This is a genomic window from Xanthomonas sp. LMG 12461 (assembly GCF_009192935.1).
Taxonomy (GTDB): domain Bacteria; phylum Pseudomonadota; class Gammaproteobacteria; order Xanthomonadales; family Xanthomonadaceae; genus Xanthomonas_A; species Xanthomonas_A sontii.
Genome location: NZ_NQYT01000055.1, coordinates 1 through 55581, shown reverse-complemented (window position 1 = coordinate 55581; position 55581 = coordinate 1). Strand labels below are relative to the sequence as shown.

General features: G+C 69.0%; 52 protein-coding genes and 1 pseudogene (1 of these 53 only partly in view). 36 read left to right on the top strand and 17 right to left on the bottom strand.

Annotated elements, in window-relative coordinates; translation table 11 throughout:
* The 3 genes from CEK68_RS14460 to CEK68_RS14450 all read left to right on the top strand — a co-directional run.
* On the top strand, nt 1-314 hold the 3' portion of the coding sequence (locus CEK68_RS14460) for an ankyrin repeat domain-containing protein (RefSeq protein WP_081616361.1). It extends 100 nt beyond the left edge of the window; the window shows 314 of its 414 coding nt (coding positions 101-414); its start codon lies off the left edge, out of view; its stop codon occupies nt 312-314.
* Between the two features lie 51 nt (nt 315-365).
* Nucleotides 366-629 carry a hypothetical protein gene (locus tag CEK68_RS14455; protein WP_152239789.1) on the top strand — a complete coding sequence of 88 codons (264 nt, stop codon included), beginning with the start codon at nt 366-368 and terminating at the stop codon, nt 627-629.
* A 70-nt stretch (nt 630-699) separates the two neighbouring features.
* Nucleotides 700-1158 (top strand): T6SS immunity protein Tdi1 domain-containing protein, encoded by a 459-nt coding sequence (locus CEK68_RS14450; protein WP_226977896.1) that lies wholly within the window; start codon nt 700-702, stop codon nt 1156-1158.
* A 337-nt stretch (nt 1159-1495) separates the two neighbouring features.
* Here the strand turns inward: CEK68_RS14450 and CEK68_RS14445 are convergent, their stop codons facing one another.
* Nucleotides 1496-2173, bottom strand: a complete 678-nt coding sequence (locus CEK68_RS14445) for a hypothetical protein (RefSeq protein ID WP_152239788.1) — start codon at nt 2171-2173, stop codon at nt 1496-1498.
* 249 nt (nt 2174-2422) lie between these two features.
* On the opposite strand from CEK68_RS14445, the gene CEK68_RS14440 reads away from it, so the two are divergent.
* From CEK68_RS14440 to CEK68_RS14385, 11 genes are all read left to right on the top strand, one after another.
* Nucleotides 2423-2857: a hypothetical protein gene (locus CEK68_RS14440; RefSeq protein WP_152239787.1), complete on the top strand. Its 435-nt coding sequence runs from the start codon at nt 2423-2425 to the stop codon at nt 2855-2857.
* A gap of 819 nt (nt 2858-3676) precedes the next feature.
* Complete coding sequence (locus tag CEK68_RS21285) at nt 3677-4159, top strand: hypothetical protein (protein WP_226977894.1); 483 nt, start codon at nt 3677-3679, stop codon at nt 4157-4159.
* 447 nt (nt 4160-4606) lie between these two features.
* The gene (locus CEK68_RS14425; RefSeq protein ID WP_017914678.1) at nt 4607-4999 is read left to right on the top strand and encodes a hypothetical protein; all 393 of its coding nucleotides are present in this window, start codon (nt 4607-4609) and stop codon (nt 4997-4999) included.
* Nucleotides 5000-5096: 97 nt separating this feature from the next.
* A complete protein-coding gene (locus CEK68_RS14420; RefSeq protein WP_152239786.1) occupies nt 5097-5543 on the top strand; it encodes a hypothetical protein in 447 nt (148 codons plus the stop codon).
* A 293-nt stretch (nt 5544-5836) separates the two neighbouring features.
* Nucleotides 5837-6319 (top strand): nuclear transport factor 2 family protein, encoded by a 483-nt coding sequence (locus CEK68_RS14415; protein WP_152239785.1) that lies wholly within the window; start codon nt 5837-5839, stop codon nt 6317-6319.
* A 332-nt stretch (nt 6320-6651) separates the two neighbouring features.
* Nucleotides 6652-9030: a TonB-dependent receptor gene (locus CEK68_RS14410; RefSeq protein ID WP_152239784.1), complete on the top strand. Its 2379-nt coding sequence runs from the start codon at nt 6652-6654 to the stop codon at nt 9028-9030.
* An 852-nt stretch (nt 9031-9882) separates the two neighbouring features.
* Nucleotides 9883-12138 (top strand): TonB-dependent receptor, encoded by a 2256-nt coding sequence (locus tag CEK68_RS14405; protein ID WP_226977893.1) that lies wholly within the window; start codon nt 9883-9885, stop codon nt 12136-12138.
* The gene (locus tag CEK68_RS14400; RefSeq protein WP_152239783.1) at nt 12138-12428 is read left to right on the top strand and encodes a hypothetical protein; all 291 of its coding nucleotides are present in this window, start codon (nt 12138-12140) and stop codon (nt 12426-12428) included. The genes CEK68_RS14405 and CEK68_RS14400 overlap by 1 nt, the downstream gene beginning before the upstream one ends.
* Complete coding sequence (locus CEK68_RS14395; protein WP_152239782.1) at nt 12418-12690, top strand: hypothetical protein; 273 nt, start codon at nt 12418-12420, stop codon at nt 12688-12690. Before CEK68_RS14400 ends, CEK68_RS14395 begins: the two co-directional genes overlap by 11 nt.
* Nucleotides 12687-14234: a PepSY-associated TM helix domain-containing protein gene (locus CEK68_RS14390; RefSeq protein ID WP_152239781.1), complete on the top strand. Its 1548-nt coding sequence runs from the start codon at nt 12687-12689 to the stop codon at nt 14232-14234. The genes CEK68_RS14395 and CEK68_RS14390 overlap by 4 nt, the downstream gene beginning before the upstream one ends.
* Before the next feature lie 203 nt (nt 14235-14437).
* Nucleotides 14438-15613, top strand: a complete 1176-nt coding sequence (locus CEK68_RS14385; RefSeq protein ID WP_152239780.1) for a GGDEF domain-containing protein — start codon at nt 14438-14440, stop codon at nt 15611-15613.
* Nucleotides 15614-15796: 183 nt separating this feature from the next.
* Here CEK68_RS14385 and CEK68_RS14380 read toward each other — a convergent pair whose 3' ends face one another.
* Both CEK68_RS14380 and CEK68_RS14375 read right to left on the bottom strand, forming a co-directional pair.
* A complete protein-coding gene (locus tag CEK68_RS14380; RefSeq protein WP_226977898.1) occupies nt 15797-17296 on the bottom strand; it encodes a carboxylesterase/lipase family protein in 1500 nt (499 codons plus the stop codon).
* Between the two features lie 302 nt (nt 17297-17598).
* Nucleotides 17599-18702, bottom strand: coding sequence for an alpha/beta hydrolase (locus CEK68_RS14375; protein WP_226977892.1), 1104 nt, complete (start codon nt 18700-18702; stop codon nt 17599-17601).
* A gap of 260 nt (nt 18703-18962) precedes the next feature.
* Between CEK68_RS14375 and CEK68_RS14370 the strand changes: the two genes are divergently transcribed.
* The 9 genes from CEK68_RS14370 (at nt 18963) to CEK68_RS14330 (ending at nt 27452) form a co-directional block, all read left to right on the top strand.
* Nucleotides 18963-19781, top strand: a complete 819-nt coding sequence (locus tag CEK68_RS14370; RefSeq protein WP_226977891.1) for a 2-keto-4-pentenoate hydratase — start codon at nt 18963-18965, stop codon at nt 19779-19781.
* Between the two features lie 35 nt (nt 19782-19816).
* Nucleotides 19817-20818, top strand: a complete 1002-nt coding sequence (locus CEK68_RS14365; RefSeq protein ID WP_017914540.1) for a TRAP transporter substrate-binding protein — start codon at nt 19817-19819, stop codon at nt 20816-20818.
* A 10-nt stretch (nt 20819-20828) separates the two neighbouring features.
* Complete coding sequence (locus CEK68_RS14360; protein ID WP_191091443.1) at nt 20829-21347, top strand: TRAP transporter small permease; 519 nt, start codon at nt 20829-20831, stop codon at nt 21345-21347.
* Nucleotides 21348-21349: 2 nt separating this feature from the next.
* Nucleotides 21350-22633, top strand: a complete 1284-nt coding sequence (locus CEK68_RS14355; RefSeq protein WP_152239777.1) for a TRAP transporter large permease — start codon at nt 21350-21352, stop codon at nt 22631-22633.
* Nucleotides 22634-22821: 188 nt separating this feature from the next.
* The gene (locus CEK68_RS14350) at nt 22822-23880 is read left to right on the top strand and encodes a LacI family DNA-binding transcriptional regulator (RefSeq protein ID WP_017907811.1); all 1059 of its coding nucleotides are present in this window, start codon (nt 22822-22824) and stop codon (nt 23878-23880) included.
* Between the two features lie 590 nt (nt 23881-24470).
* The gene (locus tag CEK68_RS14345) at nt 24471-24860 is read left to right on the top strand and encodes a VOC family protein (protein ID WP_152239776.1); all 390 of its coding nucleotides are present in this window, start codon (nt 24471-24473) and stop codon (nt 24858-24860) included.
* Between the two features lie 157 nt (nt 24861-25017).
* Nucleotides 25018-25872 (top strand): 5-dehydro-4-deoxy-D-glucuronate isomerase, encoded by an 855-nt coding sequence (gene kduI, locus CEK68_RS14340; protein ID WP_152239775.1) that lies wholly within the window; start codon nt 25018-25020, stop codon nt 25870-25872.
* A 61-nt stretch (nt 25873-25933) separates the two neighbouring features.
* Nucleotides 25934-26689, top strand: coding sequence for a 2-dehydro-3-deoxy-D-gluconate 5-dehydrogenase KduD (gene kduD / locus CEK68_RS14335; RefSeq protein ID WP_010343054.1), 756 nt, complete (start codon nt 25934-25936; stop codon nt 26687-26689).
* 106 nt (nt 26690-26795) lie between these two features.
* Nucleotides 26796-27452 (top strand): RpiB/LacA/LacB family sugar-phosphate isomerase, encoded by a 657-nt coding sequence (locus CEK68_RS14330; RefSeq protein ID WP_026144165.1) that lies wholly within the window; start codon nt 26796-26798, stop codon nt 27450-27452.
* A 79-nt stretch (nt 27453-27531) separates the two neighbouring features.
* Here CEK68_RS14330 and CEK68_RS14325 read toward each other — a convergent pair whose 3' ends face one another.
* Entirely contained in the window at nt 27532-28083 is a 552-nt protein-coding gene (locus CEK68_RS14325; RefSeq protein WP_226977890.1) for a hypothetical protein, read from the bottom strand.
* A gap of 391 nt (nt 28084-28474) precedes the next feature.
* Here CEK68_RS14325 and CEK68_RS14320 point away from each other — a divergent pair, with 391 nt between their 5' ends.
* From CEK68_RS14320 to CEK68_RS14310, 3 genes are read left to right on the top strand one after another with little or no spacing between them, the layout of a single operon-like run.
* Nucleotides 28475-29269 carry a CsgG/HfaB family protein gene (locus CEK68_RS14320; protein ID WP_226977889.1) on the top strand — a complete coding sequence of 265 codons (795 nt, stop codon included), beginning with the start codon at nt 28475-28477 and terminating at the stop codon, nt 29267-29269.
* Between the two features lie 20 nt (nt 29270-29289).
* Nucleotides 29290-29661, top strand: a complete 372-nt coding sequence (locus tag CEK68_RS14315; protein WP_017914534.1) for a DUF4810 domain-containing protein — start codon at nt 29290-29292, stop codon at nt 29659-29661.
* Nucleotides 29658-30317 (top strand): DUF799 domain-containing protein, encoded by a 660-nt coding sequence (locus CEK68_RS14310; protein ID WP_167522045.1) that lies wholly within the window; start codon nt 29658-29660, stop codon nt 30315-30317. The genes CEK68_RS14315 and CEK68_RS14310 overlap by 4 nt, the downstream gene beginning before the upstream one ends.
* A gap of 55 nt (nt 30318-30372) precedes the next feature.
* Here the strand turns inward: CEK68_RS14310 and phhA are convergent, their stop codons facing one another.
* Nucleotides 30373-31263, bottom strand: a complete 891-nt coding sequence (phhA, locus tag CEK68_RS14305; protein ID WP_152239774.1) for a phenylalanine 4-monooxygenase — start codon at nt 31261-31263, stop codon at nt 30373-30375.
* Between the two features lie 127 nt (nt 31264-31390).
* Between phhA and CEK68_RS14300 the strand changes: the two genes are divergently transcribed.
* The 4 genes from CEK68_RS14300 to CEK68_RS14285 all read left to right on the top strand — a co-directional run bounded on the left by CEK68_RS14300 (nt 31391) and on the right by CEK68_RS14285 (nt 36671).
* Nucleotides 31391-31870 carry an Lrp/AsnC family transcriptional regulator gene (locus tag CEK68_RS14300; protein WP_152239773.1) on the top strand — a complete coding sequence of 160 codons (480 nt, stop codon included), beginning with the start codon at nt 31391-31393 and terminating at the stop codon, nt 31868-31870.
* Nucleotides 31871-32102: 232 nt separating this feature from the next.
* Nucleotides 32103-34304: a TonB-dependent siderophore receptor gene (locus CEK68_RS14295; RefSeq protein WP_152239772.1), complete on the top strand. Its 2202-nt coding sequence runs from the start codon at nt 32103-32105 to the stop codon at nt 34302-34304.
* Between the two features lie 132 nt (nt 34305-34436).
* Nucleotides 34437-35306, top strand: coding sequence for a hypothetical protein (locus tag CEK68_RS14290; RefSeq protein WP_152239771.1), 870 nt, complete (start codon nt 34437-34439; stop codon nt 35304-35306).
* A gap of 33 nt (nt 35307-35339) precedes the next feature.
* The gene (locus tag CEK68_RS14285) at nt 35340-36671 is read left to right on the top strand and encodes an XVIPCD domain-containing protein (protein ID WP_226977888.1); all 1332 of its coding nucleotides are present in this window, start codon (nt 35340-35342) and stop codon (nt 36669-36671) included.
* Nucleotides 36672-36841: 170 nt separating this feature from the next.
* Here CEK68_RS14285 and CEK68_RS14280 read toward each other — a convergent pair whose 3' ends face one another.
* From CEK68_RS14280 to CEK68_RS14260, 5 genes are all read right to left on the bottom strand, one after another.
* The gene (locus CEK68_RS14280) at nt 36842-37876 is read right to left on the bottom strand and encodes a patatin-like phospholipase family protein (RefSeq protein ID WP_152239770.1); all 1035 of its coding nucleotides are present in this window, start codon (nt 37874-37876) and stop codon (nt 36842-36844) included.
* 205 nt (nt 37877-38081) lie between these two features.
* Nucleotides 38082-39101, bottom strand: coding sequence for a TIGR00266 family protein (locus CEK68_RS14275; RefSeq protein WP_152239769.1), 1020 nt, complete (start codon nt 39099-39101; stop codon nt 38082-38084).
* Between the two features lie 106 nt (nt 39102-39207).
* On the bottom strand, nt 39208-40044 hold the full coding sequence (locus CEK68_RS14270) for a phosphatase PAP2 family protein (RefSeq protein ID WP_152239768.1): 837 nt from the start codon (nt 40042-40044) through the stop codon (nt 39208-39210).
* Nucleotides 40045-40242: 198 nt separating this feature from the next.
* A complete protein-coding gene (locus CEK68_RS14265; RefSeq protein ID WP_017917642.1) occupies nt 40243-41028 on the bottom strand; it encodes a rhomboid family intramembrane serine protease in 786 nt (261 codons plus the stop codon).
* A 102-nt stretch (nt 41029-41130) separates the two neighbouring features.
* Entirely contained in the window at nt 41131-42084 is a 954-nt protein-coding gene (locus tag CEK68_RS14260) for a TerC family protein (RefSeq protein ID WP_010343036.1), read from the bottom strand.
* 258 nt (nt 42085-42342) lie between these two features.
* Here CEK68_RS14260 and CEK68_RS14255 point away from each other — a divergent pair, with 258 nt between their 5' ends.
* The 3 genes from CEK68_RS14255 (at nt 42343) to CEK68_RS14245 (ending at nt 46013) form a co-directional block, all read left to right on the top strand.
* Entirely contained in the window at nt 42343-43524 is a 1182-nt protein-coding gene (locus CEK68_RS14255; protein ID WP_152239767.1) for a class I SAM-dependent rRNA methyltransferase, read from the top strand.
* Nucleotides 43525-43611: 87 nt separating this feature from the next.
* Nucleotides 43612-44769: a glycerate kinase gene (locus tag CEK68_RS14250; RefSeq protein ID WP_152180920.1), complete on the top strand. Its 1158-nt coding sequence runs from the start codon at nt 43612-43614 to the stop codon at nt 44767-44769.
* Nucleotides 44770-45611: 842 nt separating this feature from the next.
* Nucleotides 45612-46013, top strand: a complete 402-nt coding sequence (locus CEK68_RS14245; RefSeq protein WP_017909243.1) for a DUF2628 domain-containing protein — start codon at nt 45612-45614, stop codon at nt 46011-46013.
* 45 nt (nt 46014-46058) lie between these two features.
* On the opposite strand, the gene CEK68_RS14240 is transcribed toward CEK68_RS14245, so the two are convergent.
* From CEK68_RS14240 to CEK68_RS14215, 6 genes are all read right to left on the bottom strand, one after another.
* Entirely contained in the window at nt 46059-46784 is a 726-nt protein-coding gene (locus tag CEK68_RS14240) for a DUF6882 domain-containing protein (protein ID WP_152239766.1), read from the bottom strand.
* Nucleotides 46781-48226, bottom strand: a complete 1446-nt coding sequence (locus CEK68_RS14235; protein WP_152180918.1) for an amino acid permease — start codon at nt 48224-48226, stop codon at nt 46781-46783. The genes CEK68_RS14240 and CEK68_RS14235 overlap by 4 nt, the downstream gene beginning before the upstream one ends.
* Nucleotides 48227-48514: 288 nt before the next feature.
* Nucleotides 48515-49132 (bottom strand): response regulator, encoded by a 618-nt coding sequence (locus CEK68_RS14230; protein ID WP_152180917.1) that lies wholly within the window; start codon nt 49130-49132, stop codon nt 48515-48517.
* Nucleotides 49129-50199, bottom strand: coding sequence for a sensor histidine kinase (locus tag CEK68_RS14225; RefSeq protein ID WP_152239765.1), 1071 nt, complete (start codon nt 50197-50199; stop codon nt 49129-49131). The genes CEK68_RS14230 and CEK68_RS14225 overlap by 4 nt, the downstream gene beginning before the upstream one ends.
* 42 nt (nt 50200-50241) lie before the next feature.
* Nucleotides 50242-50970: an MgtC/SapB family protein gene (locus CEK68_RS14220; protein WP_017912892.1), complete on the bottom strand. Its 729-nt coding sequence runs from the start codon at nt 50968-50970 to the stop codon at nt 50242-50244.
* A 127-nt stretch (nt 50971-51097) separates the two neighbouring features.
* The gene (locus tag CEK68_RS14215; RefSeq protein ID WP_152239764.1) at nt 51098-51424 is read right to left on the bottom strand and encodes a hypothetical protein; all 327 of its coding nucleotides are present in this window, start codon (nt 51422-51424) and stop codon (nt 51098-51100) included.
* Nucleotides 51425-51806: 382 nt separating this feature from the next.
* Here CEK68_RS14215 and rmuC point away from each other — a divergent pair, with 382 nt between their 5' ends.
* Nucleotides 51807-53396 carry a DNA recombination protein RmuC gene (gene rmuC, locus CEK68_RS14210; protein WP_152239763.1) on the top strand — a complete coding sequence of 530 codons (1590 nt, stop codon included), beginning with the start codon at nt 51807-51809 and terminating at the stop codon, nt 53394-53396.
* Between the two features lie 528 nt (nt 53397-53924).
* On the top strand, nt 53925-54467 hold the full coding sequence (locus tag CEK68_RS14205; RefSeq protein WP_152239762.1) for a glutathione peroxidase: 543 nt from the start codon (nt 53925-53927) through the stop codon (nt 54465-54467).
* 134 nt (nt 54468-54601) lie between these two features.
* On the opposite strand, the gene CEK68_RS14200 is transcribed toward CEK68_RS14205, so the two are convergent.
* Nucleotides 54602-54796: a hypothetical protein gene (locus tag CEK68_RS14200; protein ID WP_152239761.1), complete on the bottom strand. Its 195-nt coding sequence runs from the start codon at nt 54794-54796 to the stop codon at nt 54602-54604.
* A gap of 572 nt (nt 54797-55368) precedes the next feature.
* Between CEK68_RS14200 and CEK68_RS14195 the strand changes: the two are divergent.
* Nucleotides 55369-55581, top strand: a pseudogene (locus CEK68_RS14195) (IS110 family transposase); the annotation flags it as partial.

Sequence of the window (55581 nt, the reverse complement as noted above, 5' to 3'; positions counted from 1 at the left end):
ACGAGTATCACTTCCTCAATAGGGCCGTGGCGTTCGAGGATTGGACAGGGGTAGAAATTTTGCTTGAAGGAGGCGCAGACCCAAACGGCCGTGGCTATGCGCAGATCACGGAGTGCGTTCGCCTTCCAGGCGAGTTCAGCTCCCCACTCGCACTGGCAGTGAGGAATGGCAACGCCGACCTCGTTCGCTTGCTACTGAAATATGGGGCAGATCCTAATCTTCCGGAAGGAGAGTCGGTGACCCCAACGGGAATTGCACGCGGCATGGCTTCTCCGGCCATCCTGCAACTGCTGCTTGAGCATGGCGGAAGATAGGCGCAGTGCCTTGTTCGTGCGAGATCGCATCAATCTGCCGCTAACGGACGCATGACCACATTCCAATTCCAACCCCGCTGGAAGGAAGAACTCGTCTGCACTGGCCCGGGCGGCGAGTTCGTACTGGATTTCCCGATGGGCGTGCCGACGGTCTACGTGCCCACCGAACATGCCTGGGCGCAGAGTGCACCTGCATGGGCGTGCGACCTGTGGCCGGTGTTCAAGGCCGAGCTGGAAGCCTGGTGCGAGGGGCGCGACGTACAGTTTTTCCTGGATGGATCGGCCAGGTGCTATGGCGCCATCGCCAAGGCCTAGGTGAACATGCTGACAGCAGGCGGATGCACGTGGCTTGGTATCCTGGCGCGCCATCGCTGCGAGGTCTCCGATGAGCCAGAGCACAGAGCGCGCTGACACGACGAACGTCCCGCTGTACCACCTGATCGTGCCGGAATCGCACGAGATGCTCGGCCCGTGGGCGGATGCGTTCCCGGCGTATACCGTCGTGGTCGGCTATTCGAGTCTCGGTCACTTCTTTCTGCATGATCCGGCCAGCCAGGATTACGCGGTGCTGCACCCGTTCAAGGCCGCCGCCAAGTCCTATGGCGCGCACGCCTCCACCGCGGCGTTCGAGGCGGCCATCCTGCGCGATCCGGGCTTCGAGGCGTACGTGTTGCGCGGCGACCACGTGCGGGCGATCGCGGCGCGTCTTGGCCCGTTGAAGCCCGGGCAGATCTACATCCCGCAGCCGTATCCGACGCTGGGCGGAACGGAAGCACCCGAGACATACGACAAGGGCAATGTGTGGGTGTTCGCTGATCTCGTCGCACAAAGCGTGGGCTTGTGACGTGAACTCGAGCGATTTCGCAAGGCATGGCTGATGGGGATGGCGCGCGCAAGTCGCCGATCGACACGTGTGTTGTGTGTGCTTGCCGGCGCGCTACTTGGTGTTGCCGCGCTGTGCGTGGGCGTTGACCATGCGTCGCCGGTACGGTCGGGCGCGTGCGTGCTGCTTGCGATCGGCGCCAGCGTCCATATGGTCTCTGCGTTCCTGGGCAGCGACGCCTGGCAGAGTCGCTTGATCGGGCTATGGCCGGGCATCTGAAGGCACGCTTTCGACAACCCGGGCGGCACGGCCTCGCCGCCCGGATCACATGCAACGCGGACGCCGCAGAGGCCGCGCCTCAGTGCTTGGCCGCCTTGCGCCGGTACACGCCATTGAAGCTGACGTTGGCGCCGCCGCACTCCAGGTTGTCCGAGGCCACCAGCAGATCGCCGACCAGCTGCAGGCGGACCTTGCAGTCGTCCTGGCTGAGTTCAAGCCGATTGCCTTCGGGAAAGCCGCGCGCGGTGACGGCGCCAAGGTGCGGCCCACCAGGCGCTTGATCTGGGGTCGGGTTGGCGCTGGGCCAGTAGGCATCGCCGTTGGCGGTGATGGTGCCGTCGCCGTTGGCGATCAGTTGCAGTTCGTTGTCGCCGTCGTGCCACTGGCCGATCCAGGCCTGCGGCTTCGGTGCGGTCGTCGCCGGCAGTGGCTGCACGCTGGACGCCGCCACCCAGCCGGCGCTGCCGCCGACCTTGTTGGGGTAGAACGCGCAGACGAAGCCGCCCTGGCGCTGCGCCAGGATCACGGTGTCGTCCTTGACCACATAGGCGCGCTGCCGGCACGCGGCCTCGCCCTTGGCCGGGCAACCGTCGTCATCGTTGAGCAGGTACAGGCGCGGCACTGCGACCTTGGCGAGCGAGAACCCGGCCGTACTCATGGGGAAGCCGCCGTTGCGGCACATCGCCGTATCCTCGTCCGGCGCCGCGTAGGCCAGTGCGGGAACCGCCAACAAGGCGAGCAGCCAGGTCTTGTGCATCACAGTCGCTCCAGAGGTGGGGCAATAGTGTGGTGCATGCCGGGTGAACCGGTGGCGAGCGAATCAGTAGGTGAGGACATCATGCTGCCCGCCGGACACCGTCGCTGTGGTGCGTGGCGTGGCCTCCCGTAACCCATGCGCGCCGGCCAGCCGCAGCGACGCCGAGGAACACCTCGACCAGTAAGGTGGCTGCCATCAGGCACGCCGCGGGGATACCTTGCCGCGGTCCAGATTTCAGAGGGTGGTGGAATGGCAGTGAAGTACCGGGCGGGCGATGTCTTCGCGATCCCTTCGGATGCGGGAACGTACGCGCTCTGCCAAGTGCTGTGGGCGCCGCAGGGCGACTATCGCAAGGTGGTCGGCTTCTGTGTGCTGGAACAGCAGGCATCGGAACCGACGCTTGGCGCGTCGCCGGCACAGCCGCTGCCGGTGCGCGATGGCGACAAGGACATCCGGTTGCTGTTCACCGGCACCCAGAAACTCAGGAGCGGCGGATGGCAGATCGTCGGCCACGCGCCGCTGCCCCAAGACGCCAAGGAGTTGCTGACGATCCACATCGCCGGCGCCCTGCACGAAGGCGACACCTTCGTGCGGATGCTGTCGGTGGACGAGTATGCGCGCTATCCGTCGATGTCGGTGCTCGGATTCGAGCTGGTGCAGCGGCTGCTGAGCGACAGCCGGTGATCGAGGGCGCCGGCCGTTGACGGCCAGTGCCCGCTCGACGAGCATCGCATGCAGCCTCGGCGCAGGGGCGAGGCCAACGCCGCACATCACTTCTGTCTGGATCAGGTGACACCATGCCCGCAAGCCTGTTGACCGAGGTCGTCCTGCGCCCGCTGGTCGAGATCGTTCTCTACGGTCTGTGCTATGTCGTCGGCATGCTCGTGGTGCCGACGTTCTCGTTCGGCTACTACAGTGTCGAACCGTGGAGCAGCAAACGGCGCAGCAAATCCGGCAAGCGCAGCGCGTACCTGGCCCCACGCGTGGTCTCGGCCCACGCGTGGTCTCGGCCGACGCGGCGGCCTTCTGGGGCGGGTTTGCCCTGGTGGGCTTTGGGCTGTTGGGCTATGCGCTGTGGCAGGCAGCGGGCAGCTAAGGCCAAGGCTGAGACACGGCAAAGTAGTGGGTCGCCCAGGAGAGCAGCCATGATGCATTCCATGGCGCCGTCCTCATCCAGGCGCGATATGCGTGACGCAAACCCGATTGGGGCCTGGCTGAGCACGCGGCATCGAGAATCTCGCTGTCTTGTTTTGCCTGCCACTGCTTCATCCATACCAACGTTGCTCTATGAAGGTTTACGCGATGGCAAAGGATCTCTACTGCTGGCGCCTCTCCATCTATGGTCCTCCGTGTCGCGCCAGCGGAAAGCCATTGCGAACCCCGCGGGCGAAGCTCTGTGCCGCGTGTGGCAGGAGCGTCTCTACCTGATGCGCCTGGCTGCAGGCGGATGGAACGGGACCAGCCGACACACGCGGGCGCATATCGGTGACAAGGGAGCAAAGAATGCGAGATCCAGAAAGAATTGATGGCGTGCTCGCCGCGGTGAGGGAGGCATGGCAGCGCGATCCGGACCTGCGTCTGGGTCAGTTGATGATGATTGCGGTAAAGCCAGAATTGCCGTGTCGGGAGATGTTCTACATCGAAGACGACGCATTGTTGCGACGTCTGCGGAATGATGTGGATGTGCGCGACTTCGCATCGGCCCGCCGTCCGGACGAAATGCTGACGTTGCGTCGCGCGGTCAGCGAGGTGCTGCACTACATCTGGGACCCTATCGGCATCGCAGGGACCCCGCAGGCACGCGACGAGTACGATGGCTATGTCGAGCCGATCTGCAGTCTGCTCTGGCAAGGCGCAGAGCATCCGGTGCTGGTTCGTCATCTTGTGCAGCTCAGCGAGCAGGGGATGGACCTCCCCGGGATGGAGCAACAAGCCGAACGGGCGGCACACAGATTGCTGCAATGGCGTGAGATCGCGACACGCTGAGTAAGGAGCGCCAAGCGCCACGTTAGGGCATGACGGTGCCGCCGCGGCAGGCTCCTCTAGCCAACCCTTTACCTGGCCTGCGCCTCGCCCTGCCGCAAGGTCGCCGACGTGTGGCTCACCGCTGCGATCGCTAGCTGGGCGTCTCTGGGCGCATGCGCCTGTCTACGGCGGATGCGATGAGTTGTCATGCAGGCATGCTGCAATGGACCTGGCCGGTTGCGGCACCATGGTGTCCGGCGCTGGTCGCTGGGTGCTGCGAGTGGCGTGTCTGCGTGCCGCAGGCGCGTGCGTAGGCCGCACGAGCCACATGACGTGCCGCACCGCTGTCCACCTGGACCGCCGCGCGTGCGTTACCCTCCGGGACCGCCCATCCGCGCTTGCGCGCCATGACGCAGCCGCGCCGATGCGCGCGTCCGCCCCCCGATCGTTCGAGAGTCAAGCTGCCGCATGCATCCTGTCATCCATTTCCGCTCCCGTCTGCTCGAGGTGAGCGCCGAGCCGGAGAATCCGATCAATCCGATCCGCGGCAGCTCGCTGCTGGACTGGCTGCGCGTGCGTGTGGGCGACGCCATGGTCCTGTCCGAGCCGGACCCGGAGGACTGGGGCTGGGCCTCCGAAGCGGAATGCCAGGGGCGCACCTATCTGGTCGGCGCCTACGCCGAGGAAGAGGTCGATGGCAACCATACCTGGATGCTGCAGATCGAGAAGGAGCGTTCGTTCTGGGAGCGGCTGCTCGGCCGCCATGCGATGCGCGACGACGATCCGTGCTTTGCGCGGCTGCATGCGCTGATCGCGGCCGAACCGCGGTTCACCGACGTGGTGGTGGAACGCGAATCCTGACCGCCGGTAGGGCTGCGCGACGCGATGGCGCGGACTGCAGCACACGCGCCATCGCGCTTGGGTATGCTCGGCGGTCCCTCTCCATCCGCGTGCCACCATGCCGATCCGTACCCTGTCGCTGTTCCCGTTGCTGCTGATCGGCACCTCGCCCGAGCTGATGGCGGCGCCCAGGCATTGCCTGCCGTATGGCCCGACTCAGGTCACCCTGTCCGGTATTCTGGCGCCGTCGCCCACCGACGCCGCCCCGCCTACTGTCCCGCACACGCATGCGCATCAGGACGCCGCTGCCGGTGCGGCAGCGACCCAGGAAGAGGTACTGATCCTGCCGCAGCCGCTGTGCGTGGCGGCGTCGGCGGATGGGCGCCAGCCGCGGCACGAGCAGGTGCGCCAGCTGCGGCTGGCGGTCACCGCGGACCAGGCGGCGCATCTGCGCGAGGAAGGAAGCGGCCAGGTGGTGCGGGTGACCGGAAGACTGGAGTATGCGCCGATCGGGCCGGATGCACCGCCGCTGCGCTTGAGCGTACTCGGGGTGGACAGCGACTGAAGGATGCCCTGGTGACGCGCTTTCGCTGCGATTTAGCGGCATGTGTCGTGGCCTTGTAGGAGCGGTTTCAGCCGCAACGGGCATTCCCGGGAAAGCCTGTCGCGGCTGAAGCCGCTCTACGTGGTTGCAGTTCCGGTGAAATCGGATGTCTCCTGTTACCTAGGCATCTGGTTGCTGAGGCCACGCCGGCCGCTGGCGCACGAGGCAGCGCTCGCATTGACGCCGCGCAGCCACTGGTCGAGGATCGACATGCCGCATCTGGCGGCCCGAGGTGGCAACGATCCATGAGGGGAATGCGCGTTCTGTGTGCGATAAGTCTGTGGCTGAGCGCGTTCGCCGCCATCGCGGGCGAGTCGCCGGCGCGCACGGTCCAGACGTTCTATGCCTGGGCGATCGCGCCCAAGCATGCCGATGGCGACGTTGCGCAGGTGCGGCATCTGCTGGGGCGGGAACTGTTCGCGGCGCTGGAGGCGCAGCGCGCCTACGAGGCAGCCTGCGCCAAACTTGTGCCTGCAGACGTCAAGCCGCACATGCTCGACCAGAGCCCCTTCTTCCTGTGGCCGGACCAACCGACGGCGCTGGTCTCGACGACCGCGCAAGTCACCGGCGACACCGCGCAGGTGCGCGCCCGTCTGGCCATCGATGACCAGCAGTGGACGGATACGTTGGTGCTCGGTCGCCAGGACGATCGCTGGGTGATCCTCGACATCGTGTGGCAGGAAGGTACGCTCACCCGACGCCTGGCCGACTTTGCCGCGCAGCGCTGCACGCAATGACGTCGCCGGCGTAGACGAGGGAAGGCGCGGTGGATGAGTTCGGTCGCCGCACCGCGTTCGACCTTGGCCTCGCGGTCTGCAACATGCGGTGAAGTGCAGACCCGCTCGGGCGATCGGGCAGCGTGTGCAGACCCAGGCATGTCCACGGCACGCGCCTGGCGCGACGACGACCGGTCACGCGCCGTCGCCTCGCGCGCCCTGCGCCGTCACTGCAATGGCGGTGCAACACAGACGACATATCGTGCCGCGCTGCGCCACAGTCTGGCGCATGCCGTCGCGGGCTGCTGCGCAAGCCGAACGGACTCGATTTTGCGCGCTCACAAGGATCCGACATGCTGCATCCCCATCTCTCCCCGCGGCCGCTGACCGCGCGCGCCGCGCCGGCCCGTACCCGCCTGGCGCAGGCCTGCGCCGCCCTGGTGCTGGCCTCGGTCGCCGCCGCCGCCGCCGCGCAGGACAGCGCGCCGTCGCTGGCCGGCAGCGAGACCCGCCCGGCCAATGCCGCCGGCACTGGCGATGCGGCCACCTCGCTGGACACCATCATCGTCACCGCCGAGCACCGCGAGCAGAACCTGCAGGAGGTACCGGTGTCGGTGGGCGTGGTGCAGGGCGAGGCGATGCGCGACTTCACCGCCGGCGGCGACGACACCCTGCTGGCGCTGTCCGGCCGCGTGCCCAGCTTCTACGCCGAAACCACCACCGGCCGCATCTTCCCGCGCTTCTACATCCGCGGCCTGGGCAACATCGACTTCTATCTCGGCGCCTCGCAGCCGGTGTCGATCATCCAGGACGACGTGGTGCTGGAGCACGTGGTGCTGAAGTCCAACCCGGTCTACGACGTGGATCAGGTGGAAGTGCTGCGCGGCCCGCAGGGCTCGCTGTTCGGCCGCAACACCACCGCCGGCATCGTCAAGTTCGACAGCATCAAGCCCAGCGACGACTACACCGGCCGCGTCACCGCCAGCTATGGCAGCTACAACACGGTCTCGGTGGACGGCGGCATCGGCGGCCCGATCAACGACGTGCTGTCGTTCCGCGTGTCCACGCTGTACCAGCACCGCGACGACTGGGTGGACAACACCTACACCGGCCCCAGCGCCGACGGCACGGTCACCCCGAAGAAGGACGCGATGGGCGGCTACGACGACCGCAACGCGCGCCTGCAGCTGCTGCTGAAGCCGAGCGAGAACTTCTCCCTGCTGGGCTCGTTCCATACCCGCGACTACGACGGCACCTCCACCCTGTTCCTGCGCGGCGCGCTGCGCAAGGGCTCGAACAAGGTCGACGTGCCGCGCGACCAGGTGGCCTACGACGAAGCCCACGACAACCCGCAGGCGTACAAGACCCACGGCGCCTCGCTGAAGGCGATCTACGACTTCGGCGGCGTCTCGCTGACCTCGATCAGCGCCTACGAGACCACCTCCGGCTACAGCCGCGGCGACACCGACGGCGGCGCCGCGGCCAACTTCCCGGTCAACGGCGTGCCCAACGGCTACGGCCAGTCGATGGGCCAGGTGCGCGACCTGGACCAGTACACCCAGGAACTGCGCCTGGCCAGCGAAGGCGACGCCGCGCTGCAGTGGCAGGCCGGCGCGTTCTACTTCGATGGCAAGGACACCACCGACTTCTACCAGCGCGCCTATTTCCTGCAGACCGCCGCGCGCAATCCCAACAACTGGGTGCGCCTGCACAACAGCAACACCTCCTGGGCCGGCTTCGGCCAGCTGACCTACAAGGTCACCGACGCGCTGACCCTGACCGCCGGCGTGCGCCAGACCCGCGACAGCAAAGAGACCAAGCTGCTCAAGACCGCCGACACCGCGGCCGGCGTGGTCACCTACAAGGGCCGCCGCGACGTGCGCCTGGCCGACACCCAGCCGAGCTGGGACCTGAGCGCGATGTATGAGATCAACCCGAACGTCAACGTGTATGCGAAGGTCGCGCGCGGCTTCCGCGGCCCGACCATCCAGGGCCGTTCGGCGGTGTTCAATTCCGACTTCACCACGGCCGACTCGGAAACCATCCTGTCGTGGGAAGCCGGCATCAAGAGCAACCTGTTCGACAACCGCCTGCGCCTGAACGTCACCGGCTTCACCTACACCGTCGACGACATCCAGCTCAACGGCAACGACTCCAACGGCAACGGCGTGCTGTTCAACGCCGACAAGGCCAAGGCCTACGGCATGGAGGCGGACCTTGACTGGCGCCCGATCCCCAATCTGTCGCTGACCGCGGGCCTGAGCCTGCTGCACAGCGAGATCCAGGACAAACGCGTGTATGCGCAGGTGTGCGGCCTGAACGGCGTGGTGGTGTGCACGGTGAAGGACCCGACCATCCGCATCGGCAACAACACCTTCGCCCAGATCGACGGCAACCCGCTGCCGAACGCGCCCAAGTACAACGTCAACCTGGCCGCGCGCTACGACATCCCGGTCAACGACGGCGGCGCCTTTTTCGTCGCCACCGACTGGAACAAGCAGGGCTACACCAGCTTCGTGCTGTACGACTCCATCGAGTTCACCTCCAACGGCAACTTCGAGGGCGGCCTCAAGCTGGGTTACACCGGCGACTACGGCGCATGGGAAGTGGCCGCTTTCGCCCGCAACATCACCAACGAGAAGAACCTCAAGGGCGTGATCGAGAACTACATGGCGGCCGTGTACAACGAACCGCGCATCGTCGGCGTCTCGTTCAACCTGCACTGGCACTGATCGCAGCACGTCGTAGCACCACGCCGGCAGCACCTGCCGGCACCAGCGGGCGGGAGGGCGACAGTCCTCCCGCCCGTTTGCGTTTTCGTAGAAGTGAATAGCCGGTAGCTGTAGCCATAGCCTTTTGCTCTTTGCTCTTTGCTCTTTGCTTGCGGCTTTGGCTGTTGCTTTTGATCTACCGGGTTCCCTTCCGAAGCGGCGGCCATCGCGGGGAAACACCCGAAGGGCGGCGTACATGGATGTACGCCGTCCGCGGCAGGGGCAGGATGCCCCTTCCGCGGATCCCCGTGATGGACGCGGACCCGGAGCGCGCAGCGCGGAGGGCGCGTAGGCAGGGTGTGCTTTCTTTTGGTTACTTTTCTTTGCACAAGCAAAGAAAAGTAACTCGCCCGCAAGGGCGAAAGCCTTTGCTCTTGACTGATGTATCAGATGAAGTGAGCTGCAGTAGCGGCTTCAGCCGCGACGCGCCAGCCTCGCTATGCCCCTGGGACGATGGCCCCCTGCATCGCGGCAGCCGCCGGTCACGGCGTCGGGACTGAAGTCCCTCCCACAACACGTCTCTGCGCGTGACGCATACGTTGGCGCGATGCCCATCCGCAGGAGCGGCTTCAGCCGCGACGGGCGTTCCCGGCAAAACCCGTCGCGGCTGAAGCAGTTCCTACGCTCCCAAGACCCCCGAGCAAACCTGCCACCCATCCCAAATCCCATGGCAGCCCCGCCCCGGCTCTGCTAAAGTCCGCGCCCAGCGCTGCCGCGTCCGGCAGCCAGGCACAGCCGCCGCCATGCCTTCAACCGTGAGTCTTTCGGGGGAAGTGGTGTATGCGCGTCGCGCGGTCCGTGTTGTCTTTATGCGTGGTATCCGTCTTGCTGAGCTGGGCGCCGCCAACGCGCGCTGCCGGCGCCGATGCCGCGCCGCCTCCTGATCCCACCACCCTCGACCAGATCGTCGTCACCGGCGAGAAGAGCGGCCGCAGCGTGCAGGACACCACCAGCTCGGTCGCCGTCACCACCGAAGCGCGCATCGAGCAGGAGAACCTGCAGAACGCCTACGAGGTGTTCAACCGCACCGCCAACATGGCCCAGACCTACGGCGATGCCGGCTTCAGCATCCGCGGCATCCGCAACATCGACGGCGGCAGCGATGCACCGCTGGCCACCATCTACCTGGACGGCGCCGCCCTGCCGTGGAAGGCGATCAGCTGGGCGCCGCTGAGCCTGTGGGACCTGCAGCAGGTGGAAATCCTGCGCGGCCCGCAGTCCACCCTGCAGGGCGAGAACGCCCTGGCCGGCGCGATCGTCCTGCGCACCGCCGAGCCGACCATGGACTGGCAGGGCAAGCTGCGGGTGCTGGCCTCCGATCCCTCCGACCGCAGCCTGGCCGGCGCGGTCGGCGGCCCGATCGTGGCCGACGAACTGGCGTTCCGCGCCTCGGTGGAGCAGCGCAGCTTCGACGGCTACACCTGGAACCTCACCCGCCAGGCCGCCGACGACGCGCAGGTCTCGGCGATCTACCGCGGCAAGCTGCTGTGGACGCCGTCGGCGATCGCCGGGCTGAAGGTGCAACTGGGCTACACCCGCTCGCACCGCACCGGGCCGTACATGTACAGCTACGTGCGCACCGATTTGCCCGACTATTTCGGTCACCGCTACACCACCAACAACACCCCGGACCGTACGCGCAGCGACAGCGACATCGTCACCCTGCAGGCCGACTACGCGCTCTCCGACGCCTGGTCGCTGTCCTCGGTCAGCGCCTGGAACAAGGTCACCTCGTCCAGCCTGTGGGACATGGACCATGGCCCGGACAACGCCGGCTACGCGCGGCGCCAGCTCGACGACACCACCGCCTCGCAGGAATTGCGCCTGCACTACGCCGGCGCCGCGGTGCAGGGCCTGCTCGGCGCGTACTGGGCGCGGCACGTGGAAGACAACGACGCGCAACTGCTGAACAACGTCGCCACGCCGACCACCACCATCGCGGGGCTGCTGCGCAGCGCCGGCTTCCCGTCCGCCACCGCCACCGCGATCGCCACCCGCTACGCGCAGGCGCTGCCGGTGATTCCGGTCGACTACGTCAGCGCCAGCCCGACCCGCTCCAGCAACCGCGCGCTGTTCGCTGACGGCCAGTGGCAGGTGGGCAGCGGGTTCTCGCTGCTCGGCGGGTTGCGCTACGACCACCAGCGCTACGCCATGGCCTCCGACACCACCGCGGCCTTCGCCGGCCGCTATCCCGACCCGGCCGCCTTCGCCGCCAGCGGCACCGCGCTGTATCGGGCCATCGTCGCGATCAACCAGGGCGTGGCCGGCATCGTGCGCTCGGCCAACGGCGAGGTGGCCTGGAACACGCGCGACTTCGATGCGCTGCTGCCCAAGCTCGGCATGCGCTACGACTGGAACCCGGACCTGTCGACCAGCCTGGTGGTGCAGCGCGGCTACCGCTCCGGCGGCTCCAGCTTCAACTCGGCGCGCAGCCAGGCTTTCCCCTACGATCCGGAATACACCTGGAACTACGAAGCCGCGCTGCGCTCGCAGTGGCTGGACCGGCGCCTGACCCTCAACGCCAACGCCTACTACATCGACTGGAAGGACAAGCAGACCACCGCCTACTTCGGCCTCAACAGCTTCGACTACAACACCGTCAACGCCGGCCGCGCGCATCTGTACGGCGCCGAGCTGGAGGCCAGCCACCGCCCCAACGAGGCCTTCGACTGGTACGGCTCGCTGGGCTATGCGCGCACCCGCTACGACAGCTTCGCCACCATCGCTGGCGCCTCGGTCATCGACTACGCCGGCCGCGAGTTCGCCTACGCGCCGCACTGGACCGCGGCGCTGGGCGCCAACTGGCGCTTCGCCGAGGGCTGGCTGGCCAACCTCAACGCCAGCTTCCGCGACCGCGTCTACACCGACATCGGTGCCGGCGCCGTGCAGCTGGCCTCGCGCACCGTGGTCAACGCCAAGTTCGGCTACGAAAACCTGGACTGGAGCGCGTGGATCTTCGCCAACAACCTGCTCGACCGCCACTACGTGCAGTACCGCTGGGCCACCGATCCGGTCGCGATCCTGGGCGCGCCGCGCGTGGTCGGCATCGGCTTCGAGGCGCGCTGGTGATGGATGCCTTGGCCATTGCCGGCTATCTGCTGGCCGCCGCGCTGGCGGCGCTGGCGTTTTACCTGGCCACCGCGCACCAGCGTCTGTGCCCGGGCTGGCGCCGGCACGCGCGCGCGCTGCGCGTGGCCGGCACGCTGCTGTGCGCAGTGGCACTGGGCGCGGCGATCGCCGCGCTGGGCGTGTGGGCCGGCGTCTTCGCCGCGCTGAGCGCGACGATGCTGGCGGCGGTGGCCTTGCCGTACCTGGATGCCTGGCGGCAACTGCACGGAGGCGATGCCGATGTGGGCTAGGTGGCTGGCGGCGATCGTGCTCGGCCTGCCACTGGCGGTGGGCGTCATCGGCTTGTGCGTGCTGCTGTGGCCGGGCCAGCTGCAGGTGCACACGCTGCCGTGGCTGTTGCTGGTGTTCCCGATGTGGGTCGGTGCGATGTCGCTGGCCTTCGTGTTCCGTAGCGGCGCGCGCGCGTGGCTGTGGCTGGGCGCTGCGACCGTACTGTGCTACGTGGCGCTTTACCTGCTCAAGGCCACCCACCTCGTGCAGGTGAGCGCATGAAGGCCGCGACCCTGCGCCAGTTCCTGTCGGCGCACAGCTGGATGGGCCTGCTCGCCGGCATGGCCTTGTTCATCGCCTTCTACGCCGGGGCGATCAACGTGTTCACCCACGACCTGGAGCAGTGGCCGCGCCCGGCCGCGGTGCAGGCCCCGGCGTTGCCGCCGGAGCAGGCCGCGCAGGCGCTGGCCGATGCGGTGCTGGCGCGGCATCCGGCGCTGGCCGAGTCGTACACGCTGATGCTGCCCGGCGAGGGCCGCACGCAGCCGCAGTTGTTCGCGTTCGGGCCGGCCGCGCAGCAGGCCTTCGGCGGCATGGTGCAGTTCCAGCCCGGTGCCGACGGGCAGCCGGTGCAGCTGCCGCAGCGCAGCGGCTTCGTCGCGTTCCTGTACGACCTGCACTTCACTGCCGGGCTGCCGCGCACCTTCGGCACCTACCTGTTCGGCCTGGTCTGCCTGCTGTACGGAGTGGCCCTGGTCAGCGGCGTGGTGCTGTACGCGCCGGTGCTGCTCAAGGACCTGTTCGCGCTGCGCCGCGGCCGCAACGTCAAGCGCCTGTGGCAGGACGCGCACAACGCCATCGGCATGCTGTCGCTGCCGTTCCACGTGATCTTCGCCTGGTCCGGCGCGGTGCTGACCCTGGGCGTGCTGCTGCTGGCGCCGTTCCAGTACCTGGTGTTCGACGGCAAGCTGATGCAGGTGCTGCAGCCGGACTTCGAACTGGCGCCGCACGTGCAGCCCGCGCACGTGCCTGCGCCGATGCTGCCGGTGGCCGAGCTGGTGGCACGGGCGCGCGCGGCCAATCCCGGTTTCGTGCCGGAGAGCCTGTCCTTCCACGATGCCGGCGACGCCAATGCGCAGGTAGAGCTGTACGGCCACCAGGAGCAGCGCCGGCTCAACACGCTCGGCGGCGTGGCGCTGCGCGCGGCCGACGGCAAGGTATTGCGGGTGCTGTCGCCGCAGACCATGTCGCCGGGCGTGGCCGCGCTGCGCGGCCTGCAGACCCTGCACTTCGGCGACTACGGGCGCTGGCCGCTGCAGTGGCTGTACTTCCTGCTCGGGCTCGGCGGCGCGTTCCTGTTCTACAGCGGCAACCTGCTGTGGGTGGAAGCGCGGCGCAAGCGCCGCCAGGTCGCGCAGCCGTTGCGCACCCACGTCATGGCGCGGCTGACCGCCGGCGTGTGCCTGGGCTGCGTGGCCGGGGTGTCGGCGCTGTTCGTGGCCGCGCGCCTATTGCCGCCGGGGATGGAGCGCGGGGCGTACTACGCCGTGTTCGCGCTCGGCGTGGCCTGGGCGCTGCTGCGGCCGACCGCGCGCGGCGCCTACGAACTGCTGCTGGCCTGTGCGGTGCTGACCGTACTGGTGCCGCTGGCCGGGCTGCGCGGCGCCGCCGGCTGGGTGGCGCCGTGGAGCAGCGGGACGCTGCTGGCCATCGACGCCTGCGCGCTGGCGCTGGCCTGGGCCTACTGGCAGATGGCGCGCGCCGCGTATCGCCGCGGGCAGGGCGGCGATCCACACAGCGTATGGGCGTTCCCGCCGCCGCGCTGACGCTCGCCCTGCCGTGCCAAGGCGGCGCGGCAGGGCGCTGCTGTCACGCAACCGATCGTCCCAAAAGTGGACAATCACGCGCCGGTGCTTTTTCATGGTCTCGACGTGGGCACCGCAGCGTCCGCGCGAAACCGAATCGGGTGACACGATCTGATGTGACCTGATCCGCACTTCGCGCCGCGTTGCCGTCGACAGGGGACTGCATGCACGAGCGTTACCAGGAGCCACACGACGCACCGCCGGGCGAGGCCTACGCGGCGCAATTGCGCAAGGGATTCGCCACGCTGCGTTTCGATCCTCCGCTGGAACGGGCGTACCGCCACTACACCGCCGCCACGCTGGGCTTCGCGCAGCGCGTGGCGGCCTCGCTGGGCGTGTTGATCGCGCTGCTGCTGCTGGGCTGGGACGCGGTGCATTTCGGCTGGCGCGGCGGCGGCCTGCTCGGCTATGCGGTGGCGGTGCGCGTGGCGACCCTGCTGGCGTTGCTGTGGGTGGCGGTGGCGATCCATCGCGCCGACACGCACGGCCCCGGCCGCGCCGCGCTGTTGCTGCTGGTCGGCGGCACCGGGCTGGTGCTGTCGAGCATCGGCTACCCGCCGCAGGAGCTGCGCTATGCGGCGGCGGTGATGACCCTGGTGATCGTGGCCGGCTTCTTCCCGTTGGGCCTGGCGTTGTGGCAGAGCGTGGCGGTGGCGCTGCTGCTGTGCGCGATCAGCGCCGTGGCCGGCCATCTGCTGCTGGAGGGCGCAGCGCACGATGCCTATCTGCGCCTGCAGTGGCTGCTGTGGACCGCGGTGCCGGTCGGTGCGGCCGGCGGCTACCTGCGCGAACACTCGCGCCGCGAAGGCTTCCTGCAGCGGCGGGTACGCGACGACGAGGCCTTGCGCGACGCGCTCACCGGCCTGGGCGACCGCCGCCGCTTCGACGAACACCTGGCGGTGGCGCTGGCCGAGCGCGGGCGCCTGCAGCGCGTGCTGGCGCTGATCCTGGTCGAACTCGACGGCTTCGCCGCGCTGAACCAGCGCAGCGGCGCCGGGGCCGCCGACCGCGCGGTGCTGGAGGTGGCCGAGGCCATGCAATGTCTGCTGCGGCCGCTCGATGTGGCCATGCGCATCAGTGCCGACCGCTTCGCCCTGGTGCTGTACGACGCCAGCGGCGCGCACCTGCGCCAGGTGGCGCCGGCGCTGCGCGACATGGTCGAGGTGATGGCGATCGCGCAGGATGCGGCGGACGCGCAGGCGCTGACGGTCAGCGTCGGTGCGCTGCTGGCCACGCCGGAGGACACGCCGGCCACGCTGATGCAGCGCGCCGAGGCGCTGCTGGACGCCGCGCGCGCCGTCGGCAACCGCGTGGTGCTGGCCGAGGACACGGGCTGGTAGCGCGGTGATCCGGCGCATCAGCCCTCGCGACCGACGCCGCCGCAGCCGCCGCCATTGTGGGAGGGACTTCAGTCCCGACGCCGCACCCCAACCGACCTGGCAAGCGCGCCTCTGCTTTCGACAGGCGCGCACGGGTGTTTCGTTACGGCCACGCGCGCCGCGCGCGGCGATCGTGGCGCCGCCTCAGAACGTCCCGCGCTGCACGAACGGCACCTGCGCGTAGAGCCGGCGTTCGCCGCCGCGCGGGTCGTGCGCCAGGCGGCTGTCGGTGTCGAACAGCAGGGTTTCGCGCTGGGCCAGCGAATACGGTTCCCAGCGGGGCAGGCCGGCGTGGTTGGGGTCGCCGTGGCGGGCGAAGGCCAGCAGCGCTGTGCTCATCGCATCGGCCATGCGCTGCGCGCCGGCGCCGTCGCCGGTGCGCGACCCGGGCTGGCGGATGTTGTCGAACACCAGCGGGATGTCCAGGGTGTGGAAGGCGCCGAACTTGCCGCCGTCCAGTGGCGAACCCCAGTCCAGTTGGTAGACCCAGGTCGGCGCGCCCTGCCGCGCGCGCGCCTCGGCTTCCTCGACCGCGCCACGCCAGGAGCGGCCGGCGGTGGTGGCGGCGAAGAACACCTCGCTCGGCGTGTAGTGCGGATACAGCCGTCGGTACTCGGCGATCACCACCTGCGGCGACAGGTCCACGTACTGCTCCTGCGCCAGCTTGTCCGGCAGCGCGTCCCAGGTCAGCGCGAAGTTGGCCGGATCGTGGCCGAGGAAGGCGCGGGTCTCGTCGTGGGTGTTGCCGATCACCATCGGGATGCGCGCCGACTGCGGCGGCGCGTCTGGCCAGAACGGATGCCGGTGCAGCACCTGCGCATCCAGCACCGGGCCCAGGTACAGCGCGGTGTCCTCCGCGCGCGATGGATCGCGGATGCGGGTGGCCTCGAGCACGCGCTGCAGCGGCAGCGTGCGCAGCGCGTCCAGTTGCGCTGGCTCCAGCTGCAGGGCTTGCAGCAGCAACTGCGCGCGCTGGCTGGCGGCACGTGGCCCGGCGGCGGTGACCTGTTGCCCGCTCATGGTCCAGGCGCGGTGGAACAGCCCCTGCGCGGCCGGCATCGCCATCAGCGTGGCGATCTTGGCGCCGCCGCCGGACTGGCCGAACACGGTGACGTTGCCGGCATCGCCGCCGAACTCGGCCGCGTGCGCGCGCACCCACTGCAGCGCCTGCACCAGGTCGAGTTGGCCGACGTTGCCGGAGGCGGCATAGGCCTCACCTCCGAACGGCGCCAGGTACAGATAGCCGAAGGCGTTGAGGCGATGATTGACGCTGATCACCACCACGTCGCCGCGCTGGCACAGGCGCACGCCGTCGTACAGCGGGTCGCTGCCGGAGCCGTTGTTGTAGGCGCCGCCGTGGATGTAGAACAGGATCGGACGCTTCGCACCGTCGCGCAGGCCCGGGGTCCAGACATTGAGGAACAGGCAGTCCTCGCTGACTGGCGCGGACCCGCGCTGCGGCGCCGATGCGCCGTAAGTGCTGCAGTCGCGTACGCCGTGCCAGGGCCGTTCCTGCAGCGCCGGCTGGAAGCGCCGCGGCGCGGTGTCGGTGCCGTAGGGAATGCCTTTGAACACGCACACGCCCTGCTCGCGCACGCCACGGATGCGGCCGCTGCGGGTGCGCGCCAGCGGCGCCGCCCGCATCGGCACCGAGGCCGGCGCCAGACCGGGCAGCGCGCCGCTCAAGGCCAGCGCGCCGAGCGCGCCGTCGCGCAGAAAGCGGCGGCGGCCGTGGTCGTCGGGGGCGGCTGCGTCGGGCACGGTGAGGAGCGGGGCAGGCAAGCGAGGGCGGGCGGTCATGCGTGGACGGTGTCCTGGCTAGGCGATCGGGGACGCGAGAGGTGTGGCGGCGTGGCTGTGTTTGCGACGGCCGGCGGTCCGGCGGCGTGCGTGGGACGGGCGAGGCGGGCGCCGCCGCGTGGTGGAGAGACCGTTCATGGGCAGGCTCACGGCGTGCCCGCCGGTGGCGGAATCGGCGCGCGGGCGCGGGGATCGTCCTGCACGCTGCGCATCCAGCCCAGCGCCAGCTGCGGCCATGCCGCCAGCGGCAGGCCGGCGATGCCGCGGGTGCCGAAGCCATGGCCGCCGTGCGCGAACAGGTGCAGCTCGGCCGGCACCCCGGCCTGGCGCAGCGCCTGGTAGAACAGCAGGCTGTTCTCCTCCGGCACTACCGAATCGTCCTGCGCGTGCACCAGGAAGGTCGGCGGCATGCCGGCATGCACCCGGTTCTGCAGCGAGTAGGCGGCCATGGTTGCCGCGTCCGGATGGCGGCCCAGCAGCCGCAGCCGCGAGCCGGTGTGCGCCGCGGTGCCGCTACCCATGTCGATGACCGGGTACAGCAGCAACAGGAAATCCGGCCGCGCGCTGACCCGGTCGATCGCATCGCGCGCCGGATACACCACTTCGTCGTAGCGGGTGCCGAGGCTGGCGGCGACGTGGCCGCCGGCGGAGAAGCCGATCGCGCCGATGCGCTGCGGATCCACCCCGTAGTCGGCGGCATGCGCGCGGATCAGGCGCAGCGCGCGCTGCGCATCGGCCAGCGGCTGGTCGCGCGCGGCGGCGCCGTCGACCGCTGCGTCGGGAAGCCGGTAACGCAGCACGAACAGGGTGATGCCGGCCTGTTCGGCGAAGATCGACACCAATGCCGTGCCTTCCTTGTCCAGCACCACGCGTGCATAGCCGCCGCCGGGCGCCACCAGCAGCGCGCTGCCGTTCGGGTGCTTCGGCCGGTACACCACCATGTAGGGCTGGTAACGGCCGCTGAGCGCGCGATCGGGCAGGGCCGGGTCGTCGCTGCGCTCGACCAGATGCGCTTGCTCGGAGCCGGCCGTCGACCCCGGTGCCGGACCGGGCCACAGCGGCAGCCGAGCCGCCACCTCGGCGGCGCTCTCGCTGGCCGGCCGCTCGGCCGCTGCCGCCGGGCCGAGGGCGCCCAGCAACAGGCACAGCGCCGCCAGCAGGGCGATGCCGGAGCGGGGCCGGCGCCTGCCGCAGGATGGGGACAGTGGTTCGGCGGGACGTACGCGGGTGGCGAGGAGTCGGGCCGACATCATCGAGATCTCGTCGTGGATGGAAGAAACCCGCGGCGCGTGGCCCAGGGCACGATGGCCCAAGTGTGCGCGCCGCCTGCGCCAACGCATGGCGCTGTATCGCTGTTGCTGTTGCTGTTGCTGTTGCCGATTCCCGATTCCCGGCCTTTTGCCGCACCGCACATTGCCAATGACACCGGTTTACCATATACAACGGCGCAACGCGCTGTCGATGCGCGGCGCAGCAATTCCGATCCCCCACATTCCTTGCGGAGATGCCCTTGAGCCTTCCTTCCGGCCCGTCGCAGACGCCACCGCCCGCGTTGGCCGACATCGCGGCCCGCTTCGTCCAGGCCCGTCGCCAGGGCCGCTCGTTGCCCGATTTCCCCGGTGTCATCCCCGACGATCTGGAGACCGCCTACCGCGTGCAGGACCTGGCGATCGCGCAATGGCCGGACCGCGTGGTCGGCTGGAAGGTCGGCTACATCGCCCCCGAGCGTCGCGACCACTCCGGGGACGAGCGCCTGCTGGGCCCGATCTTCGCGGCTGCGCTGTGGAATGCTACCGGTGGAACAACGGACATCCCGGTGTTCGAGGGCGGCTTCGGCGCGGTCGAGGCCGAGTACGTGCTGCGCCTGGACGCGGACGTGCCGGCCGACCAGTTGCACTGGACTCCACAGCAGGCCGCGCAGGTGCCGGCGACGCTGTTCGTCGGCGTCGAGGTGGCGAGCAGCCCGCTGGCCACGATCAACCAGCTGGGGCCGCGCGTGGTGATCTCCGATTTCGGCAACAACAACGGCCTGCTGCTGGGGCCGCAGGTGCCGGACTGGACCGCGCTGGACGAGACCGCGCTGCGCGCCGAGACCTGGATCGAGGGCCAGTGCGTGGGCACCGGCGGCGCCACGCTGTTGCCGGGCGGCCTGCGTGCGGCGTTCGCGTTCGCGCTGGCGCGCTCGGCCAGGCGCGGCCGGCCGCTGCGCCGCGGCGAGCTGATCGCCACCGGCAACGCCACCGGCATCCACGACATCGCCATCGGCCAGCAGGCGACGATCCGCTTCGACGGCTACGGCGAACTTCACTGCAGGGCGGTCGCGGCCTAGGCTGGCGACGGCAATGACGCGCGGGAGGGCGCAGCATGATCACTCGTAGACGATTCCTGGGCGCGGGCCTGACCGCGGCGGCCGCGGCCGGCGTGCCGCTGGGTGCGCTGGCGCAGGCCGGCGGTAGCGGTACGCGCCTGCTCACCGCCACCGACGTGCACGTGGCCGACTATCCCACCGTGGAGGCGGTACGCTGGTTCGGGCAGATCCTGGAGCAGAAGACCGGCGGCCGTCTGCGCCTGCGCGAGTATCACTCCGGCCAGCTCGGTCGCGAGGCGGAGGCGATCGACATGGCGCGCTTCGGCGCCATCGACATCACCCGCGTGTATTCCGGCGCGCTGAACAACGCCTTCCCGCTGACCCAGGCGCTGTGCCTGCCGTACGTGTTCGACTCGGTGGCGCACCTGCGCCGCGCGATCGATGGCCACGTCGGCGACAGCATCCTGCGCAGCTTCGAACAGCGCGATCTGGTCGGGCTGGCGATCTACGACTCCGGCGCGCGCTGCTTCTACAACACCAAGCATCCGCTGCGGCAGCCCAAGGACCTGCACGGGCTCAAGCTGCGCGTGGCGAACTCGGACATCTTCCTCAAGCTGATGCGCATGCTCGGCGCCAACCCCACGCCGATGTCGCTGGGCGAGACCTTCTCGGCGATGGAAACGCACATGATCGACGGCGCCGAGAACAACATGCGCAGCTTCCAGTCCAGCCGCCACTTCGAGGCCGCCCACTACTGGTCGCAGAGCGATCACTCGTACGCGCCGGACGTGCTGGTGATGTCCCGGCGCAGCTTCGAGACGCTGACGCCGGACCAACGCGCGCTGGTGCTGGAGACGGCGCGGCAGTCGGTGACGGTGATGCGCCGGCTGTGGGATGCCTCCGAGGCGCAGGCGCGGCAGCAGGTGATCGACTACGGCGTGGCCATCAACGAGGTGGACATGCCGGCCTTCCGCAAGGCCGCCGCGCCGCTGCTGGCCGAGTACCGGCAGCAGCCGGAGATCGAAGCCCTCTACCGCCGCATTCGCGATTTCGCCTGAGCCCATGCCGATGACCGACCACGCCCCCGCCCTCCCGGTGCCGCCGCTGCAGCGGCTGCTGGACCGGATCGCCAACCTCGCCATCGGCACCGCCGCCGCCGCCCTGCTCGGGCTGGTGGTGGTGCAGGGCTGGCAGGTGTTCACCCGCTACGTGCTCAACGACTCGCCGAGCTGGACCGAGCCGGTGACGCTGCTGCTGCTGAGCACGGCGATGAGCCTGGGTGCCGCCGCCGGCGTGCACACCCGCCGCCACTTCGGCTTCTTCCTGCTGGCCGAGACGCTGCACGCCAGCCTGCGCCGCGTCATCGACCTGGTGCGCCCGCTGCTGGTGGCCGCCATCGGTGCGGTGATCGCGTGGTGGGGCGCGGTGCTGCTGCTGGACGGGCTGGACATCAAGATGGCCGGCGCGCAGATGCCGCAGAGCATCAACTACCTGCCGCTGTCGATCGGCGGCGCGCTGATGAGCGTGTTCGCGCTGTACCAGGCCTGGCGGGTGTTGCGCCCGGGCGCCACCATGGGGAGGAACTGAGCATGGCCATCGCCATCCTGTTGGGATTGTTCGTGGTGCTGCTGCTGATCGGCGTGCCGGTGGCGTATGCGCTGGGCACGGCGGCGCTGGCCACGCTGCTGTATCTGGACCTGCCGGCGGTGGTGCTGGTGCAGCAGATCTCCGCCGGCAGCGGCTCGGCGTCGCTGATCGCGATCCCGTTGTTCATCTTCGCCGGCGAACTGATGCTGCGCGGTGGCATCTCCGATCGCCTGATCGCGCTGGCGTCCTCGCTGGTCGGGCGCATGCGTGGCGGCCTGGGCCAGGTCAGCGTGCTGTCCTCGCTGTTCTTCGGCGGCGTGTCCGGCTCGGCCATCGCCGACGTCTCGGCGGTCGGCGGCACCATGATTCCGCAGATGATCAACCGCGGCTACGACCGCGACTACGCGGTCAACGTGAGCATGACCGCGGCGCTGGTCGCGCTGCTGGTGCCGCCCTCGCACAACCTGATCCTGTTCTCGGCCGCGGCCGGTGGCGGCCTGTCGATCGCCGACCTGTTCGCCGCCGGCATCGTCCCGGCGCTGCTGATGACCGCGGCGATGATGCTCACCGGCTACGCGGTGGCGCGCTCGCGCGGCTACGGCACCGAGGCGTTCCCGGGCTGGCGCGCGGTGGCGCTGCGTCTGGTCGGCGCGCTGCCGGGCCTGGGCCTGGTCGCGCTGATCTTCGTCGGCATCCGCGCCGGCATCTTCACCGCGGTGGAGAGCGCGGCGATCGCGGTGGTGTACGCGCTGCTGGTCACCGCGCTGCTGTACCGGCAGCTGCGCTGGGCCGAGTTCTTCGGCGCGGTGACGCATGCCGCGCGCACCACCGGGGTGATCCTGTTCGTGATCGCCACCGCGGCGGTGTTCGGCTGGCTGCTGGCCTACCTGCAGGTGCCGGCGGCGGCGGTGCACTTCCTGCAGTCCATCGCCAACAGCCAGCACACGGTGCTGCTGATGATCGTGGTGATGCTGCTGCTGCTGGGCATGTTCATGGACCTGGCGCCGAAGATCCTGATCTGCACGCCGATCTTCCTGCCGGTAGCCAAGGCCTACGGCATCGACCCGATCCATTTCGGCCTGGTGATGGTGCTGGCCGGCGGCATCGGCCTGATCACCCCGCCGGTGGGCTCGGTGCTGTTCATCGGTACCTCGATCGGACAGATCACCGTGGCCCAGAGCATGCGCACCATCTGGCCGTTCTGGCTGGCGGCGCTGTGCGTGCTGCTGATCGTGGCGTTCTTCCCGGAGCTGTCGCTGTGGCTGCCGCGCGCGCTGCGCGCCTGAGCCGGCCCGGCGGCGCCGGCTCGCGCCAGGCGGGTGACCGCGGGCCGTTCGCGCCGATCGCCGCTGCCTGTCTTGGCAGCGCCGCGGCCGGTCACCGGGGCGGTGCGCCTACACCGCTTCCGTGACCGTGCGCTGGAGCGAACATGACACCCAGTAGAATCCCCTTTCTTTCGCCCGGTTTTCCGTCCATGGCGCCGAACAAGCCCCGTTCCGTCGATGCTCCCGCTTCCGCCCACGGCAAGGCCGCGACGATCAACGACATCGCGCGCCTGTCCGGGGTGTCGAAGAAGACCGTGTCGCGGATCATCAACAACTCGCCGCTGGTGCGCAAAGACACCCGCGAGAAGGTCGAGGCGCTGATGCGCGAGGTCGGCTATGCGCCGGACCCGCTGGCGCGCGGGCTGGCGTTCCGTCGCTCGTTCCTGATCGGCATGGTCTACGACAACCCCACCGCGCAATACATCGTGGACATGCAGTACGGCGCGCTGGACGCACTGCGCGGCTCCAGCTTCGAACTGGTGGTGCATCCCTGCGACAGCCGCAGTCCCGGCTACATCGAGGGCGTGCGCCGCTTCGTGCAGCAGCAGAAGCTGCACGGGGTGATCCTGGTGCCGCGCGCCTCCGAGGACCAGGCGCTGGCGGACATGCTCGCCGGCATCGGCGTGCGCTACACCCGCATCGCCTCGCTGCCGCTGGACGACACCTCGCAGATGGTGGTCACCCACGACCGCGACGGCGCCGCCGAGGCCGCCGACTACCTGCTGTCGCTGGGCCACCGCGACATCGCCCTGATCACCGGCCCCAGCGCCTACCGCTCCGCGCACGAGCGCACCGCCGGCTTCATCGACGCGCTGACCCGGCGCGGCATCGAACTGCCGCCGGCGCGCATCGTCGAAGCCGGCTACACCTTCGAATCGGGCGTGGCCGCGGCGGAAAAGCTGTTGCTGGGCAAGCAGCGGCCCAGCGCGATCTTCACCGGCAACGACGAAATGGCCGCCGGCGTGTACAAGGTCGCGCTGCGCGCCAACATCAACATCCCGCGCCAGCTGTCGATCATCGGCTACGACGACAGCCCGCTGGCCTCGCGGCTGTGGCCATCGCTGACCTCGGTGCGCCGGCACACCCGCGACACCGGCCGCACCGCGGCGGCGATGCTGATCCAGCCCGAGGGCACGCCGTCGCTGGCGGTGGCCAGCGTGCGCCCGCACCTGATCGTGCGCGACTCCTGCCAGCCGCCGGAAGACTGAGCGCGGCAGCGCGCCGCAGCACGCGGTGGCAGACGGAGGCTTGCGGCCTGCCAGGCGCTCGCGACGACACGGCGAGATGCGTGATTCGCGCCCCGGCAGTTCGCCTGGCTCCGCATCACGCGCATCCGCCGCTGCGGGAGCGGCGTCAGCGACCTGCACTGCGGGTGTCAGGCGCTGTGTGGGGAGTTGACGGTCATGCAGACGCGACAAGCGAAGCCGAAAGCCGACTGACACCCTCCGTCGTCGGGACTGAAGTCCCTCCCACAGGGAGGCCCAGCGCATTCCTGTGGGAGCGGCTTCCGCGACGCGCACGAACGGAAATGCCGTGGCGAACGATTTCCAGGAGGCCGGGAGCCGTTCCCAGGCAGCAGTGAAGCGCCCGCTGACCGCGGGGCGTGCGCGTTTCAACGCCATCCATGCGTCGCACCCACATGTCGGCCAGGGCACGTGTCACCTCACCGCCTCCCGACTCGCCGCAAACGGTCTACACTGCCGCCGACCGTGCGGACACCGCTCCGCCCATCGAAGGCCCGTTCCGTTCCGGCACCGCCCGGGCGGACCGCGCGGCCTTCCTGCGAGGAGCCTTCGCCATGTCGTCCCCCATCCCCGCCCCCGTCGCGGTCCGTTTCGGCCGCCTGGCGCCGACCGTGCCCGTCGCCGATGTCGCCCGCGCCGTCGCCTTCTACACCGAGCGCCTGGGCTTCCGCAGCGTGTTCCAGAACGGCAATCCGGTCGGTTTCGTGATCCTGAAGAAGGACGACGCCGAACTGCACCTGACCCTGCGTCCCGACCACCGCGGCAGCACCAGCAACGTCGCCCACCTGATCGTCGACGCCGCCGCGGCCCTGTACGACGGCCTGCAGGCGCAGGGCGTGCGCATCATCAAGGCGATCCGCGATGCCGACTTCGGCCTGCGCTGCTTCGTCTTCGCCGACCCCGACGGCAACCGCATCGACGTCGGCCAACAGCTCCCGCGGTGAGACCCGCGCCGCCTGGGCGGCGCCGCTTGCCAATCCCGAATCCCGACTCCCCAATCCCGGCCCTTCGTGCACTGCGGAATGACACCGGTTTACCAGACCCGCTAGACTGTCCTCCGTGGCGGGCTGACACATGCCGTCGCCTGCCTTGGAGCGCCCCATGTCCCTGTACTGCAAGACCCACTACGCGACCCATCCCGACGCGATCAAGGGCGCCAGCAACGACCAGCTGCGCGACCTGTACCTGCTCGATGGCCTGTTCGTCGACGACGCGGTGACCCTGAAGTACACCCACTACGAGCGCTTCGTGCTCGGCGGCGCCGCCCCGCGCACGCGGGCGCTGACGCTGCCGGCGCAGACCGAACCGGCCTCGGCCGCGGGACACCCGTTCCTGGAGCGGCGCGAGCTGGGCGTGATCAACGTCGGCGCCGGCAGCGGCACCGTCACCGTCGACGGCACCGCGTATCCGCTGGGCCCGAAGGACGGCCTGTACGTGGCGATGGGCAGCGCCGAGGTGGTGTTCGCCTCCGACGACGCGGCCAACCCGGCGCAGTTCTATCTGGCCTCCACGCCGGCGCACGCGCGCTTCGCCACCAAGCGCCTGTCGATCGCCGACGCGGTGGCGCTGGACCGCGGCGCGCTGGAGACCAGCAACGAACGCACCATCTACCAGTACATCGTTCCGGCCACCTGCCAGTCCTCGCAGCTGCTGCTGGGCCTGACCGTGCTCAAGCCGGGCAGCGTCTGGAACACCATGCCGCCGCACCTGCACGACCGCCGCAGCGAGGTCTATTTCTACTTCGACCTCGGCGCCAACGACCGCGTCTACCACTTCATGGGCGAGCCGGACGCGCAGCGCCACATCGTGGTGCAGAACAACGAGGCCGTGGTGTCGCCGCCGTGGTCGATCCACATGGGCGCCGGCACCGCCAACTACGCCTTCATCTGGGCGATGGGCGGCGAGAACCTCGACTACACCGACATGCACGTGCTGGACATCTGCCAGCTCAAGTAGGCCGCCGTCGCGCGCGCCGCTCCCATTCCCGTCGTCCGCATTCCCTCAAGGAGTCCACGCAATGACCCACCCGTTCAGTCTCGAAGGCAAGGTCGCCCTGGTCACCGGCGCCAACACCGGCCTCGGCCAAGGCATCGCCGTGGCGCTGGCGCAGGCCGGCGCCGACATCGCCGCCGCCGGCATCGCTGCGCCCACCGAGACCGAGGCCAAGGTCACCGCGCTGGGCCGGCGCTTCGTCGCCATCGAGGCCAACCTGATCAGCATCGAGCCGGTGCAGCGCATCCTCGACGAGACCCTGGCCGGGCTCGGCCGTCTCGACATCCTGGTCAACAACGCCGGGCTGATCCGCCGTGCCGACGCGGTGGACTTCAGCGAGCAGGACTGGGACGACGTCATGAACGTCAACATCAAGTCCGCGTTCTTCATGTGCCAGGCCGCCGGCCGCCACTTCATCGCCCAGGGCAGCGGCAAGATCATCAACATCGCCTCGATGCTGTCGTTCCAGGGCGGCATCCGCGTGCCCTCGTATACCGCCAGCAAGTCCGGCATCGCCGGCATCACCCGTCTGCTGGCCAACGAGTGGGGCGCCAAGGGCGTCAACATCAACGCCATCGCCCCGGGCTACATGGCCACCGACAACACCGCGCAGCTGCGCGCCGACGCCGCACGCAACCAGGCGATCCTGGACCGCATCCCGGCCGGCCGCTGGGGCGTACCGGAGGACCTGGGCGGCACCGCGGTGTTCCTGGCCAGCAGCGCCTCGGACTACGTCAACGGCACCGTGATCCCGGTCGACGGCGGCTGGCTCGCCCGCTAACCGCCTCTCCTTCTCCCTCCGGGAGAAGGTGCCCGAAGGGCGGATGAGGGTGCGACCACCGCCGAATTATCCCAATCAACCAAATCCCCCCCACCAAAGGACCCCCATGAAAATCGCCCTAATGAACGAGTTCAGCCAGGCCGCCAAGAACCCGGTGATCCTGCAGCAGCTCAACGATGTCGCCGCCGCGCAGGGCCACAGCGTGTTCAACGTCGGCATGGACGGCGACGCCGACCACCGCCTGACCTACATCCACCTGGGCATCTGCGCCGGCCTGCTGCTCAATGCCGGCGCGGTGGACTTCGTGGTCGCCGGCTGCGGCACCGGGCAGGGCGCGATGATGTCGCTCAACGCGCACCCGGGCGTGTTCTGCGGCTACTGCATCGAGCCGACCGACGCCTACCTGTTCGCCCAGGTCAACAACGGCAACGCGCTGGCGCTGGCCTTCGCCAAGGGCTACGGCTGGGGCGCGGAGATCAACGTGCGCTACATCTTCGAGAAGGCCTTCAGCGGCGAGCGCGGCATGGGCTACCCGGCCGAGCGCCGCGAATCGCAGCAGGCCAACGCCGGCATCCTGACCCAGGTCAAGCAGGCCCTGGCCAAGTCCTACCTGGACGGCCTGCGCGCGCTGGATCCGGAACTGGTCAAGCAGGCCGTGGGCGGCCCGCGCTTCCAGCAGTGCTTCTTCGACAACGCCAAGGACGCCGACCTGCGCGCCTTCGTCGCCGGCGTGCTGGGCAAGGCCGACGCCGCCGCGGCCTGAGGTCGCGCCCGCCCAGGCGGGTGTGTCCGGTAGCGTGTTCGCCAAACGCCCCGCATCTGCGGGGCGTTGGCATGCGAACTTACTGCACCAGCAGCAGGCCTTCCGCCAGCGGATAGTTCCGCTCCGGGCAGGCAATATGCATGCTGTCCACCACGTAGAACGTCTGGCCCAGCTTCTGCTCGGTGTGCACGAGGTAGGTCAGCGTGCCGCGCGGCGCGTACAGCTTGGCGAGGATGCCGTGGCCGACCAGCAAGCGCTTCAGGTCCTTGGCGAAGTTGTTGGCGATGGAGTTGGTTTGGCTCTGCGCGCCGACCTGGCAGGCCATCAGCACGATCTCCTCGAACGACTCCTTGCCCAGTCCCTTGGCCAGCAGTTGCTGCAGGAATGCCTCCGGTGCAAGCCCGGCGAAGACGTTGACGTTGCCGTGCGAATTGATCACCAAGCGCTTGCCGCGCGTCTTGTTGCTGGGCGATAGCGAGGCCGCGTCGAGCAGGGTCAGCGCATGCGATTGGTTTTCGCCGAAGTGGGATTGCAAGGCTTTCAGCTTGGCGCCGCGCTGATCCGCCTGATCGCCGTCCAGGCCGACATAAATGAGCATGAGGATTCTCCCGACGCACAGGGCCGCCAACATGCGTTGGGCGGGAGCATCCGGAAATCCGGGGTGGCCGCGTCGTGGCGCACCGATCTCGCTCGCTGCGCAGCGTAGGGTCGCCGTCGGTGGCCCGGGATCGGCGCATTGCCGATTCTCCTCTGTGGATTGGCCGATCTCTGGCGCGATGCAGTGTGCCGCAGCGCGATGGCGCAGCATCTAGGTCCGGCGACCGAGCAACACGACCCGTGCACGCCCGCATTGCGACGGCCCCGCAAAAATTTCTAAAGTTCCACCTAGCGCCGCCGATACACATCACCTAGCTAGGTCCCGCTGCGTTGCGGGACGACATGGATTTTTCTTTCCCTGCCCTGCGCAGGATGGTCATGGAGCGACATCGATCTTCCGCTGTGCCTATTTCCTACTCTCGCCGATGGTCTGGATCGCGTCGTACGCGTGCGGTCGTGCATGCCTGCCGCATGCAGCGACGCTGGGCAAGGATAGGGCCGCCGGCGAATGGTTTTTTCGTAGCTGTATCAACAAGGGGCAATCGATGAAGAACAGTGTGATCAAGGGGGCCATGGGGTTGACGCTTGCGTTGGGCTTGGCGGCCTGCGCGACCGAAACCCATCAGAGCGTCAAACCGCAGACAGTTTCGGCGGCCAGCGTGCCTTACGCCGGCGCACGCGCGCCGATCGCGGTGGGCAAGTTCGACAACCGCTCCTCCTTCATGCGCGGCCTGTTTTCCGATGGTGCAGATCGCCTGGGCAGCCAGGCCAAGACCATCCTGATCACCCATCTGCAGCAGACCAATCGTTTCCGTGTGCTGGATCGCGACAACATGGGCGAGATCAAGCAGGAAGCGCAGATCAAGGGCCAGGCGCAGCAACTCAAGGGCGCCGACTACGTCGTCACAGGCGACGTGACCGAGTTCGGCCGCAAGGAGACCGGCGATACGCAGCTGTTCGGCATTCTCGGCCGTGGCAAGCAGCAGCAGGCCTATGCCAAGGTCAGCCTGAACGTGGTCGATAGCGCGACGTCCGAAGTGGTGTATTCGGTGCAGGGCGGCGGCGAGTACACCTTGTCCAACCGCGAGGTCGTCGGCTTCGGCGGGACCTCCAGCTACGACTCCACGCTCAACGGCAAAGTCCTGGATCTGGCGATCCGCGAGGCTGTCAACAATCTCACCGCCGCGATCGACTCCGGCGCCTGGAAGCCGGTCAAGTGACCCGCAACGGACCCTTGCACATGAATACCCTCAATGTCCGCACGCGGTTCTGGCTTGGCGCCTGCGCCATGCTCGCGCTGGTCGGCTGTGCCCACCAGAGCGCCTCGCTCTACCAGTGGGGCAGCTACCAGGATCAGGTCTACAGCCACTTCAAGGGCGGTAGCCCGGAACAGCAGATCCAGGCGCTGGAAAAGGACCTGCAGGTGATGCAGGCCGCCAACCGCAGGCCGCCGCCGGGACTGCAGGCGCATCTGGGCATGCTGTACGCCGAAACCGGCAACGATGCCAAAGCGCAGCAGGAACTCCTCGCCGAGAAGACGCAGTATCCCGAGTCCGGCACCTACATCGATCTGTTGTTGAAGAACGCCAGCAACGCGAGGAGCGCGCAATGAAGAACGTCGCAAGAATGGCCTGCGTGGCCGTGCTCGGTCTGCTGCTGAGCGCCTGCGCGACGCAGCCGATGTCGCGCGACTACAGCGCGTACAAGGCCAGCAAGCCGCGGTCGATCCTGGTCTTGCCGCCGGTCAGCCATGCACCGGACGTCAACGCCAGCCTGAGCGTGCTGTCGGTCACCACGTTGCCGCTGGCCGAAGCGGGCTACTACGTGATGCCGGTGGCGCCGGTCTACGAGACCTTCAAGCAGAACGGCATCACCGTGGCGGATGAAGCACAGGCGGTGTCTCCGGAGAAGTTGCGGGAAATCTTCGGCGCCGACGCCGCGCTGTACATCACCGTGGAAAAGTACGGTGCCGTCTACCAGATCATCAACAGCGTGGTCGTGGTCTCGGCCAACGCCAAGCTGGTGGATCTGCGCACCGGGACGGTGCTGTGGCAGGGCCAGGCACAGGCGTCGAGCGGCGAAAATCAGAACAACGCCGGGGGCGGCCTGGTCGGAATGCTGGTGACGGCTGCGATCAATCAGGTCGTCAACCAGGTCACCGACCAAGGGCATCAGATGGGGAACGTGGCCAGCCAGCGTCTGCTGTCCGCCGGCCACCCTGGCGGCTTGTTGTACGGGCCCTACAACCCGAAGTACGGCACCGACTGACCCGGCGCCCTGCCCCGTCTCCGTCAGGTTTGGCGGAGACGGGTAATGCCGCGATTCACACGTCGCCGCCGTCCGCCCAGCCTTCGCCGCTGCCGGCATGGAATACGCGGTCCTGCGCCTGCACCTGGCCAGCCGACAGATGCGCCTGGTCGGCCAGTGCCGCATAGATCGGGGTGAAATCCGGCGAGGTCGCCTGCATCAGTTGTTCGAAGCTGTCGATGACGAAGTAGGTCTTCTGGTAGGTGTCGATGCGGTAGCGGGTGCGCATGATCCGCTGCAGGTCGAAGCCGATGCGGTTGGGTGCGTCCGACTCCAGCGAGTACAGCGATTCGCCCTTGGACGACACGATGCCGGCGCCGTAGATGCGCAGGCCGTCCGGGGTGTCGGTCAGGCCGAACTCCACCGTGTACCAGTACAGCCGGGTCAGGTTCTGCAGCGCGTCCGGACCGATCGCGTGCGCCTTGACGCCGCCGCGGCCGTAGGCCTGCATGTAGTCGGCGAACAGCGGGTTCATCAGCAGCGGCACGTGGCCGAACAGGTCGTGGAACAGGTCCGGCTCGGCGATGTAGTCGATCTGTTCGGGACGGCGGATCCACCAGGTCACCGGGAAGCGGCGGTTGGCCAGGTGGTCGAAGAAGTCCAGCTCCGGCAGCAACCCTTCCACGCCGACCAGGGTCCAGCCGGTGGTCGCCTGCAGCACCGCGTTGAGCTCGTCGAAGCGCGGGATCGCCTGCGAACTCATGCCCATCGCGTCCTGCGCCTGCAGGAACTCGGCGCAGGCGCGGCCGACCAGCAGCTCGCGCTGGCGCGTGTACAGCGTGCCCCAGGTGGCGTGGTCGTCGGCGCTGTAGCTGTCCCACGGCTGGGTCACCACGGCCGTGGTGTAGACCGGCACGTAGCCCTTGTCGGTCTGCTGGTGTTCGACGCGGCGCGGTGCGGTGTCCATGGTCGACGCTCCGGAAAGGAATAGCCACGATGGTAGGCGCGCGGACGCGCAATGGGCTTGCGAAGTTGCACGGATCGGCGCGCTGCGCGCAAGATTATTGCGTATAAGCCATGTTGCAGAGCAATAAATGACCGGATCGCCGACCTTCGACCGCACCGACCTGCGCCTGCTCGCCCTGCTGCAGCGGGAAGGCCGCGCCAGCAATGCCGAACTGGCCGCGCAGGTGAACCTGTCGCCCTCGGCCTGCCTGCGCCGGGTGCAGCGGCTGGAAGCGGAGGGCGTGGTCGCCGGCTACGCCGCGCGGCTGGTGCCGGCGGCGATCGGCCTGGGCCTACAGGCTTTCGTGCGCGTGCAGCTGGAGAAGCACGGCCAGAGCGGCATCGCCCATTTCGCCGACAGCGTGCAGGGCTGGGATGAGGTGGTCGCCTGCCATGCGCTGACCGGCGACATGGACTACTTGTTGCACGTCTACGTCCGCGATCTGGCTCACTTCTCCGCGTTTCTGCTGGACAAGTTGCTCAATGCCGCCGGCGTCGCCGACGTCAATTCCAGCTTCGTGCTGCGCACGGTCAAGGACTTCGCGGGCCTGCCGCTGCCGCGCGTTTAGCGGCCCATCGCCGATGTGTCGCAGCGTGTCGGTGCGTGGCCACCCTTGTTAAGTTGTTGCTAACGATTTACATTTGCGTTCTGCGACGGCCATCCACGGCCACAGCCCCTCCGCCAGCCCTGCCGGGCCAGCCACGCCGGTTTCCGCCGTGGAGTGCGGCTGCGCCTGTCCTTTTCCTGCCACCCGCGGCGCGACCGTGTCGCCCCGTGCCCAAACTTCGCGAGATCGATTCATGCTTTCCTCCGCTCCACGCCGTCTGCTGTCCCTCGCCGTGCTGTCCGCGCTCTCCGCCGCCTCGGCACCGCTGCTCGCCGCAGAAGCCGAGGCCGCGGCCGACGTGCAGCCGACCACGCTGGACAAGGTCGAGGTCAGCGGCAGCCCGAGCCGTGCGCAGCCGTCCACCACCACCCGCCTGCCGCTGACGCTGCAGGAGACGCCGCAGTCGGTGAGCGTGCTGGGCCAGCAGCGGCTGGAAGAGGAATCGCTGTTCAGCGTCAACGACGTCATGCGCAACGTCACCGGCGTCAACGTGTCCTTCTACGACACCCAGCGCCCGCTGTACTTCGCGCGCGGCTTCCAGATCACCGACTTCCAGGTCGACGGCCTGCCCACCTACAGCGGCTCCACCAACCAGGAATACGACATGGTCTTCTACGACCGCGTCGAGGTGATCCGCGGCGCCAACGGCCTGCTCAGCGGCGCCGGCATTCCCTCGGCCACGGTCAACCTGCTGCGCAAGCGCCCCGGCAAGAGCTTCGATGCGTCGTTCGCGGCCTCGCTCGGCACCTGGGACTTCCGCCGCACCCAGGCCGACGTCACCGCGCCGCTGACCGCCGACGGCCGCTTCCGCAGCCGTTTCGTCGCCGCCTGGCAGGACCGCGGCTACTACTACGACCACTACACCGAGAAGAAGATGTCCGGCATGGCGGTGCTGGAAGGCGACCTGACCGACACCACCACGGTCACCGTCGGCTACCAGCGCCAGGACAACGACCCGGTCGGCTCGACCTGGGGCACGGTGCCGTACTTCTTCGCCGACGGCAGCTTCGCCGACCTGCCGACCTCCACCAACCTGGCGCCGAAGTGGGCGCGCTGGCAGCGCAACACCCACACCACCTTCGCCAACCTGGAACAGCGCTTCGGCGACAACTGGCTGTTGAAGGTCAACCTGGCGCGCACCGAGGGCGAGGTCGAAAACCTGCGCGTCTACGGCAGCGGCTATCCCAGGCGCGACGGCAGCGGCATCTACCTGCGCGCCGCCGCCGGGCAGGCCACCGACACCCGCGACGGCCTGGACGTGTACCTGTCCGGCACGTTCCCCCTGTTCGGCCGCGACCACGACGTGGTGGTCGGCGGCAGCTGGCAGGACCTGCAGTCGACCACGCCGACCCTGGCGCTGCGCTACCCGGGCGACTGGACCACCTGCGGCCGCGAGCGCTGCTACTACATCCCCAACGTCTACGACTGGCACGGCGACGTGGGCCAGATCACCACCACGCGCACCGGCGCGCGGCGCGAGGCACGCACCACCCAGCGCGGCGTGTACGCCTCCACCCGGCTGCGCCTGGTCGAACCGCTGTCACTGATTGCCGGCGCACGCCTGAGTTCCTGGCAGACCCGCACCCAGGCCTTCGCCGCCGACGGCAGCTACACCGGCACCAGCGGCCGCTACCGGGTCAGCGACGAGGTCACGCCCTACGTCGGCCTGGTCTACGACCTCACCCCGGCCATCTCCACCTACGCCAGCTACACCGAGATCTTCAATCCGCAGAACTACAAGGACAAGGACAACAACCTGCTGGCGCCGGTGCAGGGCTCCAACCTGGAAGCGGGCATCAAGGCGCAGCTGGCCGACGGCCGCGCGCTGCTCAGTGCGGCGGTGTTCGAGGCCAGGCAGGACAACTATGCGGTGCGCGACATGACCCAGCCGGAAGCCTCGCTGCCCGACGGCAGCTCGGCCTACATCGGCGTCGACGGCACCAAGAGCCGCGGCTGGGAACTGGAATACAACGGCGAGTTGCGCCCGGGCTGGACGCTCAATGCCGGCTACACCCACGCCAAGGTCACCCGTGCGCCGACCGACGCGATCTACGCCAACCTGCCGGAGGACTATCTGCAGCTGTCCACCCAGGTGCGCCTGCCCGGCGCCTGGCAGCGCCTGAGCCTGGGAGGCGGCGTGAGCTGGCAGAGCGCGGTGCGCGGCTACAACATCCAGCGCCCGCTCGGCGACGGCAGCGCCGCCACGCGGCCGGTCACCGTGGTGCAGGATCCGTACGCGCTGGTGCACTTCAATGCCAACTACCAGCTCAGCACGCAGTGGACCGCGACGCTGGCGGTGACCAATGCATTGAACAAGAAGTACTGGGCCAACCTGGATTATCAGAACTACGGCGAGCCGCGGTTCGTCAGCGTTACGCTGCGCTGGCGGTACTGAGCGACGGCGCATGACAGGCAAGGACGCCCGTCGCGCAGCCCGGCATTGCTGCGATGGTGGTCGCCGTGGCGATGCGTGCCGATGGCCGGCACTGCGCGTCTATACTGCCGCCGCCATCATCGGAGGATGCAGATGCGACCCGCCACGCGCTTGGCCCAGTGCTTGTTGCTTGCCGGCATCCTGCCCCTGGCAGGGTGCGCACAGTCCGGCTCTGCCGACACGCCGGCGGCTACCTCCACCAATGCCCAGGGCTGCGTGAGACAGCGCCAGCTCGGCCCACAGGATCCGTTCAAGACGCCGCCGCCATTGATGGAGGCATGCCTGGGTCCGTACAAGCTACGCATTCCGGCCAACTACTTCGGCGACCAGATGGGGCCGAACTTCGACGACAGTTTCGGCCTGTACCTGGAATACCCGTCGCTGCAGCCGTTCGCACCGGGCGAACGCGCACATCTGAGCCTGGATGTGTCGACGCGGACGGTCGATATCGGGTACCACTATTTGAATGGCGTGGATCCAAATAACGTCCTATACGCGCCGAACTCTACGGATGATGGCGACCCGGCTGAACGTCTTGAGGGTAGAATTCAGGGTAAGGAGATTTATGGCCTGACGCCATACTATGCCGATCTGAAAAAATCCTTCACCTATTATCGCAAAAATGGCTATAACGAGTCGCACTCGGATGAGCCAACAAGCATTTTCAATGTCGCCAGTCAAAAAGACTGGTATGTGGCGCGCGACCACAATGGGCAGATCAGCACGCTGATCAAGTGCACCTCTCATGAAGTGACCGAGTCAGGTGTCGAGTACCGCGATGGGAGACTAGTCCGAAGCAAAGAAGATCCACTTCCGGACTGTACTCATTTGTTTGTCATAAAAGATTTGAGCGCCATGGTGGAAATCCGGTACGTCCGCTTCGCGCTGCCAGATTGGAAAAAGATCGAAGCAGCCGCGCGCGACAATCTGAAGAAGTTCATGGTGCAGAGTCGAGGGCTGTAAGGTGCGATCTATTCGGGATAAGGAGAATCTCTGATGACAGGACTTGATGAAAAGGATATCGAAATCCTCAAATACTATGCCCAAGATGGAAACCGGGAGCTTTATTGGAACTACCTCGCGCACAAGCAGGGCAATGACGGCTATGGCTTGCTTGCGCTTGGCGTAGTTCGCAACGACAACGCGCCAGGTGCCACTGCCAATGCGTTTGCAGATCGCCAGGCGCGGGAAGATGGCGTCCGCATGAGTGAGCGCCAATGGAATGGTTTCGGTGTCGACTTGATGAGGAGTGATTTCGAGCAGCGTGAGCTCTATCAGAAGAAAGCGCATCGCCCCGATCTGGCGCTCAATCTTCCAGTCAAGGACGTTGAAGCCGTCCACGACGCCACCTTCCAGAAGCACCACATCAACCCCAATGGCTGGACGCCGCGCGAACTGCTCGACGCCGCGCGCCGCCATGGTGGCGAGCCCGAGGCGGAGAAGGTCTGGTCGATGATGCTCGACAATTCCGCACTCGGCTTGAGCCGTGCCGGTTTCACCATGAACGACGTGCGCAAGTACGACGACGCGCAGTTGGATGCGATGTCCTACATCGGGCGCATGACCGCTGCGCGGGCGCTCGCGCACGAAGCGCGGCCGATCGCCGATCCGGAGCGGATCGGCGATCGGAGCGTCTACTACGAGCGCGATGCGCGGACCGGCAAATGGACCAACTGGGTCGATGGCGGCGAGCAGACCATCGCCCAGCCGGTGCGCGACCCGCAGCAGCTGCGCGAGCTTGACGATACGCGTGCACTGCGACTGGAGCGCCAGCAGTTACGCGAGCAGTTCCATCCCGAGGATCCGTACCGCCACCAGCCTATCCTGCGCAGCCCGCAGACGCTGGCCGAAGCCGATCCGGTGCGGGTTGGTCCGGCGACCGCGCAGGCCGCGCGCACGTCCGATCCCAGCGAGCCAGGCCATCCGCGTCATGCGCTGTACCAGCAGTGCGCCGCCGGCACCCAGGCGCTGGATCGGCAGTTGGGGCGCAGCCCCGATGCGGACAGCGCCTGCATGGCGGCCAGCGTCACCGACCTGGCCGCACGCAACGGTCTGCAGCGAGTGGATCACGTGCTGTTGAGCGAGCGCGGGCGCACGGCGCAGCCGGGCGAGCTGGTGTTCGTCGTGCAGGGCGATCCGAAGGATCCGGCGCACCTGCGCGCGCACATGTCCACCGAAGAGGCGATCCGCACGCCGGTAGCGCAGTCCTTCGAGCGGCTTGCCGAGTTCGATCGGCAGCAGGCGTTGGTCCAGGCGCAGCAGGTCGCCCTGCATCAGGATGTCCACCAGCAGGACGCGCAGCGGCAGAGTGCGGTGCCGCGGATCTGAGTGACGCGACGCCTGCGGGACCTGTGGTCATGTCCGCAGTGCGCATGCTGGATGCGCCTGCTGTGCGTCCCACGCCAGGCGTCACAGCGGCGCGCGCGGTTCTGCAAACTTGACTGGTGTGCTTACCCTCACCCCCGGCCACCCTCCCGGCGGGAGAGGGGAGCGAATGCTCAGTCTTTCGGCTTGCAGGGATCGTCGCGGCGCAGCAGGCGGCCCAGTCGCGACTGCGGCTCGCACGGCCGCGGCGCCGGTTGCGCGGCCTTTGCCGCCGCGGCTGCGGCGGCCGCGCGCTGCTGCTGCAATTGCGCCAGCTTGGCCTTGATCTGCGGCATCGCTGCCAGCGCGGCCTTTTCGCCTTCCAGGATCGCGGCGTTGCGCTGGGCGAAGTCGGCCGCGCCGATGTCGTTGACCTTGGGCCGGATCACGATGTCGGCGCGGCCCAGTTCCTGCTGGCCCAGGCGCTGGCCCATGATCGCGATCGACTGGTTGACGGTGCCGAGCATGCTGCCCGGGTTCTTGCCGCTGGCCTTGCTGGAGATGTCCACGGCGATGACGAAGTCGGCGCCGAGCTGGCGCGCCGCGTCCACCGGCACCGGGCTGACCACGCCGCCGTCCACGTAATGGAACTTGCCGATGGTCACCGGCTCGAACACGCCGGGGATGCTGCTGGACGCGCGCACCGCCTGGCCGGCATTGCCGCGCACGAACACGGTGCGCTCGCCGTCTTCCAGCCGGGTGGCGACTGCGGCGAACGGCTTGGCCAGCTTCTCGATCGGCTTGCCCTTGAGTTGCGCGTTCACGTAATCCTGCAGCGCCTGGCCCTGCACCAGGCCGCCGGAGAACAGGCGCATGTCGCGGATGCTGCTCTCGTCCAGCGCCACCGCCGCCTGCTGCATCTGGAACGCGTCCATGCCGCTGGCGTACAGCGCGCCGACCACGCTGCCGGCGCTGGTGCCGGACACCACCGTCGGCTCCAGACCATTGGCCTGCAGCATCTTGATCACGCCGATGTGGGCGAAGCCCTTGGCCGCACCGCCGCCCAGGGCGATGCCGATGCGCAGCGGCTGCGCGGCCGGCGTGGGCAGCGGTGCCGGTCCGCTCACCACCGGGGCCGGCGGTGCCGGCTTGGGTTCGCCGCCACAGGCGGCAAGCAGGCCGAACAGGGACAGGGACAGCAGCAGGCGCGGGGAGCGGAACACGGTCATGGATGCGTCGCGGAAGGAAGAAGAAGGGAGGAGCCGGCGCGAGGATAGCCGCATCCTCCTGCACCGCCCACGACTGGAGGTCATGGGGTGGGGTGTGCGCGCGTTTCTGAGGCCTGGGGTTTGTGCGCCTGATGTTGCGAGGCGCTGCGCGCACGTACCCTCACCCCAACCCCTCTCCCGGGGGGAGAGGGGCTAATGCGCCGCTTTAGAAGTTGTTGTCGCCGTCGAGGATGCGGCCGAAGCCGCCCAGCACCGAGCCTTCGCCGCGGTTCTGCCCGCCGCCCTGCGGCGCGGCGGCGAACATGCGTCCGGCCAGGCGCGAGAACGGCAGCGACTGCAGCCAGACCTTGCCGGGTCCGGTGAGGGTGGCCAGGAACATGCCTTCGCCGCCGAAGAACATGCTCTTGATGCCGCTGACCGGGCGCACGTCCATGTCCACCGAGGCGTGGAAGGCGACCACGCAGCCGGTGTCCACGTCCAGCCGCTCGCCGGCCGCCAGCTCGCGCTCGATCACGCAGCCGCCGGCATGCACGAACACCCAGCCGTCGCCCTCGAGCTTCTGCATGATGAAACCTTCGCCGCCGAACAGGCCGGTCATGATCTTGCGCTGGAAATGGATGCCCAGCGACACGCCGCGTGCGCCGGCCAGGAAGCTGTCCTTCTGGCAGATCAGGCGGCCGCCGTGCTGGTCCAGCTTCATCGCCAGCACCGTGCCGGGATAGGGCGCGGCGAAGGCGACCTTGGCCTTGCCCTGGCCCTGGCCCTGGTGGGTGAACACCGTGGTGAACAGGCTCTCGCCGGTGACCAGGCGCTTGCCGGCCGACAGCAGCTTGCCCATCAGCCCGCCCTGGTTGCCGCCGGAACCGTCGCCGAACACGGTGTCCATCTGCACCGCCGCGTCCTTGAACATCAGGGCGCCGGCCTCGGCCACCGCGCTCTCGCCGGGGTCCAGCTCGATCTCCACGAACTGCATTTCGTGGCCGACGATGCGGAAGTCGATCTCGTCGGCGCGGCCGCCTGCGGCCGGCGGCGGCGGCAGGCCCGGCGGCAGGAACGTCGCGCCACCCTGCAGGGCCGCGATCTGCGCCACCGGCAGCCAGCCGTTCTGGCCCTGGCTCCAGGCCAGTGCCGTGGGGTTGTTGCGGGCGAAGGCGACTGCATCGGCATCGTCGAACGGGCCGGAGCGAGTCTGTTCGCTGCCGGTCAGGAAGTACCACTGGGTCATGGGTGCAGGTCCTTGGCGGGAAGTCGCGCGAGTCTAGCCTGCCGTCCCGGACCGTTCGCATCTGCCCAAAGGCAGGGGGCGGTGCAGCCGGTCCGCACGCTGCGCCTTACAACGCGCTGGCCGGCCGCACCTGCAGGACGCCGGCTTCCGCGGCGCAGTCGCCTGCCGGCATCCGCCCGGTCGCGCGGGCGGCGGCGATCTCGCGGCGCGCCGCGGCCAGGTCGGCGCGGAAGGCCACATCGTCGTGCAGCCGCGCCACCGTGGCCGCGCCCATGAAGCGGCCGGCGAGCACGTCGCTCTGCCAGTGCACGTTGCACACCAGCCGGCTCTCGCCGTAGTTGCGGCCGCGCGCGATCAGCGCAGTGGCGCGTTCGGGCGCGATCTCGCTCAGGATCAGCGCCCAGGCCCAGCCGATGGCGCTGTGTCCCGACGGATAGGAGCCGCTCTGGCGCAGGTCGTCGAGATCGCCCGGGGTGCACACCGCCTGCGCGTTGCGCAGGAACGGCCGCGCGCGCTGGTACCGGCGCTTGGCCGCCTTGGTGGCGGCACTGGCGTCGATGCGGCTGCGCTCCAGCAAGGTGTACAGATGCGGGGTGTGCTGCGCATCGATCGCCACGCCCAGCGCGCAGGCGAACTGGCCGGCGCCGTTCGGGAAGCTCAGATCGGCATCGCGTGCGGCCTGCTGCCAGCGCGCGCTGCCGCGCAGGGCCAGCGCCTCGCGGTTGATCGCCAGGTCCAACGCCTCACCCGGCGAGTCGGCCGCCGGCGGCGCCGGCAGCAACTGCAGGCTGTCCGGCACCGCCGCGGCCGGCAGATAGCCCACCGCCTTGGCCGGCGCAGGCGCAGGCGCCGGTGCACGCAGCGCGGGACCGCTGCAGGCGGCCAGGGCGAGCGCCAGCACCACGGCGACGGAACGGACACGACAGGCGGGCGACACGGGCATGCGGACTCGGACAGCGACGGCGGAACGGTCAGTGTACGGTGCGATGCAGGGACGGGTCGCCCGAGGCGGCATGCCGCGGCGCGCGACTGCGGAGAGGAGCGGCTTCAGCCGCGACGGGCGTGACCGGGAAGGCCCGTCGCGGCTGAACCCGCTCCTCCGGAAGCAGGTTTGCGTATTTCTGGAAGCACCGTTCCCGCCTCAGCCCCCGTCACGCTCCTCGCGCGGCGGGAAGCGCAGCACGACCCCGCGCGGCGGCGCCGGCGGTGGCTGCCACAGCACCGGCACCTGGGTCGGCGGCGGCGGTTCCAGTTCGTCGTCGGCGGCGAGGATCTCGTCGGTGTCCTCCTCGTCCTCCCAGCTGTAGCGCTTGCGCGGTGGCAGCGGATCGCGATGGCGCAGCAGCAGCGCGGCGACCACGCCGCCCACGGCGCCGCCCAGGTGCGATTGCCAGGACACCCCGTCCTCGTGCGGCAGCACCGTCACCAGCATGCCGCCGTAGAACAGGAAGGCGATCATGCTGGCGGCGATCGCGGCGCGGTCGCGGCGCAGCAAGGCCAGCACGAACACCAGGAACAGCAGGCCGTGGGCGACGCCGCTGGCGCCCAGGTGATGGCTGCCGGGATCGCCGAGCCACCAGGCGCCCAGGCCCGAGCCCAGCCACAGCAAGGGCAGCCCGGCCAGGGTGGCGCGCGGATACACGCTGCCGGCCAGGGTGCCCAGGATCAGCAGGGCGCCGGCATTGGCCCCCAGATGCTCGAGCGAGCCGTGCAGCAGCGGTGCGGTGAGCACGCCGAGCAGGCCGGCGGCCGTGTGCGGTGCCACCGCCCAGGGCCGCCAGTCGAACAGGCCCTGGCTGGCGAACACCGCCACCAGCACCGCCACGAAGGCCAGGCTGACATTGAACGCGCGCAGGATCCGCGCACGGTCGAAGCGGCCCTGCGCATCGGGCTCGGGCGTGGGCGAGGGGAGCGAAGAGGTGTCCATGCTCCCTGGATGGCGGCGCCGGGCGTCCAAGGCAAGGCGCCGCCGATGGGAGGGACTGGCCGCGGCCGCGGGACAATCCGCGGCCGCGGCGCCCGCGCCGGGTCAGTGCGCCGGCTTGGCCGGGCGCAGCAGGCTCAGCACCACGGTGGCGCCGATCACCACCGCCACCGCCAGCAGCGACACCAGTACCGGGATCTTGTACAGGTCGATGATCAGCATCTTGGTGCCGATGAACACCAGCACGATCGCCAGGCCGTAGGGCAGCAGGTGGAAGCGGTCGGCCATGCCCGCCAGCAGGAAGAACATCGCGCGCAGGCCCAGCACCGCGAACACGTTGGAGGTCAGCACGATGAACGGGTCGGTGGTGATCGCGAAGATCGCCGGAATGCTGTCCACCGCGAAGATCACGTCGGTGATCGCGATCAGCATCAGCACCGCGAACAGCGGAGTGAACCAGCGCTTGCCTTCCTGGGTCACGCTCAGCGCGTTGCCGTGGTACTGCGGCGTCAGGCGCAGATGCTTGCGCATGAAGCGCAGCACCGGGTTGGCCTCCAGGTCCGGCTCCTTGCCCGCCGAGAACCACATCTTGATGCCGGTCAGCAGCAGGAACGCGCCGAACACGTACAGCAGCCAGTGGAACTTGGTCAGCAGCACCGAGCCGGCGAAGATCATCACCGCGCGCAGCACGATCGCGCCGAGCACGCCGATCACCAGCACGCGCTGGCGCTGCTCCTCCGGCACCGCGAAGTAGCTCATGATCATCAGGAACACGAAGATGTTGTCGACCGCCAGCGACTTCTCGACCAGGTAGCCGGTCAGGAACTCAAGGCCGAGGCGGTTGCCGGTGGCCACGTCGATGGTCTCGCGCAGGTACCACCACAGGCCCGCATTGAACGCCAGCGCCAGCGCGATCCAGCCGATGCTCCACCACAGCGCTTCCTTGAAGGTGACCTTGTGCGGACCGCCGTGGCGCATCAGCACCAGGTCCGCCAGCAGCGCCACGACCACCACGATCGCGAAACCGCCCCACAACCACACGTTGCCTATCGTTTCCATTGGGAATTTTCCGTCAGTGAACAGGGAACCTCGGGGCCGCGGTGGCGGAGGCGTTCCGGACGGAGACGACGGATGTCGTCCAGAGGGTGCCTTCGCCACTGCGGCGAAGGTCTCGCTCGCAACCGGCGGACCGGTTGCCGTTGCACCGGAGCCCGCAGGCTCGAATTGACGGCGACAACGTCGGGAGCTACTCCCCTTCTGCGCGCATTCTTGCGGCTGCCGGCGGTGCCGTCAATCGGGGCGGCTACAATGGCGTTCATGAATAGTCCCCTGCCCGTAGTCCGTCTCAAGAACGCCTGGCGCTCCAGCCATCCTTGGATCTTCCAGAAACTGGTCGAAAAACCCGCCGCCAGGCCCAAGCCGGGCGCGCTGGTGGACGTGGTCGGGGTGGACGGCGACTGGATCGGCCGCGGCTTCTACAACGGCCACTCGCGCATCGCCGTGCGCATCCTCGAGACCCACCCCGACATCGCGGTCGATGAGTCCTGGTTCGCGCGCAAGATCGCCGAGGCGGTGTCGCTGCGCCGTGACGTGCTCAAGCTGGACGCGGTCAGCGATGCCTGGCGCGTGGTGCATGCCGAGGGCGACGGCCTGTCCGGCCTGGTGGTGGACCGCTACGGCGACCTGCTGGTGGTGGAGTTCTTCAGCGCCGGCATGTTCCGCCACCGCGAGTGGATCTACGCCGCGCTGCGCGCGCAGTTCCCCGGCGCGCGCTTCTACAGCTTCGCCGAGGAGCACGTGCAGAAGCAGGAGAGCTTCGACTACCGGCCGGTGTCCAGCGGCGGCGAGCGCCCGGAGCCGGCGATCATCAGCGAATACGGCGTGCGCTTCCGCGCCGATCCGGCTGGCGCGCACAAGACCGGCTTCTTCGCCGACCAGCGCGAGAACCGCCAGTGGCTGAGCCAGCAGGTGGAGGGAAAGCGCGTGCTCGACCTGTGCTGCAACACCGGCGGCTTCGCGGTCTACGCCAAGGTCCGCGGCGCCACCGAGGTGGTCGGCGTGGACATCGACGAGGACGTGATCGAGATCGCCAAGGGCAACGCTCGCCTCAACGACGTGCGGCCCAAGTTCGTGCAGGCCGACATCTTCCCGTACCTGCGCGATGCCGCTGCCCGCGGCGACCAGTACGACGTGGTGATCCTGGACCCGGCCAAGATGACCCGCGACCGCGACCAGGTGATCCCGGCGCTGAAGAAGTATCTGGACATGAACAAGCTGGCGCTGGGCGTGGTCGCTCCGGGCGGCCTGTTCGCCACCTTCTCCTGCACCGGCCTGGTCGCCGAGCACGAGTTCCTGGACATGCTGCGCCGCGCCGCCTATTTCTCCGGCCGCACCATCCAGATCCTGAAGGTGGCCGGCGCCGGCGCCGACCACCCGTTCATGGCCCACGTGCAGGAATCGCGCTACCTCAAGGCGGTGTTCTGCCGCGTGCTGGACTAGCGCGCCACGCATGCGCAAGGCCGAGCGGCGATGCCTGCGTGACGGCCTGATCCGGGTGCGCCGGCCGGCGATCGACGCCGCCGCTGCATGAAGATCGTCATCGCCCCGGACGCGTTCAAGGAAAGCCTGTCCGCGGCGGAGGCGGCCGCGCAGATCGCGGCCGGCTTCCGCAGCGTGTTCCCGGCCGCGCAGTACGTGCTGCTGCCGTTCGCCGACGGCGGCGAGGGCACGGTGGACGCGCTGGTCGCCGCTGGCGGTGGGCGCCGGGTCGCCTGCACGGTGACCGGGCCGCTGGGCGCGCCGGTCGCCGCGCAGTTCGGCCTGAGCAAGGACGGCGGCACCGCCCTGATCGAGATGGCCGCGGCCAGCGGGCTGATGCTGGTGCCGCCGCAACAGCGCGATCCATGCCTGACCGGCACCCGCGGCGTCGGCGAACTGATCCTGGCCGCGCTGGATGCCGGTGCGCGCCGGCTGCTGATCGGCATCGGCGGCAGCGCCAGCAACGACGGCGGCGCCGGCATGGCGCAGGCCCTGGGCGTGCGCCTGCTGGACGCGCACGGCTGCGACCTGGCCGCCGGCGGCGCGGCGCTGGGCGCGCTGGCGCGCATCGATCTGGACGGGCTGGACCCGCGACTGCGCGAGTGCACGATCGAAGTCGCCTGCGATGTCGACAACCCGCTGACCGGGCCGAGCGGCGCCTCGGCGGTGTTCGGGCCGCAGAAGGGCGCCACGCCGGCGATGGTCGCGCAGCTCGATGCCGGGTTGCGGCACTACGCCGAGGCGATCGAACGCACCTTGGGCGTGGCAGTGGCGCAACTGCCCGGCGCCGGCGCGGGCGGCGGTATCGGCGCGGCCCTGCTCGCCTTCCTCGGCGCGCGGCTGCGGCCGGGCGTGGAGATCGTCGCGCAGGCGCTGGGGCTGGAAGCGCACCTGGCCGGCGCCGATCTGCTGGTCACCGGCGAAGGCCGCCTGGACGGGCAGAGTGCGCAGGGCAAGGTGCCGGTCGGCCTCGCCCGCATCGCCCGGCGCCACGGCGTGCCGGTGCTGGCCATCGCCGGCGGTCTGGGCGAGGGCGCGGCGGATCTGCAGGCGCAGGGGATCGACGCGCTGTTCGGCGCTGTGCAGCGCGTGTCCACGCGCGAGGCCGCGCTGGCCGACGCTGCGGACGCCCTGCGCCAGTCCGCGCGCAACGTGGCCGCGGCGATCGCCCTGGGCCAGCGCCTCGGCGGCTCCCGGGCGCAATAGCGGTCTCACTGTCGGCTCGGCTTGGCGCTGCAAGCCGCAGCGTTGGGAGTCCTGTGTGGGAGGGACTTCAGTCCCGACGCGGTGACCGGTGATTGCCGCAGGACCCCGCGAGGCGGTTGCCCCGCGCGTCGCGGCTGAAGCCGCTCCCACATGTGGGTATGTCGCCAGCGGATGCGCCACACGCAGGCAAGCCTTGTGGGTGGGATTTCAGTCCGGACCCGATGACCGGTGGTTACCGCAGGGCCCCGCGAGGTGGCTGCCCCGCGCGTCGCGGCTGAAGCCGCTCCCACATGTGGGTATGTCGCCAGCGGATGCGCCACGCGCAGGCAAGCCTTGTGGGGGGATTTCAGTCCGGACCCGATGACCGGTGGTTACCGCAGGACCCCGCGAGGCGGCTGCCTCGCGCGTCGCGGCTGAAGCCGCTCCCACACGTGGGTATGTCGCCAGCGGATGCGCCACGTGCAGGCAAGCCTTGTGGGAGGGATTTCAGTCCGGACCCGATGACCGGTGGTTACCGCAGACCCCGCGAGGCGGCTGCCCCGCGCGTCGCGGCTGAAGCCGCTCCCACATATGGGTATGTCGCAGCGGATGCGCCACGTGCAGGCAAGCCCTGTGGGAGGGACTTCAGTCCCGACGCGACGACTGTCGGTCTCCGCAATGCTGGCAGGGAAGCCCGTCCCCAAGCCAGGCCTGACGTCGGCGCCCGCCCGCTGCGACCAATCCCGAATCCCCAATCCCAACTCTCCAGGCCCGCACCAAACTGGTGCGGCAGCCGCGCCCATTTGGCGCGCGCTGCCCCGTTCAGGTAAACTGAAAACGTTTACAACACGGATTCTAACGCCATGGAAACCCCAAATCTCCCGCAACGTGCGCCGCTCAGCCCGAAGTGGCAGTTCCGCTTCGACTTCTTCGACCGTTACGGCGCCCCGTCCACGCCCGAGTACAAGGCCGCGTTCAAGGCACTGCCGTTCATGGAACGGTTGAAGATCAACATGAACTTCTTCGCCCTGTTCTTCGGCTTCATCTACTTCTTCATCCTCGGCATGTGGCGCAAGGCGCTGGGGTTGATCGGCATCTGGCTGGCGCTGGCTGTGGTCGCGGCGTTCCTCCCCGAGGCGATCGGCCGCGGCCTGGGCATCGCCTACTCGCTGCTGGTCGGCATGGCCGCCAACTACGCCTACTACCTGGACCAGCGCAAGGGCAGCGTCAGCTGGAACCCGTTCGAAGGCCTGCGTTGGTGGTAAGCGTCGGGCACGGCGGCGCGCACGTGCGACACGCCGCCGCTGCGCTCAACGCTTGCGCTTCCAGAACTGCCAGGCCGGTGCCGGCTTCGGCGTGACCGCCGCGGCCTGCGCCGGGGCCAGCTGGCCCTGAATGCCGGTCAGCCGCGCCTGCGCATCGAATGCCAGGACGATGCGGGTGTTGCCGCGCGTCGCCACGGTCTGCGCGGCGTCGCGCTGCAGGGCATAGCCCTGATCGGCCAGGAAGCCGTCGGTCATGGCCCGGTGGTCGAGTTCGAACTGCATCGGCAATTCGCCGAGCAGGCGCAGCACGCGGGCGTCGTCGCACGGCGCGAAGACCGCGGCCGGTACGTCCTCCAGCAGGAAGAACAGCGCGCCGCCGTCGTACGGCGCGCGGTAGTAGCAGCGCCCGCGCAGGGCACCGGCGAGCAGGGCGATCTGGTGGCCGCCGTCCTCGCCCAGCGCCGAGGACGGCGCGGCCAGTTCGGCGATGCCCTCGCGCTCGCCGTGCGCACGTAGCGCATTGGCATCGGCCAGCAGGGCCGGTGGCAGGTTGCTGGCGGTGTTGGCCCAGGCCCACAGCCAGCTGGCGCTGGCTTCTGCGGCGGTGCCCAGCAATTGAATCGGGAACTGCAGGTCCTCGCCGAAGTACACCTGGCCTTCGCCCAGGTCCATTTGCCAGCGACGCTCGGCCAGCACGTCGGCCAGCGCCAGCTGGCGGGCGTAGGCGCTGCCGATGTGCCGTGCCAGCGCTGCCTGGAACGCCGGGCTCATCGCGGCGTCTGCGGCGCGCGCTGCAGCAGGCTGTTGCGGCGGCCGTACAGCAGGTAGGCGACCACGCCCAGCGCGTTCCACAGCCCGAACCAGATCTTCGTGGTATCCGGCAGGCTCCAGAACAGGTACAGGCAGCCGCCGATCGCCAGCGGCCCGACCAGCCACGCCAGCGGCGTGCGGAAGGTGCGGGCGCGGCCGGGTTCGCGGCGGCGCAGGACCAGCATGCACGCGGCCACGGCGATGAAGGCGGCCAGGGTGCCGGCATTGGCCAGCGCGGCGATCTCGTCCAGCCGCGCCACGCCGGCCAGCGCCGCCACCAGCACCGCGGTGAACAGCGTGGTCGCCACCGGGGTGCCGGTACGCGCGTTGACCTTGGACAGCCCGCGCGGCAGCAGGCCGTCGCGCGACATCACGAAGAAGATCCGGCTCTGCCCGTACAGGAAGGCCAGCAGCACGGTGGGCAGCGCGATCACCGCGACCACGCCGATCGCCGCCGCCGCCTTGCCGTGGCCGAGTTCGCGCAGGATCAGCGCCAGCGGCTCGGCGCTGGCGCCGAACACGTCGTAGCGCATCGCGCCGACCGCGGCCAGCGCCACCAGGATGTAGATCAGGGTGCAGCCGATCATCGAACCGACGATGCCGATCGCCAGGTCGCGCTTGGGATTCTTGGTTTCCTCGGCGGCGGTGGAAATCGCATCGAAGCCGTAGAAGGCGAAGAAGATGATCGCCGCCGCCGCCATGACCCCGTGCGCGACGCCGTCGGCGCCGACCGTCTTGGGGAAACCGTAGGGCATGAACGGGTGCAGGTTGGCGCTCTGGAACGCCGGCAGCGCCACCGCCACGAAGATGCCCAGGGCGATCAGCTTCAGCACCACCAGCACCGCGTTGAGCGTGGCGCTCTCCTTGGTGCCGGCCATCAGCAGGCCGGCCACGGCGAAGGTGATCAGCACCGCCGGCAGGTTGACGATGCCGCCGGCATGCGGCCCCGCGGTCAGCGCCGCCGGCAGGTTCAGGTCCATGCCGGCCTGCGCACTGGCCCAGTGCAGGAAGCCGACGAAGTAGCCGGACCAGCCCACCGCCACCGTGCTGACCACCAGCGAGTACTCCAGGATCAGGCTCCAGCCCACCACCCAGGCGATCGCTTCGCCCAGCGCGACGTAGCTGTAGGTGTAGGCGCTGCCGGCGGCCGGCATCATCGTCGCCATCTCCGCGTAGGCCAGCGCCGCGCAGGCGCAGATCGCCCCGGCCACCGCGAACGACACCAGCACTGCCGGCCCGGCCAGCTGTGCGCCGACGCCGATCAAGGTGTAGATGCCGGTGCCGACGATCGCGCCGATGCCCAGCGCCACCAGATGCGGCCAGCTCAGCGAGGGCACCAGCCGGCGGCCGGCCTCGTGGACGGTGACCAGGTCGAGCGACTTGCGCCGGAACAGGAACGACATGCGGGCCTCGGGTGCGGAAGTGACAAGCCCGGCAGTGTCGCCGAATGCAGTGCAGCAAAGCTATGCCTGAGGCGCGGTATGGCACGGCGCTTGTGCGGGTCGATGCGAGGCGCAAGTCCGGCCTTATCGAGCGGAGACCGCTCGCTCTCTCTCTGTCTCGTAGCAGCGGCTTTAGTCGCGACGGACGTCATCGGGAAAGCCCGTCGCGGCTGAAGCCGCTGCTGCGGAATACCGGTGCGTTAGGACCTGTTCCGCCGCGCCCGGCAATCGTGGGTTCTCGCAACCGACCTACCGCCCCAGCCGCTCCGCCAGCCTTACCAGCTCGGCCAGCGAGCCGACCTCCAGCTTGCGCATCGCATTGCCGCGGCGCACCTTCACCGTGATCTCGCTGAGCTGCAGCCGCGCCGCCACCTGCTTGTTCAACAGGCCCTGCACCACCAGCTCCACCACCTCGCGTTCGCCGGCGCTGAGCCGCGCCCAGCGCGCCTGCAGTTCCGCCTGCGCCGCATCGGCGGCGCGGCGCGCGCGGTCGCGGGCGATGCCCTGGCCGATCGCGTCGAGCAGGTCCTGGTCGCGGAACGGCTTGGTCAGGAACTCGATCGCGCCGTTCTTCATCGCTTCCACGCTCATCGGGATGTCGCCGTGGCCGGTGATGAAGATGGTCGGCAGCGCCAGCCCGGCCTCGTGCATGTTGCGGTGGAAGTCCATGCCGCTCTGCCCGGGCATGCGGATGTCCAGCACCAGGCAGCTCGGCGCGTCGGCGCGCGGATGCGCCAGGAAGTCGCGGGTCGAGGCGAAGGCGTGCACCTGCAGGTCCACCGAGGCGAACAGGTCTTCCAGCGCGGCGCGGATCGAGGCGTCGTCGTCGATCAGGTACACCACCGGGCGTGCGGTCGCCTCATTCATGGCGTGGCTCCGCCGGCGGTGGGCAGGCACACGCAGAACACCGCGCCGCGCGGCCGCCCGGGTTCGGCCCAGATGCGCCCGCCGCCGGCCTCGACGATGCTGCGGCTGATGCTCAGGCCGATGCCGATGCCGCCCTGCTTGGTGGTCCAGAACGCATCGAACAGATGCGCCTGTGCCTGCGCGGACAGGCCTTCGCCGCTGTCGGCCACGCTCAGCCGCACCGAACGCGCGTCCTCGCGCTCGGTGACGATGCGCAGCGCACGCTGCGCCGGCGGCGTGGCGGCCATCGCCTCGATCGCATTGAGCAGCAGGTTGCCGATCACCTGCTGGATCTGCACCGGGTCGGCCGACACCGGCGGCAGCAGCGCCGACAGTTCGGTGTGCACGCTGACCGCGCTGCGTTCCAGTTCGCCCTGCGACAGCGCCAGTACCTCGGCCACCGCGGCATTGAGGTCGAAGGCGCGCTGCTGCGGCGCCTCGCCCCGGGTCAGGCTGCGCACCCGCGCGATCACCTCGCCGGCACGCTCGGCGTCGGCGAGGATGCGCGCCAGCGCCGCGCGCGCCTTGTCCAGGTTCGGCGGCTGCTGGTCGAGCCAGCGCTGGCAGGCGTTGCCGCTGGTGACGATGGCCGCCAGCGGCTGGTTGACCTCGTGCGCGATCGAGGCGGTCAGGCTGCCCAGGCTGCGCACCCGCGCCAGCCGCAGCAATTGCGCCTGCGCCGCGTGCGCGGCGGCCTTGGCGCGCTCCATGCGCACCGCGATCGAGGCGGTCACCGCCACCACCACGATGCTGATCGCCGAGTTGATCACGCCGACGTGGTAGGCCCCGGCATGCGTGAGATGGAAGCTGAGCACGACCAGCGCCACGCAGATGCCCGCCAGCACGCCCAGCCCGGCCGGGGCCAGCAAGCGCACCGCGCCGAGGATCGCCACGGTGTAGAACAGCGCCGCCGCCACCGCGTAGTCGGTGACCGTGTCGGCGACGAAGATCGCACCCAGCGCCAGGCCCAGCGCGGCCAGGCCGAGCAGGCGGCGGTGCGGCGGCAGCGGCTTGAACCAGGCGATCATCGGCGGCGTGGCGTGGGAGTGACGGGGATAGGCATGACTGGCTCAGGCTTCGGCGCCGGCGTTCCAGAACGCCTGTTGTACACCCGGTTCGCCCTCCAGGCGCTGCACCACCGCATCCAGTTCCTCGGCACGCACCGCGGTGGCGTACAGGGTGGCGGCGATCTCCACGTCCTTCTGCCCGAACGGATGCTGCTCGACCTCGCGCGCCGGGTAGTGCGCCTCCTCCAGCAGTTCGATCAGCCGCTCGCGCACGTCGCCGTGCACCTCGCGCGCGCAGATCGCATAGAACATGTAGGTGGCTTCCAGCGAGGATTCCTTCAGCGGATGCCGGTTGATGCGGTTCACCATCGGCCGCAGCAGGGTATTGCTGAGCAGCACGAACATGGCCGCCAGCACCGCCTCGGCGACCAGCCCGGCACCGGCGCAGGCGCCGACCGCGCCCGACCCCCATAGTGTCGCCGCGGTGTTGAGCCCGGTGACGTTGGCGCCTTCCTTCATGATCGCGCCGGCGCCGAGGAAGCCGATACCCGAGACCACGTAGGCCACCACCTGCACCGCACCCTGGGTGCCGCCGTGGATCTCGAACAGGCGGTCGCCGAGCGAGACGAAGATCGCCGCGCCGACCGCGACCAGGGTGTTGGTGCGCAGCCCGGCGGTGCGCTGGCGCACCTGGCGTTCGAAGCCGATGATCGCGCCGAGCACGAAGGCGGCGGTGAGGCTGACCAGGGTGTCGAGCAGCGAGCCGAGATTGAACAGACGCAGTGCTTCCATCAGGGCGCGTTCCGGTAGGTGGGGGGGAGCGAGCATGGCGGCTCCGGGGAAGGAGTGAGCGGATGCGGGTGGCGCATGATGCCGGGGCAAGATGGCATCCGATACCGCGGCGGCAGGTGTGCGCGGCTCAGCGCACCCCGGGCCACCAGGCCAGCGCGGCATGCCGCCAGTGTGTGGCCGGAACGCTCACCCCGGCCTCGTGCAGGCGCCGTTGTGCCGCATGTGGCAAGCGCGCACGGACGCGGATGCGGTCGGCGACGGACAGCAGCGACAGCGCATCGGCCATCACCCGCGGCGACTGCGCGGACAGGGCCAGGGCGAAGGCGCGGGCGCCATGGGCGGCGAGCAGATGGCGCAGCGCCTCGGTGCGGCGCATGGCGACCGCGGCGCGCAGCGCGCGCTGCAGGCCGCGCTGCAGGCGGAACCGGCGGGAGAACAGCGAGAACAGGAACATGACGACCTCCTTGCGGCGTGTGGCCGGCAAGGACGTCGCAGCGTGTGCGCGGCGTGCGTCTTCCGGCTCAGCGCCGGGCAGCGACCAGGCGAGGGAAACGGCGGGGGAATGCGGCGCTGATGCCGCGTCGATGCGGATCGGGGTCCATGCTCGCCTCCGGTATCAGGGGAACGGATCGCGCGGTGCGCGACGCCTGGCGCGGTCGGATGCCGCGGTACCGCACACTGGCCGGGCCAGGAGCGGGTGGCGCAAAGCTTGGCATGCGGCCCAGGTGTGCACCAGCCTGCATGAGGCCATGACGGCGATACCAAGGTATATCCGGTCTGGTCCGCCTGCCGGCGCGTGGCGCAGCGATTGAGACGCGGCCGGCTACACTGGCCGCATGCAGAACGATGCCCATTTCCTGATCCTCGCCGGCCTGTTGTGCGCCGTCATCGCCCTGTTGCTGGCCGTGTTGCTGCGGCGGGGCAACCACGCCGCGCTGGAGGCGGCCCTGCGCGAGGAGCAGCGCAGCGGTCGCGGCGAACTGCGCGAGCAGCTCGACAGCCTGGCGCGGCAGCAGGACGCGCGCAGCGAAGGCTTCGCCCGCAATCTGGCGGATCTGTCCACCCGCACCGACCAGCGCCTGGACCTGCTGCGCGAAGCCCTCACCGAGGACGCGCGGCGCGGCCGGGTCGAGGCCGGCGCCGCGCAGCAGCGCATGGCCGAGTTGCTGAGCCAGCGCCTGGTCGAGATCCGCGGCCAGCTCGACGCCTTCGGCCAGCAGCAGGACGCACGCATGGCCCAGTTCGGCCAGCAGCAGGCCGAGCTGATCGCGCGCATCGACGCGCAGCTGGGCGCGTTGCGCGAGGCCCTGATCGAGGATGCGCGCAAGGGCCGCCAGGAAGGCGCGGACGCGCAGCAACGCTTCGCCGACACGCTCGGCCAGCGCCTGAGCGACCTGGTCCAGCGCAACGAGCAGCGGATGGGCGAGATGCGCGCTACCCTGGAGGAGCGGCTGAAGGAACTGCAGGCCGACAACGCGGCCAAGCTCGAGCAGATGCGCGGCACCGTCGACGAAAAGCTGCAGACCACCCTCAACACGCGCCTGGATGCCTCGTTCAAGCTGGTCTCCGAACGGCTCGAGCAGGTCCAGCGCGGCCTGGGCGAGATGCAGCAGCTGGCCACCGGCGTCGGCGATCTCAAGCGCGTGCTGAGCAACGTCAAGAACCGCGGCGGCTGGGGCGAGGTGCAGCTGGAGAACATCCTCGAGCAGACCTTGACCCAGGAACAGTACGCGCGCGGCGTGCGGGTGCGCCCGGAGCGCAACGAAATGGTCGATTTCGCGGTGCGCCTGCCCGGCCGCGGCCACGAGGACACGCCGGTGTGGCTGCCGATCGACGCCAAGTTCCCGCGCGAGGACTACGAGCGCCTGCTCGACGCGCAGGAGCAGGGCGATCCGGAACTGGTGCAGGCGATGGGCGTGCAACTGGAGCGCGCGATCCGGGTGCAGGCCAAGTCGATCGGCGACAAGTACATCGCCCCGCCGCACACCACCGACTTCGCGGTGATGTTCCTGCCCACCGAGGGCCTGTACGCCGAGACCCTGCGCCGCCCCGGCCTGGCCGACCTGCTGCAGCGCGAGCACCGCATCGTCGTCGCCGGGCCGACCACGATCACCGCCCTGCTCAACAGCCTGCAGATGGGCTTCCGCACGCTCGCCATCGAAAAGCGCTCCAGCGAGGTGTGGGGCGTGCTGGCGGCGGTCAAGAGCGAGTTCGGCAAGTTCGCCGGCATCCTGGAAAAGGCCGAGAAGCAGATCAGCACCGTCGGCAAGAGCCTGGGCGAGGCCAGCCGCAAGACCCGCACCATCGAACGCCGCCTGCGCGGCGTCGAGACCCTGGCCGACGCGCAGGCCGCGCCGCTGCTGGAACTGTCGCTGCCGCTGGACGATGCCGATGCGGAAGAGGCGGCAGGCGACGACCGGGAGTGAGGGCTTGCGGTGCGCGGCGGCGGTGCGGCGAGTCGGGATGGCAAGGCACCGTGGCGGTTACGTCGACGCGAGATGGCGTGCGACCAGCACGCGCCATGTTGGATGCAGCGCCGCGACCTGGACGGGCCAGCGCGGCCGCTTCGTACGCGCGCGCTGTACAGATGGCGCAGCATGCGGGTGTCCTGGTCTTGCCTGCAGTGTCGATGCGATTCGACATCGCGGATGCGTTGTCGTCTCCAGGCCGCTCGCCTGCTCGCCCGCTGGCCGATACGCGCGCTGCCGATCACGACGAGAGGCACATGTGTAGCGGCGGCTCTTGTTTCTTCTGCGGCAGTCGCGAGCAGGTGTTGCGGACGCGCTGTCGCGGCTGAAGCCGCTCCTGCGGGATCACATGATCCGCAGCAAAAGCGGGTGTTACGTGCCTGCACAGGCTAGCTGTCGGTGCGCTGAGTCACGCGGTCACGGCGCTGCGCATGCTGCGCCGGCAGCGACTATGCTGGCGCTCTCTTTCGATCGAGGTAATGCCCCATGTCCGAGTCGTTGACCGCCATTCCGCTGACCCGCATCGATGGCCAGCCGGCCACCCTCGCCGCGTTCGAGGGCAAGGTGTTGCTGATCGTCAACGTCGCCTCCAAGTGCGGCCTCACCGCGCAGTACGCGGGCCTGGAAGCGCTGTACCGCGAGAAGCAGGCCGCCGGCCTGGAAGTGCTCGGTTTCCCGGCCAACGACTTCAAGGGCCAGGAGCCGGGCAGCGAGGAGGAGATCCAGCAGTTCTGCCAGCTCACCTACGATGTGACCTTCCCGATGTTCGCCAAGATCGCGGTCACCGGCGAGGACACGCATCCGCTGTACCGCGCGCTGATCGCCGCGCAGCCGCAGACCGAGGGCGAGGGCCCGATGCGCGAGAAGCTGGCCGGTTACGGCATCGAGCCGAATCCGGCGCCGGGCGTGCTGTGGAATTTCGAGAAGTTCCTGGTCGGCCGGGACGGCCAGGTCCGCGCGCGCTTCGCTCCGGACGTTACCGCCGAGGATCCGCGCCTGCGCGCGGCGATCGACGCGGCGCTGGCGTAACGGCGCGCGGCGCCATCTGGCTGTGCTTGGACGAGCTGAAGGTGTGTTTCGGCGTCTAGGTAGTTGGTGAACGAGCCGGAGAGGTGATCGATGTCCTCGTTGGCCGGCGTCGCTTGTTGCGGCTGGAGCCGCTCCTACGCAAGGCGTGCAGCATCGAAACCGTTGCCGTTGCCGTTGCCGTTGCCGTTGCTTTGGCTGTTGCTTGGCATTAGCTGTTGTTTGGCTTTGGCTTTGGCTTTGGCTTTGGCTGTTGCCCTGGCTTTTGATTTACCGGGTTCCCTTCCGAAGCGGCGGCCATCGCGGGGAAATACCCGAAGGGCGGCGTACATGGATGTACGCCGTCCGCGGCAGGGCAGGGCTCGCCGGAAAAAGGCGAAGCACTGCTTCGCCCCGGCGGGCGGGCTGGCGCCGTGAGGCGACTGCCCCGGACTTGGCTGCGAAGCAGCCAAGCCCCTTCCGCGGATCCCCGTGATGGACGCGGACCCGGAGCGCGCAGCGCGGAGGGCGCGAGGCAGGGCGCGCTTTCTTTTGGTTACCTTTTCTTTGCGCGAGCAAAGAAAAGTAACTCGCCCGTCAGGGCGAAAGCCTTTAGAGCTTTTGCTGTTGCTACTGCTGTTGATTGAAGTTTGTCTATCGGCCGAGAAGATCTATAGGAGCGGCTTCAGCCGCGACACACATGATTGGTGATGCCTGTCGAGGCGTAAGCCGCTTGTGTCAAATAAGGGTCTATCGTTGTAGGTGAGAGCGGAGTGCGGCAGGCCGTTTAGCCGCAGTGCCAGCAAGCACGAGTAGGAGTCAGCGCCGCCGCACTCCGGTTCTCCTGCCTGACAAGCCCGAACAGTTGCCCGAGTGACGAGCTCGAACTCCACAAGCATGGGCATCGGCAGGAGCGCTCTCGTCCATGAGTCTACTGCGGAGAACGTCTATGCGGCGCCATGTCGGGATCGATGTATCCAAGGCCGAGCTGGTCATTCATGTCCTGCCGGACGAGCAGGCCTGGACCCAGCCCAATACGCCACAGGGGCAGCGTGCGCTGGCCCAACGGCTGGCTGGGGTGGACTGCGAGCGGATCGTGCTGGAAGCCAGTGGCGGGTTCGAACAAGCCGTGGTGCAG

Excerpts from the sequence above, each read along its gene's own strand:
- CEK68_RS14455 (WP_152239789.1), top strand. The coding sequence starts at position 366 with ATGACCACATTCCAATTCCAACCCCGCTGGAAGGAAGAACTCGTCTGC.
- CEK68_RS14450 (WP_226977896.1), top strand. The coding sequence starts at position 700 with ATGAGCCAGAGCACAGAGCGCGCTGACACGACGAACGTCCCGCTGTAC.
- CEK68_RS14445 (WP_152239788.1), bottom strand. The coding sequence starts at position 2,173 with ATGCACAAGACCTGGCTGCTCGCCTTGTTGGCGGTTCCCGCACTGGCC.
- CEK68_RS14440 (WP_152239787.1), top strand. The coding sequence starts at position 2,423 with ATGGCAGTGAAGTACCGGGCGGGCGATGTCTTCGCGATCCCTTCGGAT.
- CEK68_RS21285 (WP_226977894.1), top strand. The coding sequence starts at position 3,677 with ATGCGAGATCCAGAAAGAATTGATGGCGTGCTCGCCGCGGTGAGGGAG.
- CEK68_RS14425 (WP_017914678.1), top strand. The coding sequence starts at position 4,607 with ATGCATCCTGTCATCCATTTCCGCTCCCGTCTGCTCGAGGTGAGCGCC.
- CEK68_RS14420 (WP_152239786.1), top strand. The coding sequence starts at position 5,097 with ATGCCGATCCGTACCCTGTCGCTGTTCCCGTTGCTGCTGATCGGCACC.
- CEK68_RS14415 (WP_152239785.1), top strand. The coding sequence starts at position 5,837 with ATGCGCGTTCTGTGTGCGATAAGTCTGTGGCTGAGCGCGTTCGCCGCC.
- CEK68_RS14410 (WP_152239784.1), top strand. The coding sequence starts at position 6,652 with ATGCTGCATCCCCATCTCTCCCCGCGGCCGCTGACCGCGCGCGCCGCG.
- CEK68_RS14400 (WP_152239783.1), top strand. The coding sequence starts at position 12,138 with ATGGATGCCTTGGCCATTGCCGGCTATCTGCTGGCCGCCGCGCTGGCG.
- CEK68_RS14395 (WP_152239782.1), top strand. The coding sequence starts at position 12,418 with ATGTGGGCTAGGTGGCTGGCGGCGATCGTGCTCGGCCTGCCACTGGCG.
- CEK68_RS14390 (WP_152239781.1), top strand. The coding sequence starts at position 12,687 with ATGAAGGCCGCGACCCTGCGCCAGTTCCTGTCGGCGCACAGCTGGATG.
- CEK68_RS14385 (WP_152239780.1), top strand. The coding sequence starts at position 14,438 with ATGCACGAGCGTTACCAGGAGCCACACGACGCACCGCCGGGCGAGGCC.
- CEK68_RS14380 (WP_226977898.1), bottom strand. The coding sequence starts at position 17,296 with ATGCGGGCGGCGCCGCTGGCGCGCACCCGCAGCGGCCGCATCCGTGGC.
- CEK68_RS14375 (WP_226977892.1), bottom strand. The coding sequence starts at position 18,702 with ATGTCGGCCCGACTCCTCGCCACCCGCGTACGTCCCGCCGAACCACTG.
- CEK68_RS14365 (WP_017914540.1), top strand. The coding sequence starts at position 19,817 with ATGATCACTCGTAGACGATTCCTGGGCGCGGGCCTGACCGCGGCGGCC.
- CEK68_RS14360 (WP_191091443.1), top strand. The coding sequence starts at position 20,829 with ATGACCGACCACGCCCCCGCCCTCCCGGTGCCGCCGCTGCAGCGGCTG.
- CEK68_RS14355 (WP_152239777.1), top strand. The coding sequence starts at position 21,350 with ATGGCCATCGCCATCCTGTTGGGATTGTTCGTGGTGCTGCTGCTGATC.
- CEK68_RS14350 (WP_017907811.1), top strand. The coding sequence starts at position 22,822 with ATGGCGCCGAACAAGCCCCGTTCCGTCGATGCTCCCGCTTCCGCCCAC.
- CEK68_RS14345 (WP_152239776.1), top strand. The coding sequence starts at position 24,471 with ATGTCGTCCCCCATCCCCGCCCCCGTCGCGGTCCGTTTCGGCCGCCTG.
- kduI (WP_152239775.1), top strand. The coding sequence starts at position 25,018 with ATGTCCCTGTACTGCAAGACCCACTACGCGACCCATCCCGACGCGATC.
- kduD (WP_010343054.1), top strand. The coding sequence starts at position 25,934 with ATGACCCACCCGTTCAGTCTCGAAGGCAAGGTCGCCCTGGTCACCGGC.
- CEK68_RS14330 (WP_026144165.1), top strand. The coding sequence starts at position 26,796 with ATGAAAATCGCCCTAATGAACGAGTTCAGCCAGGCCGCCAAGAACCCG.
- CEK68_RS14325 (WP_226977890.1), bottom strand. The coding sequence starts at position 28,083 with ATGTTGGCGGCCCTGTGCGTCGGGAGAATCCTCATGCTCATTTATGTC.
- CEK68_RS14320 (WP_226977889.1), top strand. The coding sequence starts at position 28,475 with ATGGTCTGGATCGCGTCGTACGCGTGCGGTCGTGCATGCCTGCCGCAT.
- CEK68_RS14315 (WP_017914534.1), top strand. The coding sequence starts at position 29,290 with ATGAATACCCTCAATGTCCGCACGCGGTTCTGGCTTGGCGCCTGCGCC.
- CEK68_RS14310 (WP_167522045.1), top strand. The coding sequence starts at position 29,658 with ATGAAGAACGTCGCAAGAATGGCCTGCGTGGCCGTGCTCGGTCTGCTG.
- phhA (WP_152239774.1), bottom strand. The coding sequence starts at position 31,263 with ATGGACACCGCACCGCGCCGCGTCGAACACCAGCAGACCGACAAGGGC.
- CEK68_RS14300 (WP_152239773.1), top strand. The coding sequence starts at position 31,391 with ATGACCGGATCGCCGACCTTCGACCGCACCGACCTGCGCCTGCTCGCC.
- CEK68_RS14295 (WP_152239772.1), top strand. The coding sequence starts at position 32,103 with ATGCTTTCCTCCGCTCCACGCCGTCTGCTGTCCCTCGCCGTGCTGTCC.
- CEK68_RS14290 (WP_152239771.1), top strand. The coding sequence starts at position 34,437 with ATGCGACCCGCCACGCGCTTGGCCCAGTGCTTGTTGCTTGCCGGCATC.
- CEK68_RS14285 (WP_226977888.1), top strand. The coding sequence starts at position 35,340 with ATGACAGGACTTGATGAAAAGGATATCGAAATCCTCAAATACTATGCC.
- CEK68_RS14280 (WP_152239770.1), bottom strand. The coding sequence starts at position 37,876 with ATGACCGTGTTCCGCTCCCCGCGCCTGCTGCTGTCCCTGTCCCTGTTC.
- CEK68_RS14275 (WP_152239769.1), bottom strand. The coding sequence starts at position 39,101 with ATGACCCAGTGGTACTTCCTGACCGGCAGCGAACAGACTCGCTCCGGC.
- CEK68_RS14270 (WP_152239768.1), bottom strand. The coding sequence starts at position 40,044 with ATGCCCGTGTCGCCCGCCTGTCGTGTCCGTTCCGTCGCCGTGGTGCTG.
- CEK68_RS14265 (WP_017917642.1), bottom strand. The coding sequence starts at position 41,028 with ATGGACACCTCTTCGCTCCCCTCGCCCACGCCCGAGCCCGATGCGCAG.
- CEK68_RS14260 (WP_010343036.1), bottom strand. The coding sequence starts at position 42,084 with ATGGAAACGATAGGCAACGTGTGGTTGTGGGGCGGTTTCGCGATCGTG.
- CEK68_RS14255 (WP_152239767.1), top strand. The coding sequence starts at position 42,343 with ATGAATAGTCCCCTGCCCGTAGTCCGTCTCAAGAACGCCTGGCGCTCC.
- CEK68_RS14250 (WP_152180920.1), top strand. The coding sequence starts at position 43,612 with ATGAAGATCGTCATCGCCCCGGACGCGTTCAAGGAAAGCCTGTCCGCG.
- CEK68_RS14245 (WP_017909243.1), top strand. The coding sequence starts at position 45,612 with ATGGAAACCCCAAATCTCCCGCAACGTGCGCCGCTCAGCCCGAAGTGG.
- CEK68_RS14240 (WP_152239766.1), bottom strand. The coding sequence starts at position 46,784 with ATGAGCCCGGCGTTCCAGGCAGCGCTGGCACGGCACATCGGCAGCGCC.
- CEK68_RS14235 (WP_152180918.1), bottom strand. The coding sequence starts at position 48,226 with ATGTCGTTCCTGTTCCGGCGCAAGTCGCTCGACCTGGTCACCGTCCAC.
- CEK68_RS14230 (WP_152180917.1), bottom strand. The coding sequence starts at position 49,132 with ATGAATGAGGCGACCGCACGCCCGGTGGTGTACCTGATCGACGACGAC.
- CEK68_RS14225 (WP_152239765.1), bottom strand. The coding sequence starts at position 50,199 with ATGATCGCCTGGTTCAAGCCGCTGCCGCCGCACCGCCGCCTGCTCGGC.
- CEK68_RS14220 (WP_017912892.1), bottom strand. The coding sequence starts at position 50,970 with ATGGAAGCACTGCGTCTGTTCAATCTCGGCTCGCTGCTCGACACCCTG.
- CEK68_RS14215 (WP_152239764.1), bottom strand. The coding sequence starts at position 51,424 with ATGTTCCTGTTCTCGCTGTTCTCCCGCCGGTTCCGCCTGCAGCGCGGC.
- rmuC (WP_152239763.1), top strand. The coding sequence starts at position 51,807 with ATGCAGAACGATGCCCATTTCCTGATCCTCGCCGGCCTGTTGTGCGCC.
- CEK68_RS14205 (WP_152239762.1), top strand. The coding sequence starts at position 53,925 with ATGTCCGAGTCGTTGACCGCCATTCCGCTGACCCGCATCGATGGCCAG.
- CEK68_RS14200 (WP_152239761.1), bottom strand. The coding sequence starts at position 54,796 with ATGTACGCCGCCCTTCGGGTATTTCCCCGCGATGGCCGCCGCTTCGGA.